This window comes from Nocardioides plantarum (assembly GCF_006346395.1).
Classification (GTDB): domain Bacteria; phylum Actinomycetota; class Actinomycetes; order Propionibacteriales; family Nocardioidaceae; genus Nocardioides; species Nocardioides plantarum.
Genome location: NZ_VDMS01000001.1, coordinates 283,364 through 339,381 on the forward strand (window position 1 = coordinate 283,364; position 56,018 = coordinate 339,381).

Genomic DNA, 56,018 nt, shown 5'->3' on the forward strand with positions numbered 1-56,018 from the left:
CGTCTCCAGGCTGCGTGAGGCGGCCGGCACGTCGGCCAGGAACTCCGCGGCCTCGTCGACCGAGAGGGCCAGCACCTGGGCGACGTTGCGGTCGCGGTAGGTGACCTCGAGGGTCGCGGCGTCGTACCGAGCCCCGTGGCAGGTCGGGCACGGGGCGTAGGTGCCGGGCAGGAACATCAGCTCCACGGACACGAAGCCCTCCCCCTGGCACGTCTCGCACCGGCCCTCGGCGACGTTGAAGGAGAACCGGCCGGCGGAGTAGCCGCGCCGGCGGGCCTCGTCGGTCCCGGCGAAGACCTTGCGCACGGCGTCGAAGAGACCGGTGTAGGTCGCCAGGTTGGACCGCGGGGTGCGCCCGATCGGGCGCTGGTCGACCCGCACCAGCCGGTCGAACGCCTCGAGCCCGGCCGCATCGTCGACGTCGATCTCGAGAGCCGCCTCGTCCGGGTCCTCCGGCGCCAGGCCGAGGCGGTCGCGGACGAGCTCGGCCAGCACCTGCGTCACCAGGGTCGACTTGCCGGAGCCGGAGACTCCGGTGACGGCGGTGAGCACGCCCAGGGGGACGTCGACCGAGACGTCGTCCAGGTTGTGGCGGGTCACGCCGCGCAGGTGCAGCCAGCCGTGCGGCGCGCGGGGCTCGTGCTCGAGCGGCGCCACGCGGTCGAAGAGGTAGTCGCCGGTGACCGAGCCGTCGACGGGCTCGAGGCCCGCGACCGGGCCGCTGTAGAGCACCCGCCCACCGGCCTCGCCGGCACCCGGCCCGATGTCGACGACCCAGTCGGCCCGACGTACGACGTCGAGGTCGTGCTCGACGACGAAGAGGGTGTTGCCCGCCGCCTTGAGCCGGTCGAGCACGTCGAGGAGCGGCTCGGCGTCGGCGGGGTGCAGCCCGGCCGAGGGCTCGTCGAGCACGTAGACGACCCCGAACAGGCCCGAGCGCAGCTGGGTCGCGATGCGCAGGCGCTGCGCCTCGCCGGGCGAGAGCGTCGTCGACCCGCGGCCCAGGCTGAGGTAGCCGAGGCCGAGGTCGAGCAGCACCTCCAAGCGGGCCACCAGGTCCGCGCAGATCCGGACCGCGGCCTCCGTGGAGCCGCCGCCGTCACCGTCGTCGGGGCCGGCCTCGGCGACCGGACGCAGCAGGGCGACCACCTCGGCGAAGGGCAGCGCGTTGACCTCGGCGATCGACCGACCCGCGAACGTCACCGCCAGCGACTCGGGCTTCAGGCCGCTGCCGTGGCACACCGTGCAGGTCGAGTCGCGCACGAACCGCAGGGCCCGCTCACGCATGCGCTCGCTCTGCGAGTCGGACAGCACGTGCATCACGTGCTTGCGGGCGCTCCAGAACTTGCCGTAGTAGCCGTGGTCGATCCGGTCGCGCTCGGGCTTGATCAGCACCGACGGCTGCTCGTCGGTGAACAGCAGCCAGTCGCGGTCCTTCTTGGCCAGCCGCTGCCAGGGCCGGTCGACGTCGATGCCCAGGCCGGTGACGATGCTGCGCAGGTTGGCGCCCTGCCAAGCCCCCGGCCAGGCGGCGATCGCACCGTCGCGGATGCTCAGCGACGGGTCCGGGACGAGCAGGTCCTCGGCGACGTCGTGCTCGACCCCGAGCCCGCCGCAGCGCGGGCAGGCGCCGGCGGCGGTGTTGGGCGAGAAGGCCTCGGCCGCGAGGTGGTCGGCGCCGTCGGGGTAGTCGCCGGCGCGGGAGTAGAGCATCCGCAGCAGGTTGGACAGCGTGGTGATGGTGCCGACGGTGGAGCGCGAGCTCGGCGCCCCGCGGCGCTGCTGCAGGGCCACGGCGGGCGGGAGCCCGGTGATCTCCTGCACGTGCGGCGCCCCGACCTGCTGCAGCAGGCGTCGCGCGTAGGGCGCGACCGACTCGAAGTAGCGACGCTGCGCCTCGGCGTACAACGTGCCGAAGGCGAGGGACGACTTGCCGGAGCCGGAGACGCCGGTGAAGGCGACGAACGCGTTGCGCGGCAGGTCGACGTCGACGTCGCGCAGGTTGTGCTCGCTGGCGCCGCGCACCCGGACGTAGGGGTCGGTGCCGTCGTCGCTCATGCCCCCTGCCTACCGTCTCGAGCCACCTGGAGCACCCTGGCTCACCCCACCAGGCGATGGCGGGGGCGCCGAGTCGGCGCCGGCACTGGCCTTTCCGGGCACTGGGGAGAGGGGTCCAGCCGGACCCCTCTCCCCAGTGCCCGGAAGGAAGGCCACGAGCTCATGGCCTGCGGTGACGACCCAGCCGGGGTGTCGGAGGCGTGCACGCCTGGCGCACGCACCACGTCGTCACCGGCCGAGGCCGGCCGTCACGGCAGGGGCTCGTCGGCGACCTTGATGTCGAAGCCGACCTTCGGGCCCTCGGCGGAGGTGACGGTCACGGTCGTCTCGAGCCGGTCCTCGCCCGCGGTGAGGATGCAGGTGGTCGTCGCGCCGACCCGGCCGGGCAGGTCGTCGGGGCAGTCGACGGCGTCGGGCGCCGTCCCGCCGGACAGCTCGGTGAGCTTGGCGGTCACCTCGGGCTCGAGCTCGTCGGGCTCGACGGTCTGACCCGGGTCGGGGTCGGTGCTGAAGGAGAGCTTGCCGTCGTCGACAGAGGTCACCGTGACGGTCAGGCCGTAGCGGTCGCCGCGGACGTCGCTGGCGTGGCACCGCTGCTCGGCGCCCTTCTCGGCCTTGATCTCGCCGTCGCACGAGACGTCGCTGATCTTGGTGTCCGGGTTCTGCTTCTGCTGCTCCGTGGCGACTCGGTCGGCCAGCTTCGAGGCAGAGACCGCCTCGTTCTCGGTCGACGAGCTGCACCCGCCCGCCGCCACGGCGACGAGGAGCACGACCGGCAGGACGCTACGGAGGACGGAGGCTCGCATGGCGAGATGATGGCACGGGGGTCACCGGGCGCTACCGGCCGCTACCGGCGCTGCCGCCGCGGGGTCCTTGCGGTCGATGCCACGGCTGCGATCGGGACGGTCCGGGGCGAGGTCGTCGGGGTCGGGGTCGCGCACCAGCCCGTCGGCGTCGAGGTCGACGCCCAGGGCGTTGAGCAGCCGGCGGCGCAGGGCCGCGAACCGGGGGTCGGCCGGGTCCCGCCGCGAGCCCAGGTCGACCGGCACGTCGCTGCTGATGACGCCGTCGTCGAGCACGATCACCCGGTCGGCCAGGACGATGGCCTCGTCGACGTCGTGGGTCACCAGCAGCACCGAGGGGCGGTGCCGCTGGCACAGCTCGCGCAGCAGCGTGTGCATGTTGAGCCGGGTCAGCGCGTCGAGGGCACCGAACGGCTCGTCGGCCAGCAGCAGCTGGGGGTCGCGCACCAGCGACCGGGCCAGCGCGGCCCGCTGGGCCTCACCGCCGGAGAGCTGGTGGGCCCAGGCCCTCTCGCGCCCGGCGAGGCCGACCTCGGCCAGCGCCGTACGGCCGCGGTCCTTGGCGTCGCGACCCTCGAGGCCGAAGACGACGTTGTCGAGGACCCGCCGCCACGGGAGCAGCCGGGAGTCCTGGAACACCATCGAGGCCCGCGCGGGCACGCTGATGCGCCCGTAGCCAGCGACGCCGCGGTCGAGCCCGGCCAGGGCCCGCAACAGGGTGCTCTTGCCGCTGCCGCTGCGTCCGATGAGCGCCACGAACTCGCCGGGCGCGATCTCGAGGTCGAGGCCGTGGAGCACCCCGCCGGTCCTGGTGAAGCTGCGGTGCAGGTTGGTCACCCGGACCGCCGCCTGCTCCGCGGTCGCGGTCAGCTCTCCAGCGTGCGTCGCCATGACAGGGCCCTCCTCGCGATCAGTCGGACGACGCCGTCGGCCACCAGGCCGAGGATCGCGTAGACGACGAGCCCGACGATGATCACGTCGGTCTGTCCGTAGCTGGAGGCCAGCGTGATCATGTAGCCGATGCCGCTGGTCGCGTTGATCTGCTCCACCACGACCAGGGCCAGCAGCGCCGAGGTCACCGCGAAGCGCAGGCCGAGCAGGAAGCCGGGCATCGCGCCGGGGACGACCACCTGGCGCACGAACGCGATCCGCCCGACGCCGATGGTCTCGGCGAGCTCGGCGTACCGGCTGTCGATGGTGCGCAGCCCGTTGTGGGTGTGGATGTAGATGGGCACGAGCACGCCGAGGGCGATCGTGTAGACCTTCATCTCCTCGCCGATGCCGAACCACAGGATCAGCAGCGGGATCAGCGCAAGGCTGGGGATGGAGCGCTTGACCTGCACGGGGCCGTCGATGACGGCCTCCCCGCTGCGCGAGAGGCCGGCGAGGAGCGCGAGCACCACCCCGACCCCGACGCCGAGCGCGAGGCCCAGGCCGGCGCGGGTGACCGAGGTGACCAGGCCGTCCTGCAGGCGGCCGTCGGCCCACAGGTCGCGGGCCGTCTCCACGACCGTCCACGGGGCCGAGAGCGTGCGCTCGTCGATGAACCCCGTCGCCGAGCCGATGAACCAGAAGGCCAGCAGCAGCACGGGACCCAGCAGGATGCCGCCGCGGACACCGTCGCCCGGGCCGAGCCGGCGTAGCCGGACGCGGTCGTCGACGAGGTCCTCGGAGACCGGGGCGTCGGTCTCGGCCGAGGGGGGTGCGCCGTACCGGGCGAGCTTGACGAGGGTGGGTGCCGTCATGACGTGGCTCCCGCCTTGTCGTCGTCGCTCGCGGCCTGCGCGGCCGGTTCGAAGCGCCGGTCGTAGAGCGCGCCGACGTCGAGGTCGTCGCGGTCCTGCTCCCGGGCGAGCAGGTCGGCGGTCGCCTGGTGCTCGGCGATGAGGTCGTCCCAGCTCTGCACGACCTCCTTGTCACCGAGCGCCTCGACGAGCCGCTTCGCGTCCTCCTCGGAGAGACCCTCGTGCTCGACGTAGTAGCCCTGGGCGAACTCGTCGGGGTGCTCGTTGACCCAGTCGACGGCCTCGGCCCAGACCTCGGTGTACTTCTTCAGGGCCGCGGCCTTGTGGGCGTCCTCGACGACCTCGGTCGGTGCGTAGAGCTCCCAGTAGTCGTCGCGGACGCCGGGCGCGATCGTGTGGGCACCGTCCCGCTCGTACTTCGCCAGGAACGGCGGCACCAGCGTCTGGCCGAGCGGTGCGACGTCGACCTGCTTGCTGCCGAGCGCGTTGACGTACACGTCGTCCACGCTGGCGATCTCCACCAGGTCGACGTCGTCCTGCGTGAGGCCGGCCTTCTGCAGCACCTTGAGGACGAGTGCGCCCTGGGCCTGGCCCGGGCTGTAGGCGATCTTCTTGCCCTTCAGGTCGGCGAGGTCGTCGACCTCGACACCGGGCGCGACGCCGAGCTCGTACGTCGGGTGCTGGAGCGGGTCGATGGTGGTGCGTGCCGCGACGATGCGGACGTCGGTGCCGGTCCACTCGGCGAACAGCGGCGGGATCTCGGCGACCGAGCCCACGTCGAGCGCGTCGGCGCGGAAGGCCTCGAGGGTCTTGGGGCCGCCGCTGATGTTGGCCCACTCGACCTTGAACGGCAGCTCGTCGTCGAGCCCGGAGAGCTCGAGCGCCACCTGGGTGGCGGGGTCGCCGATGCGGAGGACGGTGTCCTTCGGGATTTCGTCCGGGATCGCGGCCGACTGCTCCAGCTTGGGTCCTGCCTCCTCGCCACCGCAGCCGGCCAGCGCGAACGGAGCGACGACGACGACGGTCAGGGCCGCGAGGCGGAGGCGGCGGGGGCGGGTTGGCAGTGACACGGGGGCTCCTCGGAGGGGTGGGTTTGTTCTGATGTAACCGTAGTAAGAAAATAGACTTAACAGAGACAAGTCCATGAGGTGGACATCCGGACCACGGGGGCACCCGGTCAGTCGCGCAGCAGCGGCAGCAGCTGGTCGCCCTGCCTGCCGATCTCGCCGAGGTAGGGCGTGTCGGAGAGCACGAACGTCGTGACGCCGAGGTCCTCGTAGCGACGCAGGGACTTGGCGACGTCCTCGGCCGACCCGACGAGCCACGTGGTGCCCGCACCACCCCCGCCGTAGCGGCCCGGTGCGGTGTAGAGGTTGTCGTCGAGCACGTCACCGCGGGCGGCCAGGTCGAGCAGGCGCTGCTGGCCGTGGGCCTGGGCGCGCCGGGGGTCCCGCTCGTCGCCGGAGCCGCCCGCCGCCTCGGCCATCGCGGCGACCTTGGCCTCGGCGTCGGCCCAGGCCTCCTCGGTCGTGTCGCGGACCAGGGTGGTGATCCGCAGGCCGAACTCGAGCGGAGGGTGCTCCCGCCCCAGGTCGGCGCTCAGCGTGCGAAGACGGTCGATCCGCTCCGCCACGCCGTCACGGGTCTCGCCCCAGAAGAGCTGGACGTCGGCCTCGGCGGCGGCGACCCGCTCGGCGGCCTCGGAGGCGCCGCCGAAGTAGAGGCGGGGGTGCGGGCGCCCCTCGCGCGGCTGGATGCGCGGACGGACCGTCGAGTCGGTGACACCGAAGTGCTCGCCGTCGTAGGTGACGTCCTCCTCGGTCCACAACCGGCGGACGACCTGGAGGAACTCGCGGGTGCGGGCGTAGCGGTGCGCCTGGTCGCCCTCGCTGTCGCCGTACGCCGCGAGGTGGTCCTGGCCCGAGACGATGTTGACCCGCAGCCGGCCACCGCTCAGGTGGTCGAGGGTCGCGGCGGCCGAGGCGAAGTGGGCCGGGCGCCAGTAGCCGGGACGGATGGCGACCAGCGGCTCGAACGTCGTGGTGCGTGCGGCCAGGGCGGTGGCGACGGTGAACGTGTCGGGCCTCCCCCAGCTGGTGCCGAGCAGCGCACCCAGCCAGCCGTGCTCCTCCAGGGCGAGGGCGTGGCCGGTCAGGGTGTCCAGGCTGTTGTGGTCGTCGACGGCGTCGTCGCCGCGGTGGCCGGGCTCGACCTGGTTGGGGATGTACCAGAGGAACTCCGAGCTCATGCGTTCTCCCGAGGCAGTAGTAAGTACTCTTTGACTATGGGAATAGTAGGCATTAACTCGGACGCTCCTCGGCCGCCGTCCACCCCGCGGTACGGCGACGGCTCCAGCGTCACGGTCAGCAGCGAGGTGCTGGCGTTGCAGCTCGCGCACCGGTCCGTGCGGCGGTTCACCGACGAGGACGTGTCCGAGGAGCACGTGCGCGCCCTGGTGGCCGCGGCCCAGTCGGCGCCGACGTCGTCGAACCTGCAGGCCTGGAGCGTCGTCGCGGTCCGCGACCCCGCACGCAAGGCCCGGCTCGCTGCTCTTGCCGGCGGGCAGGCCTTCGTCGAGGCGGCGCCGGTCCTGCTGGTCTGGGTCGCCGACCTCAGCCGGGCCCGGCGGCTGGCCGCACGCACCGGCGTCACGGTCGACGCGACCGACTACCTCGAGAGCACCCTCATCGGGTTCGTCGACGCGGCGCTGGCCGCGCAGAACGCCGTCGTCGCCGCGGAGTCACTCGGGCTCGGCAGCACCTACGTCGGCGCGATCCGCAACCATCCGCGCGAGGTGGCCGCCGAGCTCGCGCTGCCGTACGGCGCGGTCGCGGCGTTCGGGCTCGCGCTCGGCGTACCGGACGCGAGCGAGGACGCCGGCGTCAAGCCGCGCCTGCCCCAGGGCGCCGTGCTCCACCACGAGCAGTACGACGCCGCGGCGGCCGACGCCCACCTCCCGGCGTACGACGGCCACCTCGGCGCCTACAACAAGCGCCACGGCCTGGCCGGCGTCTGGACCGAACGGGTGCTGGCCCGGCTGGCCGGCCCGGCGTCGATGGCCGGACGCCACACCCTGCGCCAGACCCTCGCCGACCTCGGCCTCCCGTCACGGTGAGACTTCACCCACGACTCCACATCGGCATGAGGCCGAAGCGGCGAGCGGGCACAGGCGCCCGGGCCACCCACCGAGGTGACCACACGGCGCACGTCGCGGCCGGTTGGTCACTCGTGCGGGTCGGCCCCGCCGTACTGGGCCGCGGCAGCACTACGAGAGTGGTGCGGGGCCGCCGCACGTGACCAACCGGTCCGCGACAAGTGCTACAGGATGTAGAGCATTTCTTGGTACGTCGGCAGCGGCCACAGGTCGTCGGCGACCAGGCCCTCGAGCTCGTCGGCGGCCGCGCGGACCTCGGCCATAGCGGGCAGCACGCTGTCGCGGAAGTAGGCCGCCGTCTCCAGCGGGTCCTCGGGGTGCTCGTGGGCGATGGCGCCCTTGAGCGCGGTGAGGCCGGAGGTCAGCGAGGCCACCAGGGTGCTGACGGTCTCGAGCGCCGTCTTGTCCGGCGTGAGGCCGGCGTCGGCGAGCGCCTTGACGTTGAGGGCGAGCTCGGTCTGGTAGCGCAGGGCGGCGGGCAGCACGGTCGTCGTCCCGATCTCGAGGGTGAGGTTGGCCTCGACGGCGACGGCGAGGATGTACTGCTCGCAGCCGATCTCGAAGCGGCTGTGGGCCTCGCCCTCGTTGAAGACGCCGTAGGTGCTGAAGAGCTCGATGGCCCCCGGCGTGATCAGCTCGGGGAGCGCGTCGACGGTGGTGCGCAGGTTCTTCAGGCCGCGCTGCTCGGCCTCGATCGGCCACTCGTCGGAGTAGCCGTTGCCGTTGAAGATGACCGCGCCGTGGTTGGCGACGATCTCGGCGAGCAGGGTCTGCACGGCCTCGTTGAAGTCGGTGCCGTCGGCGACCGCGGTCTCGAGCGCGGTCGCGCAGTAGTCGAGCGCCTCGGCCATGATCGTGTTGATCATGACCATCGGGCCGGCCACGGTCTGGTTGGAGCCGGGAGCGCGGAACTCGAACCGGTTGCCGGTGAAGGCGAACGGCGAGGTGCGGTTGCGGTCGCCCGGGTCCTTGGTCAGGTTGGGGAGGGTGTCGACGCCGATCATCAGCGTCCCCTTCTCCTTGGAGTGGGTCGCGCCGCCCTTGGCGATCTGGTCGAACACGTCGGCCAGCTGGTCGCCGAGGAAGATGGAGATGATCGCCGGCGGGGCCTCGTTGGCGCCCAGGCGGTGGTCGTTGGACGCCGAGGCCACCGAGGCGCGCAGCAGGCCGCCGTACTTGTGGACCGCGCGGACGACCGCGGCGCAGAACACCAGGAACTGGGCGTTGTCGTGCGGGTTGTCGCCCGGCACGAGCAGCGAGCCGAGCTCGCTGTTGCCGAGGGAGAAGTTGACGTGCTTGCCCGAGCCGTTGACGCCGTCGAAGGGCTTCTCGTGGAACAGGCACTCCATGCCGTGCTTCTTGGCGACGGCCTTGAATGTCGTCATGAGTAGCTGCTGGTGGTCGGAGGCCTCGTTGGCGCGCTCGAACATCGGCGCGATCTCGAACTGGCCGGGAGCGACCTCGTTGTGCCGGGTCTTGGCGGGGATGCCGAGCTTGAAGAGCTCACGCTCGGTGTCCATCATGAAGCCGAGCACGCGGGCGGGGATGGCGCCGAAGTAGTGGTCGTCGAACTCCTGGCCCTTGGGCGGCTTGGCGCCGAAGAGGGTGCGACCGGCGTTGAGCAGGTCGGGGCGGGACAGGAAGAAGTGGCTGTCGATCAGGAAGTACTCCTGCTCGGGGCCGCAGTAGGCCACCACGTTGTCGGGGTCGGTGTGCCCGAACAGCTCGAGCACCCGCTTGGCGTGCACCGACATCGCCTGCTGCGAGCGCAGCACCGGCGTCTTGTGGTCGAGCGCCTCGCCGGTCATCGAGATGAAGATGGTGGGGATGCACAGCGTGTTGCCGTTGGGGTTCTCCAGCACGTACGCCGGGCTCATCACGTCCCAGCCGGTGTAGCCGCGCGCCTCGAAGGTGTTGCGCAGGCCGCCGTTCGGGAAGCTCGACGCGTCGGGCTCGCCCTGGACCAGGGTCTTGCCCGAGAACGACGCGAAGGCCGTGCCGTCGCCGACCGGGTCGAGGAAGCTGTCGTGCTTCTCGGCGGTCAGGCCGGTGAGCGGGTAGAACACGTGGGCGTAGTGGGTGGCGCCCTTCTCGAGCGCCCAGTCCTTCATGGCCGAGGCGACGGCGTCGGCCACGTCGGGGTCGAGCGGCGCGGACTTCTCGATCGTCTGCACCACCGACTTGTAGACCGTCTTGGGCAGCCGCTTCTGCATCACCGTGAGGCTGAAGACGTTGCTGCCGAAGATCTCGCCAGGCTCCTCGCCGGGGTCGAAGCTGATCGGCGGCGGGACGTGCGCCTCGACGGCGGCGATGGCCTGCAGGCGGACGGGGTTGGCGGTCATGTCGGTGCTCCCTTGCGGTGGTGCTGCGGTGGTGCGTGCGCGCGTCCCCCTCGGGCGCCGCCGCCTGGCGCGAACCTAGGAGGGCCGGGTGTCGGGATTGTTTCGTCGCCGTGTCCTCGGACGACCCGCGTCTATGACGCCCCTCACGTCGCGTCGAGCGGCCCCGCGAGCCAGGAGCCACCGGTGGGCCGCGGGCGAGCCGTCGGAGCGGGGACCGGCGGGTCCCCCGCGTCCTGCGTGTTCTCTGGCACACTCCCCTACGTGTCTCAGGAACCGCATGGGGAGCGTCGCGCGGTCGTCGTCGAGGACGACGAGGACATCCGCTCGCTCATCGAGTTCACCCTGACCACGCAGGGCTTCGTGGTCCGCTCGGTCGAGACCGGCCTCGACGGCGTGCAGCAGGTCAGGGACTTCGACCCCGACCTGGTCACCCTCGACCTCGGTCTCCCGGGCATCGACGGCATCGAGACCTGTCGCCGGATCCGCGAGATCACCGACGCCTACGTCGTGATGATCACCGCCCGCGACGACGAGATCGACCGGCTGCTCGGCCTCGAGACCGGTGCCGACGACTTCATCTCCAAGCCCTTCAGCGTCCGCGAGCTCAAGGCCCGCATCAACGCGCTGTTCCGGCGTCCGCGCCGTGGCGTCGGTGCCGCCGGGCCGGCGCCCGCCTCGGCCCAGGCCGTCGTCACAGCCCCCGTCGTACCCGATCACGAGGTGCTCGAGCACGGCCCCCTGCGCGTCGATGTCGAGGGCCGGCGGGCGTTCAAGGCCGCCGAGGAGCTGGCGCTGACGCGCACCGAGTTCGACCTGCTCACCGAGCTGATGCGCACCCCCGCCCGCGTGTGGACCCGCGAGGCGCTGCTGCGCTCGGTCTGGGGCACCGACTGGGCCAGCGACACCCACCTCGTCGAGGTCCACATCGGCAACCTGCGCCGCAAGCTCGGCGAGGGTGCCGGTCAGCCGAAGTTCATCAAGACGGTGCGCGGGGTGGGCTACCGCATGGAGTCGTGGGACTGATCCGGTCCACGAGCCGGTTCCTGGCGGACCGTCGAGCCCGAGGCGAGGGCTACTGTCCCACCATGGACCTCCAGTGACGCCCCGCGTCCGGCTCGCCATCGTGGACGACTACGCCGTCGTGGTCGCCGGGGTCGCCGCCCTCCTGGCCGACGAGGACATCGACGTGGTGGAGACGGGGGCCTCGCAGCCGGTCCTGACCGACGTCGACGTCGTCCTCTACGACACGTTCGGTCAGGTCGAGGGCACCGGCATCAGCCTGAGCGACTTCGTGCGCGAGAGCGGGGCGAAAGTCGTCGTCTACAGCTGGAACCTGCACCCGTCGCTGATCCAGCAGGCCCTCGACGGGGGCGCGCGTGGCTACCTGTCCAAGGTGCTCACCGGGCCCGAGGTGGTCCGCGCCCTCAAGCGGGTGCTCGCCGGCGAGACCGTCGTCGTCACCGGCTACGACGAGACCAGCGTGGGCGGGGCGGGCGACTGGCCGGGTCGCAGCGCCGGGCTGTCGCCGCGCGAGGCCGAGGTCGTCGCGCTGATCACCCAGGGCCTCAGCAATCAGGACATCGCCGACCGGGTCTACCTCGGCATCAACACCGTCAAGACCTACATCCGTACGGCGTGCCGCAAGATGGGCGTCACCTCGCGCACCCAGGCCGTGCTGTGGGGCCTGCAGAACGGCTTTGAGCCCGACACCCTGCGCACGGTCGATCGCTCGCTGCTGGTGCGACCCGCCGAGGTCACCTACCGGGGACCGGCGAGATGACCGGGCGTCATCCGACGGAGACGCCGGCCAGGTAGGCGTCGATCGCGACGCCGGCCCGGTCCGCGGCCGGCGGCAGCATCCGGACCTGCGCGCGTGCCGCCGGCAGGTCGAGGGTGCGCAGCGCGGCCTCGAGGTAGGACGCCAGCTCGGCGAGCTCGCGGGCGCCGGTCATGGTGGCCGAGACCTTGAGGCTGAGCACGGCGTCCATCGACTCGTCGGGGTCGGCCTCGAACGCGAGCACCGCCGTGACGACACGCTCGACCCTGGCCTGGAGCATGCGACGGAACGTGCCGGCCAGCTCGAGGACGAACGATCGTTGTCGGGGGTCGTCGACCAGCTGGTGCAGCGTGCTCGGGTCGAACACGGTCATGGAGGCGGCCCCTTCGGTCGGTACCGCCATCGTGCCGGTCGCGGATCAGAGCCCGATCCGGAAAGCCTCAAGGAACCCGCAAAGCGCGCCGGGCCGACCACGGGGACGGTAGGGCCGGAAAACAGAGCACGAGCCGCGGTCTCTGGGGGGGTCGACCGCGGCTCGTGCGTGGAACAGTCTGGCACATCCACACCCCGATGGGCATCTCCCGGGGGGTGGTGGACCAGTCCACGGACGGGTGGGCGACGGCTACCAGAAGACGCGGTCGACCACGCCGCGCGCGAGTCGGGTGACGCGCAGGTAGTCGTTGACCATCTCGTCGGTGCACCCGGGCGGGTAGCCCAGGATGCTCGCGACGGCAGCCCGCTCGCGGGAGTCGCGCGGCATCTCGTCGCCGGGCTTGCCCCGTGCCAGGGTCACGGCGTTGCGGACCCGGCTGACCAGGCGCCAGGCCTCGGCCAGCAGTCGCGCGTCCTCGTCGGCGACCAGCCCGGCCTCACGGGCCGCCTCGAGCGCGGGCAGGGTGCGCGGGGTGCGCAGGGCCGCGACCTCACCCGCGTGCCGCATCTGGAGCAGCTGGACGGTCCACTCGATGTCGGCCAGGCCGCCGCGGCCGAGCTTGAGGTGCAGGGCCGGGTCGGCACCACGGGGCAGGCGCTCGTGGTCGACGCGGGCCTTGATGCGTCGGACCTCGAGGACGTCGGCCTCCGACAGCCCCGCCGCGGGATAGCGCAGCGGGTCGATCAGCGCGGTGAACGCCTCGCGCACCTCGAGGTCCCCGACGACGGCATCGGCGCGCAGCAGCGCCTGCGCCTCCCACACCTTCGACCACTTGGCGTAGTAGGCGGCGTAGGAGTCGAGGGTGCGGACCAGGGCTCCCTGCTTGCCCTCGGGGCGCAGGTCGGCATCGACGGTCAGGGCCGGGTCGGCGCCGGGCAGGGCGAGCAGGCGACGCAGCTCGTTGGCGACCGCGGTGGCGTACGACGTCGCCACCTGCGCATCGGCGCCCGCGACGGGCACGTGCACGAAGAGCACGTCGGCGTCGCTGCCGTAGGACAGCTCGAACCCGCCGTAGCGACCCATGGCGATGACGGCGATGCGGGTGGGCGCGGCGTCGAGCTTGCGGGCCCGGCGTACCTCACGGCCGGCAGCCTCGAGCGTCGCCTCGAGCGTCGCGTCGGTGATCCGCGACAGCGCGGCGCCGACGTCGGCGACGTCGGTCAGGCCCAGCACGTCGCCGGCGGCGAGCCGCAGCAGCTCGCGGCGGCGTACGGCGCGGGCGGCACGCACGGCCTTGTCGACGTCGTCCTGGCGCTCGGAGCGCGAGCGCATCTCCTCGAGCATGGCCTCGGCGGTGAGCGGGGCGAGGTCCTCGGCCAGCATCCGCACGCCCTGGGGCTCGCGCTCGAGCAGGCCGGTCGCATAGCGCGACGTCGAGAGCAGGTGGGCCAGCCGCTCGGCGACCTGACCCTCGTCGCGCAGCGAGCGCAGGAACCACGGGGTGGACCCGAGGGTCTCGCTGAGCCGACGGAACCCGAACAGCCCGGCGTCGGGGTCGGCGCCCTCGGCGAACCAGGTCAGCATCGCCGGGAGCAGCGCCTTCTGGATCGCCGAGGTGCGCGAGACGCCGCTGGTGAGGGAGTCGAGGTTGCGCAGCGCGGCCTGCGGGTCGGCGTACCCGAGGGCGGCCAGGCGGGCCCCCGCCGCCTCCGAGGACAGCCGGACCTCGCCGCTGTGCACGCGCGCGACGGCGGTCAGGAGCGGACGGTAGAAGAGCTTCTCGTGCAGCCGGCGGACCTCGCGGCGGTGGTGGCCCCACACCTTGCCGAGGGTGACGACCGGCTCCTTGTGGAAGCCGAGGCTGCGTCCCAGGCGGCGCAGCGCGTCGTCGCTCTCGGGCACGACGTGGGTGCGGTGCAGCCGGTGGAGCTGGATGCGGTGCTCGAGGGTGCGCAGGAACGCGTAGGCCTCGTGGAGGGCCTCGCCGTCCTCGCGCCCGACGTAGCCGTGGTCGGTGAGCTGGGCGAGGGCACTGAGGGTGGTCGCGGAGCGGATGCGCTCGTCGGCGCGGCCGTGCACGAGCTGCAGCAGCTGGACGGCGAACTCCACGTCGCGCAGGCCGCCGGAGCCGAGCTTGAGCTGGCGGTCGGCTTCCTTGGCCGGCAGGTGGGCCAGGACGCGGCGGCGCATCGCCTGGACGTCGGCGACGAACCCGTCGCGCTCGGCCACGCTCCACACCAGGGGCTCGACCATCGCGCCGAACCCGCGTCCGAGCTCGAGGTCGCCGGCGACCGGCCGGGCCTTGAGCAGCGCCTGGAACTCCCACGGCTTGGCCCAGCGCTCGTAGTAGCCCTGGTGGCTGGCCAGCGTGCGGGTGAGCGGACCGTTCTTGCCCTCGGGGCGCAGGTTGGCGTCGACCGGCCAGATGGTGCCCTCGCCGGTGTGGTCGGAGCAGACCTGCATCAGGTTGCTGGCCAGGCGGGTCGCGGCCCGCCCCGCCTTGTCGTCGGGCACGCCGTCGGCCGGCTCGTGAACGAAGACCACGTCGACGTCGCTGACGTAGTTGAGCTCGTGGCCGCCGCACTTGCCCATCGCGATGACCGCGAGCCGGGCCAGGCCGGCCTCCTCCCCCAGGCGCTGGCGGGCGACCGCGAGCGCGGCGTCGAGGGTGCCGGCGGCGAGGTCGGACAGCTCGGCGGCCGCGTCGTCGATGGCGAGGTCGTGGGCCAAGTCGCGCGCCGCGAGTCGGAGCAGCACGCGGCGGTACTCGACGCGCAGGGCGTCGACGGCCTCGGCGTCCGGGATCGTCGCGGTCGGGGTGGCGGCGTCGGGGTCGGCCCCCACGGCGCGCAGCAGGCCGGCGCGCACGGAGTACGCCGCGGGGCGGGTCGAGCCCAGCGTCGGGTCGGTCAGCTCGCGCCAGTGCTCGGGGTGCCGGACCAGGTGGTGGGCCAGGGCCTCGCTGGCGCCGAGCACGCATAGCAGCCGCATCGCCGTGCCCTCGTCGTCGGCGAGGGCGCGCAGCAGGTCGTCGCGGTCGGTGGCGACCTCGGCCAGCCGGACCAGGCAGACCAGCGCCGCGTCGGGGTCGGCGGTGCGACCGAGCAGGGCCACCAACGGCTCGGCGGCGTCCCCCAGCTCGGCCAGCTGCACTGTCGCGGCGTCCGGGTCGGCGAAGCCGACCCGCGACAGGTGGCCCTTGGTGAGGCCGGTGAGGCCGGCACCGCCGGCACCGCCCGGGACGGGCCGGGTCACGTCGGGTCCGGCGTCGAGTGGGTGGAGTGCGTCGCGTGGGCCGCGTGCACCTGCCGGGCGAACCGGTCGGCGACCTCGCGGCCGAACCGCTCGAGGCCGGGGGTGGCCTCGACGACCTCGGTGAGCCGGGCCTGCTGGTCGATCCCGCGCGCCACGTGCCGCTCGGCGTCGCCAGCGGCCCACTCGGCCAGGATCTCGGGCGTCGCCTCGGGGTGCCACTGCACGCCCCACGTCGTCGGGCCGAAGCGCATCGCCTGCACGTCGCCCCGGGGCGTGCGGGCCAGGGCGACCGCGCCGGGCGGATCGCGCAGGACGACGTCGTCGTTCCAGAAGATGCCCGGCTGCGGGTCGGGGTGCGGCCCGCCGGGCGCCACCACGTCGTCGTGGGCGGCCTCGTCGGTCCACCCGACCCAGCCCAGCCCGACCTGCTGGCCGTGCGGGCTGCGGCCGACGTCTCCCCCGAACGCGAGCGCGCACAGCTGGTGACCGAGACAGACGCCGAGCGTCGGCAGCCGCAGCTCTGCGGCCTCGCGGACCAGGCGGCGTACGGGCATCAGCCACGGCACCGACGGGTCCCACGCGTCCATGGAGCCACCGAGCACGAGCAGCCCCGCGAGGTCGTCGAGCTCGGCGCGCTCGGGCAGGTCGTCCCCGAGGTAGGGGCGGCGTACGTCGAGGTCGCAGCCGGCCTCGGCGAGCCAGGTGCCGAGCTGCGCCGGAGGGCAGCTCGCCTGGTGTTCGACCGTGAGCAGACGGGGGCGCGGCATCGCTGGCCCAGCCTCAGATGACCGGCAGCATCTGGTCGCGCTCGTAGGCCGACACCTGGCCGCGGTAGTCGTCCCACTCGGCGCGCTTGTTGCGCAGGAAGAAGTCGAAGACGTTCTCGCCGAGGGTGTCGGCGAGCAGCTCGGACTGCTCGGCGATCACGATCGCCTCGTTGAGGGTCTTGGGCAGCGGGTCGATGCCGAGGCTCTTGCGCTCGCGCTCGGTCAGCGACCACACGTCGTCCTCGGCCTCGCGTGGCAGCTCGTAGCCCTCGGAGATGCCCTTCATGCCGGCCGCGAGCACCGCGGCGTAGGCGAGGTAGGGGTTGCACGCGGGGTCGAGGGTGCGCAGCTCGACGCGGGTAGAGGCGCCCTTGTTGGGCTTGTACATCGGCACCCGGACCATCGCGGAGCGGTTGTTGTGGCCCCAGCAGATGTAGGACGGGGCCTCGCCGCCGAACATCATCCGCTTGTAGGAGTTGACCCACTGGTTGGTCACGACGCTGATCTCGGGCGCGTGCTTGAGGACGCCGGCGATGAAGCGGCGTCCGGTCTGGCTCAGCTGGTACTCGGCGCCGGGCTCGTAGAAGGCGTTCTGGTCGCCCTCGAAGAGGCTGACGTGGGTGTGCATGCCGGAGCCGGGGTGGGTGGTGAACGGCTTGGGCATGAAGCTGGCCCAGATGCCCTGGTTGAGCGCGACCTCGCGGATGACGGTGCGGAAGGTCATGATGTTGTCGGCGGTCGAGAGCGCGTCGGCGTAGCGCAGGTCGATCTCCTGCTGGCCCGGCCCACCCTCGTGGTGGCTGAACTCGACCGAGATGCCCATCGCCTCGAGCATCGTGATCGCCTCGCGGCGGAAGTCGGCCCCGTGGGACTGCGCGGTGTGGTCGAAGAACCCGCTGCGGTCGACCGGCACCGGGTCGACCCCGGCCTGCGGGGTGTCCTTGAACAGGTAGAACTCGATCTCGGGGTGGGTGTAGAAGGTGAAGCCCTTGTCGGCCGCCTTGGCCAGGGTGCGCTTGAGCACGTGACGCGGGTCGGAGTAGGACGGCGAGCCGTCCGGCATCATGATGTCGCAGAACATCCGCGCCGTCGCCGGGCCGTCGCTGCGCCACGGCAGGATCTGGAACGTCGAGGGATCGGGCATCAGCAGCATGTCGGCCTCGTAGACCCGCGCGAACCCCTCGATCGCGGACCCGTCGAACCCGATGCCCTCCTCGAAGGCCCCCTCGAGCTCGGCCGGCGCCACGGCGACCGACTTGAGGAACCCCAGCACGTCGGTGAACCACAACCGCACGAACCGGACGTCGCGCTCCTCGAGTGCGCGGAGTACGAAGTCTTCCTGCTTGCCCATGGGGTGAGCCTAGGGGCTCCGAGGTGGGCGGGTGGGGTGGGTGTAGACCCGGTGGGAGATTCACCGCTGAGGTGGTGAAACTCCCGCCTCCACCACGAAGTTTCGTAGCAGCGGCAGGAGATTCACCGCTGAGGTGGTGAAACTCCCAACGGGTGCGTCAGCCAGCCCGGACCCGCTCCCCCAACGCCACCGGGAGGCGCTCGTAGCCGCGCAGCACCCGGGTGTCGCGGCGCACCGGGTGACCGGCGACGGCGAGGTCGGGGAAGCGCTCGTAGAGCAGGCGTAGGCCGACCTCGGCCTCGCGCCGGGCCAGGCTGGCGCCGAGGCAGAAGTGGGCGCCGGACGAGAAGGCCAGGTGGGCGCCGGCGTTGGGGCGTCGTAGGTCGAAGGCGTGGGGATCGTCGAAGACGGCGGGGTCGCGGTTGGCGCCGCCGAGGTAGGCGACCACCGCGGTCCGGGCGGGCACCTCGACGCCGAGGACCTCGGTGTCGCGCTGGGCGACGCGCAGGGTCATCTGGACCGGGGAGTCGTGGCGCAGCACCTCGTCGACGGCGCCGGCCCACAGCGACGGGTCGTCGCGCAGCGCCGCTCGCTGCTCGGGGTGGGCCTCGAGGGTGGCGACGGCGTTGCCGATCAGGTTGACCGTCGTCTCGAACCCGGCGCCGAGCACGAGGAGCCCGGTCGCGCGCAGCTCGAGGTCGGTCAGCTGCTCCTCGCCCTGCAGCACGGCCAGGCGGCTGATCAGGTCGTCGCCCGGGTCTGCCTGCAGCGCGCGGACGTGGTCGGCGAACCACAGGTGCAGGCTCCGCATGGCGTCCTCGGCACGACGGAAGTCGCGCCACGACAGGCTCGGGTCGAGGGTGACCGAGGCGATGTTGCCCCACTCCAGGAGCCGGCCGTGCATCTCGTCGGGGACGCCGAGCATGTCGGCGATGACCGCGACCGGGAGCAGCGCCGCGTAGCGCTCGACGATGTCGGCGGAGCCGGACCGGGACGAGCCGTCGTCGAGACCGTCGAGCAGGCGCTCGGCGGTCTCGCGGATGCGGTCCTCGAGCCCGCTGACGGCCCGCGCGGTGAACGCCCGCGTCACCAGCCGTCGGTAGCGGGTGTGGTCGGGGGCGTTGGTCGCGAGCATCGAGGGCGGGTCGACGGGGCCGGCCGCCCAGGGGTCGAGGAGCCGGCCGGTGAGGCCGCGCAGCGGGCCCGGCAGCTCGGCGCCGCCGGCCCCGACGATGAAGTCGTCGCTGCGCAGCACCCGGGTCACGGCCGCGTGGTCGGTGCTGGCCCACACGACACCTCCGCGGTGCACCGGCGTGGCCCGCAGCTCGTCGTAGACGTCGTACGGCGCCAGCTGCAGCGCCCGGTCGCTCTCGAGCCGCGCGACCAGGTCGCCGCGCCGGGCCCCGGCGCGGAACGCGGTCGCGCCCACGCCGTAGGACAGGGCCCAGGTGGCCCGGCTGCGGCCGGGGATGCGTCGGCCAGGCCTGCCCGACTGCTGCGATCCCATCTCCGCCTCCTTCGTGGGTCCCCCTCGGATGCTCTCACCCCGACCGCCCGGCCGTGCCTCAGTCGTCGGGAAGGGTCTTGTCCTCGCGGTCGGACAGCGTCGGGCGGCCGGCGTCGCAGAACACCTCGAGCTCGACCGACCGGCCCCCGGAGGCGAACACCGCGTCGACGTCGTCGTCGGGCCCCTGCTCGTAGCTGACGACCCGCCAGCCGGGCGCACCGGACGCGCCGTCGCCGAAGGCGACCGCGCCCTGGCACGTGACGTCGAAGGACCCGTAGTCACCCGGGAACGACGCGCTCGTGCGCGCAGCCCCAGGAGGTGGGGCCGCCACGCCCTCGGCGTCGGCCAGGGCCTCGCGCACCTGGTGGGCCTGACCGCTGAGCGGTCCGCGGTCGCGCACGCTGGCGCCGACGCTGGTGACCGCCACCAGGCCGACGGCCACGGCGACCGTGGCGGCGAGCAGCCAGGCGGCGACGTAGCCGAGGGTGCGCGTCGACGGCCGGTTCATGCCTCGATCCTGCCGGATGGGTGGGACGGGCGGGTTCGTTAGGTTCATCGTGTGGTGCAGGTGCTGATCATCGAGGACGACGCGCGGATCCGACCGCTGCTGATGCGCTCCCTCGACGAGCGCGGGTACGCCGTCGCCTCGGCCTCCACGGGCCTGGAGGGCCTGCAGCTGGCCGTCGACACCAAGCCCGACCTGGTGATCCTCGACCTCGGCCTGCCCGACGTCGACGGCACCCAGGTCCTCGCGATGCTGCGCGCCGTCAGCGACGTGCCGGTGATCGTGGCCAGCGCCCGCGACGACGACCCGACGCTGGTCGGCTGCCTGGACGCCGGCGCCGACGACTACGTGGTCAAGCCCTACACGACCGCCCAGCTCGAGGCCCGCATCCGGGCCGTGATGCGGCGGGCGGCGGGAGGCCCGACGGCGACCGCGCGGCGTACGGTCACGCTCGGCGACCTCGTCATCGACGTGCCCGCCCGGCAGGCGTCGCTGGGCGGCCGGGCGCTCGACCTGAGCCCCCGCGAGTTCGACCTGCTGCGCTTCCTCGCCGAGCGCCCCGACGAGGTGGTCACCAAGCGCGATCTGCTGGTCGAGGTCTGGCAGCAGCCGTGGGGCGGGTCCGACAAGACCGTCGACGTGCACCTGTCGTGGTTGCGCCGCAAGCTCGGCGAGTCGGCCTCCGAGCCGCGCTGGCTCCACACCGTGCGCGGCGTCGGCGTCCGGCTGAGCCCGCCGGGACCGGACCGCCCGGGCGCCGGCTGATGCGTCGCAGCCTGTTCCTCACCGTCGCCGCGGCGACGACCATGGTGCTGCTCGCGATGCTGGTGCCGATGGCCGTGCTGCTGCGCAGCTATGTCCTCGAGGACCGGCTGGCTCAGGCCGCCCTGGAGGTCCAGGCCACCGAGACCATCGTGTCCAGCGGCGACACCGGTCGCATCAACCTCTACCTCGAGGCCGCCAACGCCGGCGACGGTCCCCTGACCACCGTGGTCTGGCCCGACGGTCGGACCATCGGCCCGGAGCCCGCGGCGGCCGAGGCCACCCGTATCGCGCAGGCCCGCGCCACCGGGACCGCCCGCGTCGACGACGTCGACGGGGGCTCGGTGATCCTGGTGCCCGTCTCGCTGGGGCGCAGCACCGCCGCGGCCGACGAGACCCCGGTCGTCAGGGTCTTCGTCCCGGCGCCGGGCTGGGAGTCGGACCTGGTGCGCAGCTGGGCGATCCTGCTCGCCCTGGGCCTGGTCCTGCTGGCCGGGGCCCTGCTGCTCGCCGACCGGCTGGGCCGCTCGTTCGTGACCCCCATGCGCGACCTCGCGTCGTACGCCGCCCGGCTCGGGGTCGACGGGCACCCGACGGTGCCCCCGCCCGGCGGCCCCGCCGAGGTGCACGAGCTCGGGGTCGCACTGCACCGGCTGGTCGGGCGGGTCGAGACGCTGCTCGAGCGCGAGCGCGCCGGCATCGCCGACGTGTCCCACCGGCTGCGCACCCCGATGACGTCCCTGCGCCTGGGCGTCGACGGGCTCGCCAGCCCCGACGAGCGCGCCCGGCTCGGAGCCGACCTCGACGAGCTGCAGGCGACGGTCGACGCCGTGGTCCGCGAGGCCCGTCGCTCCGAGCGCGAGGGGCTGACCGGCGTGGTCGACGGGGTGTCGGTGCTCGCCGAGCGGGTCGGGTGGTGGGTGCCGCTCGCCGAGGACCAGGGCCGCCCGCTCGACCTGCGCGTCGAGGTCGCCGGGCCGGTCGTCGTACGCGCCGGCGCCGACGACCTCGTCGCCCTCGTCGACGTGCTGCTCGACAACGTCTTCACCCACACGCCCGACGACGCCGCGGTGCGGGTGGTCGTCGGGGCCGCCCCGAAGGGCGGGGTGCGGCTGGTCGTCGAGGACGCCGGCCCCGGCCTGCCCGACGGCGACGTCGTCGACCGCGGGGCGTCTCGGGGTGGGTCGACCGGGCTCGGCCTGTCGATCGCGGACCGCACGGCCTCCGAGTCCGGTGGCCGTCTCGAGCTCGGCCGCTCGACCCGACTGGGCGGCGCCCGGGTCGTGGTCGAGCTGGGGGCGGGCTGACGTCCGTTGCCCGGGGCCGGTCCCGGTCCCGGTCCCGGTCCTAGGAGACGACGACCGACGCGCCGCACGACGTCCGGGCACCGACGCGCTTGGCGGTGAACCGGAACGTGTCCTTGCCCGCGGTGTCGGCGACGACGCGCTCCACGTCGAGCTCGCCGTCGCGCGCGGCGGTGCGGGTGACGTGAGCGATCTTCTTGCCGTCCTGGGTGATCTGGACGATCCACGAGCTGCGGGCCGGCACGCGGTCGAGGTCGACGGACACCTCGTGGCGGCTGCCCTCGCGGTCGACCGACAGCTCGTAGCGCCCGGTGCCGCAGGCGCCCTTGCGGTCGACGTCGGCGTGCGCGGCCGGGGCCGCGACGAGGACGGCGAGGGGCGTGGCCAGCAGGGTGCCGGCGGCGGTGAGGGCGAGGGTCTTCTTCATGTCGTGCTCCTGCTCTGTGCGATGGGTGGTGGGTCGTGCTGGGTGCTGGGTGGTGGCGGTGGGGAGTCAGCGGGTCGCGGTGGCCACGCAGGGCTCGCCCTGCGCCGGCGTGGCGACGACCTCGAAGGTCGAGGCGCCGTCCTCGTCGACCGGGGCGTCGAGGTCGAGCTCGCCGTCCTCGTCGGTGGTGCGGGCCCCGTCGAGGACGACCGTGTCGCCCTGCGTGACGCGGACCTGCCAGACCTCGTCGGGTCCGGTCGACTGCAGCTCGTAGCCGAGCTCGAGACCGCCGTCGTCCTCCTCGACGCTGAGCTCGTACGCCGTACCGCCGCAGCTTCCGCGCTCGGTCGCGACGTCGTCGTCGGCCACGGCCATCCAGGTGCCTGCACCGACCCCGACGACCACCAGGACCCCGATGGCTCCCGCGGCGATGATCCGTTTCTTCTTCATCCGCTGCTCCTTGCTCGTCCTGCGCGTCGTGCTGACGAGGAGGACGATGCTGCGTGGAGCGCTAAGCCCGAACCTGCCGAGGGCTAAGGCGGAGTTAAGGACCGACCGTGCCGACTCGTTCGATCGAACGAGTCGGGGACCCCTCCAGCCCGACCAGACCACCGACCCGTTCGATCGAACGAGTCAGAGACACCACCAGCCCGACCACACCACCAACCCGTTCAATTGAACGAGTCGGGGACCCCTCCAGCCCGACCAGACCACCGACCCGTTCGATCGAACGAGTTGACGCCGATACCAGCCCGACCACACCACCAACCCGTTCAATTGAACGAGTTGACGCCCACACCAGCCGCTACGCCTTCGGCACGTTCTCCAGCTCGGCCAGCCAGGCGGCCGGGCTCGCGTCGGACGGCATCCGCCAGTCGCCGCGCGGCGACATGGTGCCGCCGGGGGTGACCTTGGGGCCGTTGGGCATGGCCGAGCGCTTGAACTGGTTGGCGAAGAAGCGCCGGTAGAACACCTGCAGCCACTCACGGATCGTGGCCAGGTCGAACGCACCGCGCTGGTCCTCGGGGAAGCCGACCGGCCACTCCCCCGCCTCGACGTCGTGCCACGCGTGCCAGGCCAGGAAGGCGATCTTGCTGGGCCGGTAGCCGCGGCGGATCACGTGGTAGAGCGCGAAGTCGACGAGCGGGTAGGGGCCCGTGGAGTCCTCGGTGCGCTGCGGGGCCGTGTCGGCCCGGGCCGGGATCAGCTCGGGGGTGATCTCCTGCTCGAGGATCTCGCGCAGCACCGCGTCGGTCGTGGCGTCGTACTGGTCGGTCTCGGTGGTCCAGCGGATGAGGTGCTGGATGAGGGTCTTGGGCACCCCGCCGTTGACGTTGTAGTGCGACATCTGGTCGCCGACGCCGTAGGTGCACCAGCCGAGCGCGAGCTCGGACAGGTCGCCGGTGCCCAGGACGAGGCCGCCGCGGTGGTTGGCCAGGCGGAAGAGGTAGTCGGTGCGCAGTCCGGCCTGGACGTTCTCGAAGGTGATGTCGTAGACCTCCTGACCGTCCGCGTAGGGGTGGCCGAGGTCGCTGAGCATCTGCCGCGCGGCGGCGGTGATGTCGAGCGTCTCGAAGCTGACCCCGAGGCTCTCGGACAGCCGCGTCGCGAGTCCCTTGGTGGTCTCGCCCGTGGCGAAGCCCGGCATGGTGAAGGCCAGGATGTCGGTGCGCGGCCGGCCGAGCCGGTCCATGGCCTTGGCCGCGACGATCAGCGCGTGGGTCGAGTCGAGCCCACCGCTCACGCCGACGACGACCTTGGGCTGCCAGGTGTCGGTGCTCATCGAGCGCAGCCGCTGCTCGAGGCCCGAGACCTGGATGTTGTAGGCCTCGTAGCAGTCCTGGGCCAGGCGGGCCGGGTCGTCGGGAACGAACGGGAAGCGTCGTACGCCGCGTCGCAGGCCGATGTCGCCGTCGGGCGGGTTCAGCACGAACTCGATGGTGGTCATCGGGGTCGCGTGGCTGCGGCGGTTGTCGTCGAACGTGCCCTGGCGCAGGCGCTCCTGGCGGATCCGGTCGAGGTCGACGTCGGCGATCGTGCGGCGCGCCTCGTCGGGGAACCGGTCGCCCTCGGCGAGCAGGTCGCCGCACTCGTAGATCATCGTCTGCCCGTCCCAGCTCAGGTCGGTCGTCGACTCCCCCTGGCCCGCGGCTGCATAGACGTACGCCGCCGCGCACCGGGCGCTGGCGCTGCGGACGAGCATCCGTCGGTCCTCGGCGCGGGCGATGGTGATCGGGCTGCCGCTGAGGTTGAGCAGCACGTGAGCGCCCGCGAGAGCAGCGCTCGCGCTCGGCGGCACCGGCACCCACAGGTCCTCGCAGATCTCCACGTGGAAGGTGAGGTCGGGCAGGTCCTCGGCCTGGAACAGCAGGTCGGTCCCGAACGGCGCGATGTGCTCGCCGACCGTGATGTCGGACCCGTCGATCTCGGTGCCCGCGGCGAACCAGCGGTGCTCGTAGAACTCGCGGTAGTTGGGCAGGTGCGCCTTCGGCACGACGCCGAGCACCCGGCCGCCGTGGATGACCACCGCGCAGTTGTAGACCCGGCCCGCGTGCTGCAGCGGCGCGCCCACCACCAGCACCGTGCGCAGCGTGATGCTCGCGGTGACGACCTCGTCGACCGCCTCGACCACCGCGTCGAGCAGCACGTCCTGGAGGAACAGGTCGTCGACGGCGTACCCGGTCAGGCCGAGCTCGGGGAACACCGCCACGGCGACGCCCTCGTCGTGCGCGGCGCGCGCCTGCTCGACGGTGCGGGCCGCGTTGGTCGCGGGGTCGGCGATCGCCACCGGCAGGGTGACCGCCGCGATGCGCGCGAAGCCGTGGGCGTAGGCGGAGTAGAAGTCCACGCTCGCGAGTCTAGGGAGAGCGATGAGTTCGCCGCGGCACCGGAGTCTCCCCACCCGACACCACTCACCCAGGAGACGCCCATGACCATCAGTCCGTGCCTCTGGTTCGACGACCAGCTCGAGGAGGCGGCCGAGTTCTACACCTCGATCTTCCCGAACTCCGCCATCGGTCACCTGGCCCGTCACGGCGACGCCGGCGCGGGTCGCAAGGGCACCGTGATGGCCGGTGAGTTCACCCTCGACGGGACCAGGTTCCGCGGGATCAACGGCGGGCCGGCGTTCTCGTTCACCGAGGCCGTGTCGTTCAGCATCGACTGCCGCGACCAGTCCGAGGTCGACTACTACTGGGACTCCCTGGCCGACGGCGGGCAGGAGTCGGTCTGCGGGTGGCTCAAGGACCGCTTCGGGGTGTCGTGGCAGATCGTCCCGACCCGCCTCTACGACCTGGTCTCCGACCCCGACCGGGCCCGCGCCGACGCCGCCACCGAGGCGATGCTCACCATGACCCGGATCGTGGTGGCCGACCTCGAGGCCGCCGCCGACGCGGCCGCGCCCGCCACCCCCCTCTCACCCACCACACCCACCACGACAGATGGAGCAGACCGATGACGACCCGACTGAACCCCTACCTCACCTGGCGCGGCCAGGCAGCCGACGCGATGGCGTTCTACCAGTCCGTGCTGGGTGGCGACCTGACCACCAGCACCTTCGCCGAGTACGGCGGGATGGGGGTGCCCGAGGAGGAGCAGGGCCAGATCATGCACTCGCAGCTGATCGTCTCGGACAGCATCGCCCTGATGGGGGCCGACGCACCCAGCACCCATCCCGAGAACTCGGGGAACGGGCACATCAGCATCAGCGGGCAGGACGTCGACACGATCCGCGGCTGGTTCGAGGCGCTCAGCGAGGGCGGCACCGTCGACGTCCCGTTCGAGCAGGCGCCGTGGGGAGACCACTTCGGCCAGGTCAAGGACCGGTTCGGGATCAACTGGCTCCTCAACGCCGGCCCCGGCGGCCAGGGCTGACCCTCGACCCGCGATCCACCGGCAGATCCTGCCGGTGGATCGCGGGTCGAGATCACGGGCATCGCGGGCACCTCGCCAGCCGCCCGTGCCACCCTTGTCGCTGGAGCAACGCGGCCACCTGGCCCGCCGTCCAACAGGGGCTGCCGAACACCAGCCCGTAGGTCAACCGGACCGTCGTCGCGTCCTGGGCCACCTTGGCCTCGAGGTCGCGACCGGCGTCGGCGTCGCGCGCCGAGGCGTTGTCGTGGAAGGCGCGGCCGTCGAGCTCCACGATCAGGCCGAGGTCGACGTACTCCACGTCTCGGTACGCCGACCTCCCGGCGGCCGTCGCCGGCTTCTGCCGCTGCCCGTCCGGCAGGCCGTGCGCGCGCTCGACGGCGTGGAGGTACTCCCGCTCGAGGACCGAGCACGCTCCCGTCGCGAGATCGTCCAGCATCTCCAGCAGCAGTCGCTGGCCCTGCACCCGCCGGCCGTGGAGAGCCTGGGCGATCTCCGCGGCTGACGTCTGCCGCGTCTGCGTGGCGTCGGCGAGCACGCGGAACGCCTCGAGAGGATCGTCGCGGACCACGGCCGACGCCAGGTCGATCGCGACGTGCTCGAGCCGCATCCTCGGTGGTGCCCGTCGCCAGTCGACACGGGCCGCACGAGCGGCGACCGGGTCGGGGTCGGCAGGACGACCGATGCCGGCGGTGCGGTGCGCGACGACCCCGGTCACCGGCTTCACCGTGCGACGGTCGCTGATGGCGACGTGCACCACCGCGAGCGGCGGAGGTGCGGGGAGCGCGGACTGTCGCGTCAGGGCTGCCGGCCAGTGGACCTGGACCGCCACCCACTCGCGCTGCTGCCTGGTGAGCGGGCCGTTGTGGTTGACGTAGACGCCGGGATGACGCCGGTGGAGCCTGCCTCGACGCACCATGCGCTCGATGTCGTCGTCGGTGGCCCCGAGGTCGAGCAGCTGCCTGCGGGAGGCCACGCCGTCCTGGACGAAGGTCAGCAGCACGTCGAGCTGGTCGTGATCGATCGATGATCGAGGCCGGTCGGGCATGCACCCCGGTCTTCCTCGTCACCAGGCGGCGAAACAGCCACCTCGGCTGCCTGTGGACGAGCCCGAGCCACCACCTACGGTCGTCGCATGAAGTCCTGGCAGCGCGTCGCGCTCGCGATGTTCACCGTCGGCTGGGGCGCCAACCAGTTCACGCCGCTGCTCGTCGCCTACCGCGACGAGCTCGGCATGTCGGTGCAGACGCGCGCCTTCCTCTTCGGCGTGTACGCCGCCGGGCTGGTCCCGGCGCTGCTGGTCGGCGGTGCCGCGTCGGACCGGTGGGGGCGACGGGCGGTGGTGCTGCCGTGGGTGGCGCTGTCACCGCTGGCGACCGTGCTGCTGATCGTGGAGCACGACACGGTGGCCGGGCTCGCCGCGGGACGCCTGCTCGCCGGCGCCTGCTCCGGTGTCGTGTTCAGCGCGGCGACCGCGTGGGTCTCCGAGCTGTCCGAGACCGGCGCCGGACCACGCCGGGCGGCGATCGCCCTGTCGGCCGGGTTCGCGGTCGGGCCCCTGGTCACCGGGCTGGTGGGGCAGTGGGCGCCGCGACCTCTCGAGACGCCGTACCTGCCGCACGTGGTGCTCGGCCTGCTCGCCTTCCTCCTCGTGCTCCGGGTGCCGGGCCCGCGACCCGCGCAGGCCGTGCTGCGTCCCCTGATCGGCCTGCCCGACGTGACCCGCGGACGCCGGTTCCTGCTGGTGGTCGCCCCGTCGGCACCGTGGGTGTTCGGCTGTGCGGCCCTCTCGATCGCCTACCTGCCGGGCGAGATCGGCGGCTCGCAGTCGGGCGCGCTCGCGTTCGCCGGTGTGCTGGCAGGAGCCACGCTGGGCTGCGGGGTGCTCGTGCAGGGCCTGGCCCGGCGCCTCGACGACCGCCGCCCGCTGCTCGCCGGCCAGGTCGGTCTGGTCACCGCCCTCCTCGGCAGCGCCGTCGGCGTGGTGGCGCTCGCGACCGACCTGCGCTGGCTGCTGCTCGTCGGCGCCCCGTTGCTCGGCGGTGCCTACGGCTGCGTGCTCGTGTCGGGACTGCGCGAGACCGAGCGGCTGTCGGCGCCGCACGAGCGCGGCGCGACCGTCGCGGTCTTCTACGCCCTGACCTACCTCGGGTTCGGCCTGCCCTACCTGCTCGGCGCGTTCGGTGGTGGCATCCCCGCCCTGCTCGGCGCGATGGCGGTCGTCGTGCTCAGCCTGGTGACCGTGTCGGTGGCCGGCCGACGACCGTCTGTGGGCAGTCGTGCATGAGCCGCCGGTCGGCGTCGACGACGCCGACGTGCTCGCCGCCGTACGCCGCCACTGGGCTCCTGACGCCGACGCCGTCGTCCACCTCCCTGTCGGCTTCGGTGCCCACCACTGGCGGGCCTCGCGCGACGGTGCGCCGCTGCTGTTCGTGACCCTCGACGGGTTCCACCGCCACGACCTCGACTCGCTCGTCGCGACGTACGCCACCGCGGCGGCCCTGCGCGACACCGGCCTCGGCTTCGTCCACGCCGGGCTCGAGCCGTGGGCTGTGCCGTTCGGCACCGGTGCGCTCAGCGCCACGCCGTGGCTCGACGGCGAGCGACCCGTCACGCTCGACGTCGATGCCACGGCCGCAGCCCTCGCGGCTCTGCACGCGGTCGAGCCACCGGCGCGGCTGCGCTCCTGGCGGACGCTCGTCGGACCCGAGCTCGCCGACGACCTCGACGCCCGCGCCGTCCGGCCCTGGGACCTCGGTCCGCTCGGCGAGCAGGCACGGACCGCGATCACCGAGCGCCTCGCCGACATCCGGCGGTGGGTGGCGGCGTACCACCGGCTGGCCGAGGTCGCGCGCGACCGTCCCTGGGTGACGACCCACGGCCAGCCCGGCGTCCACAACCAGGTGCTCACCGCCGACGGCCTGCGCCTGGTCGACTGGGAGTCGCTGCTCCTGGCACCCCCCGAGCGCGACCTGCGCACCGTCGCCAGCGGCGATCCGGCGATGCTCGAGCTGTTCGCGCTCGAATGGCGCCTCGACGAGATCAGCCTGGCCGCGCACCGGTTCGCGGCGCCGCACACGGGCACGGCCGACGACCACGAGGCGTACGCCGCCCTGCTCGAGGAGCTCGACGCGTGACGGGCGACACAGTCCGGCGGACACCGAGCCGCCCTAGCCTGGACGGTGTCCGTGGACTCCACCAGGGAGCCGCGAGACACCACCGATCGGAGACTCGACGATGAGCACGCCCGAGGAGACCGCGCCCTACGGGACCGGCCCCGCCACCCCGACCACCGCGGCTACCGCCGCCCCCGCCAAGCGCATCCGCACCCACCACCTGCGCGAGATGAAGGAGCGCGGCGAGCGGTTCTCGATGCTGACGGCCTACGAGCAGTACGCCGCCGCGACCTTCGACGAGGCCGGCGTCGAGGTGCTGCTGGTCGGCGACAGCGCGAGCAACAACGTCTACGGCAACGACACCTCGCTGCCGGTCACCGTCGACGAGCTGGTGCCGCTCACGCGAGCCGTCTCGCGGTCCGTACGCCGCTCGCTCGTCGTGGGCGACCTGCCGTTCGGCAGCTACCAGGCCTCGCCCGAGCAGGCCTACCTGACCGCGGTGCGCTTCATGAAGGAGGGCGGCGCCCACTGCGTCAAGCTCGAGGGCGGCGTCGAGATGGCCCCACAGATCCGCAAGCTCACGCAGGGCGGGATCCCCGTCATGGCCCACATCGGCTTCACCCCGCAGTCCGAGCACGCCCTGGGTGGCTACCGCGTCCAGGGGCGCGGCGAGACCGGTTCGCGCGTGATCGAGGACGCGCTCGCCGTGCAGGAGGCCGGCGCCTTCGCCGTGGTGATGGAGATGGTGCCCGGCGACACGGCCGGCCAGGTCACCCAGCAGCTCGCCATCCCCACGATCGGCATCGGCGCCGGACCCGACTGCGACGGCCAGGTGCTCGTCTGGCAGGACGCCTTCGGCCTGCGACAGGGCAGGATGGCCCGCTTCGTCAAGCAGTACGCCGACCTGCACGCCGTCCTGCTGCAGGCCGCGCGCGACTTCGACGCCGACGTCAAGGCCGGCACGTTCCCAGGGCCCGAGCACACGTTCTGAGCCGGTCCGTCGGCTGCAGTGGTCTCGAGGCTCGGCCGCGGGCGGCCTCGCACCTCGACCGCCGTGGGGATCAGGCCGTGGCGACGATCTTGACCTCGAGCGAGACGCCCTTGCGCGGGGAGTAGGTCACCGAGGAGCCGACGGACGCACCGAGGATCGCGCGGCCCAGCGCGCTGGTCGGGGTGATCGTCTCGACGCCGGCGACGGCCTGCTCGACCGAGCCGATGGAGAAGCTCTCGGGTCCGTCGCCGAAGTCGACGGTAACCGAGTCGCCGATCGAGACGACGCCGTCGACGTGCTCCTCGTGGTGGGCGGCGGCGATCTCGAGCTCGAGGGCGGCGATGCGCTCCTCGAGCAGCGACTGGCGGATGCTCGCCTCGACGTTGGTGGCGCGGTCGACGACGTCGCCGACGGCCTCGCCGCGGGTCTCGGCCTGGGCCTGGTCGCGCTCGGCGCGCAGCGCGGTCAGACGGTCTTCGAGGACGGCGATTCGGGAGGCGTGGGAGGTGAGCGTCATCGAGGATCCTTCAGATCTACAGGGGTGTCGTGGTGGCAGCGGGCCAACCTTGCCAGGGCGGTGGTTGTTCCCGCTCGCGCCTTTAGGGTGACGGGGTGCCCGAGGACCAGCAGGACAAACCCGTGAGCGCCGTGACGACCGGCCCTAGCGACGCCACCACCAAGCCCGCCGAGCCCGTCGACGACCTGGTCTCGACCCGCCACCGACTGCGGATCGGGCGCCGCACGCTCGACTACACCGCGACCACCGGGCGCATCGTGCTGCGCGAGGAGGTCTACGAGGACGGCGTGTTCGTCGGCCACCAGGCCAAGGCTGAGATCTCGATCACCTCCTACGTCGTCGAGCGTGGCGCGGACGCCACCGGGCCCCAGACCCGACCGGTCACGTTCGCGTTCAACGGCGGTCCGGGCAGCTCGAGCGTCTGGCTCCACCTCGGCCTGCTCGGCCCACGCCGCATCGTGATGGGCGACGCCGGCGACCTGCGCCCGCCGCCGTACGGGCTGACCGACAACCACGAGTCGCTGCTCGCCGAGAGCGACCTCGTGCTCATCGACCCGGTGTCGACGGGCTACTCGCGCGCGGTCAAGGGCACCAAGCCCGAGCCGTTCCACGGCTACCAGGGCGACATCGACTCGATCGCCGAGGTGATCCGGCTGTGGACCACGCGCCACGAGCGGTGGCTGTCGCCCAAGCTCCTGCTCGGCGAGTCCTACGGCACCCTGCGCGGCGCAGCGCTCGTGGAGAAGCTGCAGAGCCGCTACGGCATGTACGTCAACGGCCTCGTGCTCGTCTCCAGCGTCCTGGACCTGTCGTCGATCGACTTCGACAACCAGCGCAACGACCGGGCCCACGCGCTCTACCTGCCGACGTACGCCGCCATCGCGCACTACCACGGCAAGCTCGGCCGGGGCTCGCTGCAGAAGGCCGTGCGCGACGCGGAGGACTACGCGTCGCGCGACTACCCGTGGGTGCTCGCCCAGGGCGACCGGCTCAGCGCCAAGGACCGCGCCGCGGCCGTCAAGACGCTCGCAGCGCTGACCGGGCTCAGCCCCGACTACCTCGACCGCGCCGACCTGCGCATCGAGCACTGGCGGTTCTTCGGCGAGCTGCTGCGCGACCGCCGCCAGGTCGCCGGCCGGATCGACGGCCGGTTCGTCGGACCCGCCGCCAGCGGCATCGCCGAGCACATGGACGCCGACGCCTCGATGGACGCGATCAGCGGGCCCTACTCGACGGCCTACAACCACTACGTGCGCCACGAGCTGCGCTACGAGAACGACCTGTCCTACGAGCAGATCAGCTCGCGGGTGCACCCGTGGTCGTTCAAGGACTTCGAGGGCCGCCCGATCGACGTCAGCCCCCAACTCGAGCGGGCGATGCGGATGAACCCGCACCTCAAGGTCCACGTCGCCTACGGCTACTACGACGGCGCGACACCCCACTATGCCGCCGAGGACGTCATCGCGCACCTGCAGATCCCCGCCGAGCTGCGCGCCAACATCGAGCACGCCTACTACGAGGCCGGCCACATGATGTACGTCCACGAGCCGTCGCGGCTCCAGCAGAGCAAGGACCTCGCCGACTTCGTACGCCGGTGCAGCCCGTCGTCCTGACCCCGTTGTCGGTGGTGAGGCGTACCGTGCTGCACATGCGTCGAGCCCTCGTCACCGCCGCCGTCCTCGCCCTCGTCGTGCCGTTGCTGTCCGCAGCCACGGCCACCGCCGAGACCACCGCCGACACCACCGCCGACACCACCGCCGATACCACCGCCACCCGCACGGTCGGGCGCGCGGCGCCCGCACTGAGCGTCACGACCCGGCTCGCCAACCTGAGCCACCCATGGGACGTCAAGGAGCTGCCGAGCGGATCGCTGCTGATCACCGAGCGCAACCCGGCCCGGCTGACCCTGCGCACCAAGGGCGGCACCCGCCGTACCGTCGTCTTCCCGACCGAGCGCGTCTGGACCTCCGGCGAGACGGGCCTGATGGGGCTGGCGCTCGACCGCGGGTTCTGGAAGAACCGCCGCTTCTACACCTGCAGCGGCTGGCAGGGCGCGGGCGGTGGCCACGACATCCGGGTGGTGGCCTGGACGCTCGACACCGCCGAGCGGCGCGCCACCTACCGCAAGACGCTGCTGGGCGGGCTGCCCACGACCAGCGGGCGCCACGGTGGGTGCCGACTGCTCACCACGGCCACCGGCGAGCTGCTCGTCGGCACCGGCGACGCGGCCGACGAGGACAACCCCCAGGACAAGTACTCCCTGGGCGGCAAGACCCTGCGCCTCGACCCGCTCACCGGCAAGCCGTCCCCGGGCAACCCCTACATCCGCTCGTCCAGCAGCAAGGCCCGCTACGTGCTGACCTACGGGCACCGCAACGTGCAGGGCCTGGCCCAGCGTGCCGACGGCAGCCTGTGGTCGGTCGAGCACGGCACCAGCCGCGACGACGAGGTCAACCGGATCGTCAAGGGCGGCAACTACGGCTGGCAGCCCGGTCCGGGCTACGACGAGAGCCGGCCGATGACCGACCAGAGCCTGCCCGGCACGCAGCTCGAGGCCAAGTGGAGCTCCGGCAGCCCCACCGTCGCCACCTCGGGTGCGACGTTCGTCTCCGGCAGCCGCTGGGGCGACTACGAGGGCGGCCTGTTCGTCGCCACCCTCGCCGGGACCCGCCTGCTGGTGATGACGTTCTACTCCACCGGCAAGCTCGCCCGCGTCGCCACGCCGCCCGCCCTCAACGGCGCCTACGGCCGGCTGCGCACCGTCACCCAGCTGCGCAACGGCGACGTCCTGGTCGCGACCGACGGGGCCGACGGCTCGGGCAAGATCCTGCTGGTGCGGCCGAAGTAGGCCCGGTCGACACACGGTCGTCGAGCCGCGGGGACGCAGTCACCGCGAGTCGAGACGGCCGCATCCGGGGAGCCGACCCGACCTGTCCCTGCGGGGATCTCGACTCGCCCGGCGCGCCAGCGCGCCCCGGACGGCTCGATCACCGTGAGGAGGTCAGGCGGACCAGTCGAGCGCCACCGCGCCACCGACGAGCACCACGAACCACAGCACCAGCAGGCCGAGCGCGGCCGCGCTGATCCGGCGGGGGTGGGTGGTCCACCAGGTGCAGGCCCGCGCGAACACGCCGACCCACACCACGAGCAGGAGGACCGTGGCCCACCACGGGGCGACGATCCCGCTGACGGCGTACAGGAAGAGGGTGGCGGCCATCGCGATCATGCCGCCGAACGGCCAGAAGTCGACCGGCTGAGGGGGCCGTGCGACGCGGCGCCGCTCCCGCACGGGGTGTCCTAGTCCTCGAGCTCCTCGTCGTTCCACTCCGAGTCGCGGTCCCAGGCCTCGCTCTTCTCGTGCGCGGTCTCGATGGCGCGCGCGGCCTCGGCCTCGCTCGGGTAGGGGCCCAGGCGGTCCTTGTTGGGACAGCCGTCGCGCCCCTCGACGCGGTTGTGCTTGATGCAGTACCAGTACTCGGGCTGATCGGCCATGGGGCTCACACTAACCTCGCACCTCGTGACCCCTGTCGCTCCTGGAGCCGTGTCCCCACGACGTCCCGTCCCGCGCGAGATCGTGCGCCCCGAGTACGTCGACCGCGACGCCCCCGCGCCGTACGACGGCCCCGCCGTCCAGGACGCCGACACCATCGCGCGGATGCGGGTCGCCGGCCGGCTCGCGGCACAGGCGCGCGACCTCGTCGGCGCGGCCGTGGCGCCCGGGGTGACCACCGACGAGCTCGACCGGATCGGCCACGAGTTCCTCTGCGACCACGGCGCCTACCCCTCGACGCTGGGCTACCGCGGCTTCCCCAAGTCGCTGTGCTCGAGCGTCAACGAGGTCGTTTGCCACGGCATCCCCGACAGCCGTGTCGTCGAGGACGGCGACATCGTCAACATCGACGTCACCGCCTACCTCGACGGCGTCCACGGCGACACCAACGCCACGTTCCTCGCCGGCGAGGTCGACGAGGAGACCCGGCTGCTGGTCGAGCGCACCCACGAGGCGCTGGACCGGGCGATCAAGGCGGTCCGCCCGGGCCGGCGGATCAACGTCATCGGCCGCGTCATCGAGTCCTACGCCAAGCGGTTCGACTACGGCGTCGTGCACGAGTTCACCGGCCACGGCATCAGCACCTCGTTCCACTCCGGCCTCGTGGTCCCCCACTACGACGACCCCGAGCACGACGACCTGATCGAGGTCGGGATGACCTTCACGATCGAGCCGATGCTCAACCTCGGCACCCGGGAGATCGAGATGTGGGACGACGGCTGGACCGTCGTCACGGCCGACCGCCGCCCCTCGGCGCAGTTCGAGCACACCCTGCTGGTGACGCCGGGCGGGGCCGAGGTCCTCACCCTGCCCTAGGCAGCCATCGGGACGGTGTGACGACGGTCTCCCACTAGGGTTCGGGGCATGAACGCGATGTTCGAGGGCTACCTCAGCACCGGGCCGGCGTACGACGAGATGTTCGACGGCGACACCGCGCGCTCGCCCTACCGCCGGCTGCGCCAGACGCTGCAGACCCTCACCACACCCGAGCTGGTCAGCCGGGTCGAGGCGCTCCAGGCGAGCTACCTCGACCAGGGCGTCACCTTCGACATCGGCGGGGAGGAGCGGGCCTTCCCGCTCGACATCCTGCCGCGGGTCATCGAGCAGGACACCTGGTCCCAGCTCGACGCCGGCGTCCAGCAGCGGGTCAAGGCGCTCGAGCGGTTCCTGGCCGACGTCTACGACGCGGGGCAGGTCTTCGACGACGGTGTCATCCCCCGGCGCGTGATCACCACCTCGAGCCACTACCACCGCGCGGCCGGCAACGTCCGCCCGCCCAACGGCGTGCGCGTCCACGTGTCGGGCATCGACCTGATCCGCGACAACCTGGGCGAGTTCCGGGTCCTCGAGGACAACGTCCGGGTGCCGTCGGGGGTCTCCTACGTGATGACCAACCGGCGCGCGATCACCTCGGCCCTGCCCGAGACCACGGCCGCCCACCGGATCCGGCCCGTGGCGGCCTACCCCCAGCGACTGCTGGCCGCGCTGCGTGCGGCCGCCCCTGCCGGGGTCACCGACCCGACGGTCGTGGTGCTCACGCCCGGGGTCTACAACGGCGCCTACTTCGAGCACGCGCTGCTCGCCCGCACCATGGGCGTCGAGCTCGTCGAGGGTCGCGACCTCGAGTGCCGTCGCGGTCGCGTGATGATGCGTACGACGCAGGGCCTGGCTCCGGTGCACGTGATCTATCGCCGGGTCGACGACGAGTTCCTCGACCCGGTGCACTTCCGCGCCGACTCGATGCTCGGCACCCCCGGCATGATCGACGCCGCCCGCGCGGGCAACGTGGTGCTGGCCAACGCGGTGGGCAACGGCGTCGCCGACGACAAGCTCGTCTACACCTACCTGCCCGACATCATCCGCTACTACCTGGCGGAGGAGCCGATCATCAAGAACGTCGACACCTGGCGGGTCGGCGACGCCGAGGCGCGCGAGGAGGTCCTCGACCGACTCGACGAGCTGGTCCTCAAGCCCGTCGACGGCTCCGGCGGCAAGGGCATCGTGATCGGCCCCCGCGCCACCCGCGCCGAGCTCGACGAGCTGCGCGGCAAGATCCTCGAGTCGCCGCGCGACTGGATCGCCCAGCCGGTGGTGCAGCTCTCGACGGTCCCGACGTTCGTCGACGGCGAGCTCGGCCCGCGCCACGTCGACCTGCGGCCCTTCGCCGTCAACGACGGCAACCGCGTGTGGGTGCTGCCCGGCGGCCTCACCCGGGTCGCGCTCGCCAAGGGCGAGCTCATCGTCAACTCCTCGCGCGGCGGCGGGTCCAAGGACACCTGGGTGCTCGCCGGACCGCCGGTCGGCCACGAGGAGCTCGACCCCTCACCGCCCGACGCCTCGGTGGTCGAGCCGGTCGAGGCCGGGGATCTCGACAAGCTCGATCACCGAGACAAGCTCGACCACCGAGGCGGACGCGACCGACGAGAGCCCGAGCACCACGCGGTGCCCGAGACCCCCGGGCCCGCGATCGCGGCGGTCACCGCTCCCCAGGAGCAGGCCGAGCAACAGCAGCAACAGGGCCTCGACAGGCTCGACCACCGAGAGGGCGGTGCACCGTGCTGAGCCGGATCGCCGAGTCGATGTTCTGGATCGGGCGCTACGTCGAGCGCGCCGAGGACACCGCCCGCATCCTCGACGTCCAGACCTCGCTGCTGCTCGAGGACGCCACCCTCGACGTCGGCGAGACCTGCCATGGGCTGCTGTCGATCATGGGCGTCGAGGAGACGCCGGAGGTCGTCGACCTCGACTACGTGCTCCAGGCCCTGGCCTACGACCCGGCCTCGCCCGTGTCGATCGCGGCCGCGATCGCGGCGGCGCGCGAGAGCGCCCGGCGGGCCCGGGAGACCCTCTCGGTGCCGTTGTGGGAGGTCATCAACACGACCTACCGCGACATCGCCTCCGGCTCGTTCGCGCGGCGTCGTACTCCCCACGTCTACCAATGGGTCCGCGAGCGGGCGGCGCTGGTCAACGGCACCGCCGACGCGACGATGACCCGTGACGAGGGCTGGCAGTTCCTGATGCTCGGTCGCTGCCTCGAGCGCGCCGACATGACCTCGCGACTGGTCGCCACCGCGTCGGTCACCAGCGGCACCACCGACCAGTGGACCAGCACGCTGCGCGCGTGCGGCGGCTACGAGGCGTTCCTGCGCACCTACCGGGGCCTGGCCACCGAGCGGGCCGCGGCGGAGTTCCTGCTGCTCGACCGGCTGTTCCCGCGGTCCGTGGTCTTCTCGCTCAACCGTGCCGAGCAGTGCCTCGACAACCTCGAGGCGTCCGGGCAGCGTGCCGGCATCCACAACGACGCGCAGCGCCTGATCGGTCGTACCCGCGCCGAGCTCGAGTACCGCTCGCTCTCCGACGTCGTCGCCGACCTGCCCACCGAGATGGAGCGTCTGCAACGCACCTGTGCGCTGGCCACCGAGTCGGTCACCAAGCGCTTCTTCGCCGGGGCCGAGTCCCTGGCCTGGCACGGGATGGGCGGAGCCTGACATGTCGATGCAGCTGCGGATCGTGCACACCACGTCGTTCGAGTACGACGGCAAGGCGGTCGCGTCCTACAACCAGGCGCGCCTGACCCCGACCACCACACCCGAGCAGATCGTGGTCCACCACCGGCTCGAGGTCAGCCCCAAGCCGTGGACGTACCACTACACCGACTACTTCGGCAGCGCCGTCACGGCGTTCGAGGTCGTCGACCCCCACGAGGCGATGACCGTCACCGCCACCTCGACGGTGCAGACCAACCGGCCGGCCGTGCCGCCGGCCGAGCTGACCTGGGAGCAGGTGGCCGCGCGCGAGGTCTCGGACCGCTGGACCGAGTACCTCACGCTCTCCGACCTCGTCGCCCCCACCGCCGACTTCGCCCAGCGGGCCAAGCAGGTCGCCGCCGACCACGAGCTGCCCGGCGACGCCGCGCGCGACCTGTGCGCCCTGGTCCACGACGAGGTCGAGTACGCGCCCGGCACCACCCAGGTGCGCGGTACGGCGGCCACGGCCTGGCAGCAGCGGGCCGGCGTCTGCCAGGACCTCGCCCACCTCGTCGTCGGCGGGCTGCGCACGGTCGGCATCCCCGCCCGCTACGTCTCCGGCTACGTCCACCCCGACCGCGACCCGGTCGTCGGCACCACCGTCGTCGGCGCCTCCCACGCCTGGGTCGAGTGGTGGGACGCCGGCTGGCGCGCCCTCGACCCGTGCCACCACGTCCCGCTCGACGACCGCTACGTCAGCGTGGCCCACGGCCGCGACTACCTCGACGTCCGCCCGATCAGCGGCATCTACTCCGGCGCCGCCACCTCGCGGATGACCGTCGAGGTCGAGATCACCAGGCTCGCCTAGGCGTGGTCGGCTCACACGCACGTCGCGGTGGCCGCGGCCACTCCCACAGCCACTCGCACGGCCACTCCCACGGCCACTCCCACGGCCACTCGCACGACGGCGGTGCCGAGGTCGAGGTACGCCGGCTCCCCCGGCTGGTGCTGCTCGGCTCGCTGGTCGCGGCGCTGCTGCTGACCCTCGTGGGCGTCGGGCTGCTGTGGCCCGACGGCGACCGGGTCGACGACCTGTCGGGCAAGGTGCAGTTCGCGGCCCCCGGGGTCACGTTCCCCGAGGGCGAGGTGCTGTCGGTGCAGGAGCCGTGCGAGCCGGGCGGCTCGACCGAGGGCTGCGGCGAGATCGAGGTCCGCGTCTCCGGGGGCCCGAGCGGCGGCTCCGAGGTGAGTGTCGGCGTACCCCCTGACGTGCTGCAGGCCGACGTACGGGCCGGCGACACGGTCAAGCTGATCCGCACGCCGGCGCGCGACGGGCGCGAGGCGACGGTCAACTACTTCGGCACCGTGCGCGAGGCCCCGCTCGGCCTGCTGCTGGGGCTGTTCGTCCTGGTGGTGCTGGCCGTCGCCCGCTTCCGCGGGCTGATGGCGCTGCTCGGGCTGGCCTTCGCCACCGCGGTGATCGCGGTCTTCATGCTGCCGGCACTGCTGTCGGGCGAGCCGGGCCTGCTGGTCGGCATGGTCGGCTCCGCCGCGATCATGTACGTCGTCCTCTACACGACCCACGGCTGGTCGCTGCGCACCAGCGCGGCCCTGGCCGGCACCCTGGCCGGCATCGGCGTGACCGCGCTGATCGGGCACCTCGCTGTCGGCGGCACCCGCCTGACCGGCGTGGCCGACGAGGGGTCGCGGATCCTCGGCACCTTCGCCCCCGACCTGTCCTTCCAGGGCGTCTTCGCCTGCGCGATCATCGTCGCGGGCCTCGGCGTGCTCAACGACGTCACCATCACCCAGGCCTCGGCGGTCTGGGAGCTGCGCGCGGCCTCCCCCACGATGTCGCGGGCCCGGGTCTTCGCCAGCGGCATGCGGATCGGCCGCGACCACATCGCCTCGACGATCTACACGATCGTCTTCGCCTACGCCGGCACCACGCTCTCGGTGCTGCTCGTGCTCCGGCTCTACCAGCTGCCCGGCAGCACGCTCCTGGCGACCGAGGAGATCACCCAGGAGGTCGTACGCACCCTGGCCACCAGCATCGGCCTCGTGCTCGCCGTACCCCTGACGACGCTGATCGCGGTCGCCACGCTGCCCGTGGTCGTCGAGGACGGCGAGTCGCTGGACCGCTGAGCCAGGCCCTATCCTGCACAGGCGAACGGGCCGGCCGGGCGACCGCGTTGACCAGGGAGAACTGGTCACCGAGGAAGGTCCGGGCTCCACAGAGCAGGGCGGTGGGTAACACCCACCCGGGGCAACCCGCGGGACAGTGCCACAGAGAACAGACCGCCTCCCGAATCCAGCGCCACCGGACGACGGAGGTAAGGGTGAAACGGTGGAGCAAGAGACCACCAGCATGCCGGGCGACCGGCGTGGCTAGGCAAACCCCGCCCGGAGCAAGATCAGACAGCACACGCAGGTTCCGACCGGAAGGGCTGCTCGCCCGAGTGTGCGGGTAGATCGCTGGAGGCCGTCGGCAACGGCGGTCGTAGATGGATGGTCGCCCCTCCTCCCGCAAGGGCGGAGGACAGAACCCGGCCTACAGGCCGGCCCGTTCTCACAATCCGCTGACCTGCGAGAACGCAGGTCAGCGGGTCGTGCGAGACACACCCGAGACACATTCGACGCTACGTCTCGCCGTGGATGTCATCACGAACCTTGCCGAGCATCCGGGATGCATCGCGACAGAGCATCGTGATCTCTGCGTCGATGTCGGTGCCGTCGATGATGAACTCCAGGTTGGCTTGGCTCGTGTAGTAGCGGCGGAGATGTCGCTCAAGGTCTTCGGCGGTGGCGTCGAGGAGCCGGAGGCGGGTCGCGAGGGCGACGATGTCCTCGGCGTCCTTGGCACGTTGAGCGACGAGCTTGGTGGCCAGGAGGAATCCGTCGTCTGCGTAGGTGACCCGCAGTCCGGGCTGGCCTGGCGGGTCGAGAACCCCCACGGGCAGCGGGGGCATCCACATCTTGGCGTTCGGGTTGAGCCACTCCGGCGGCAGCCCGCGGTCCTGTGCGAGCAGACGCGCCTCGTCGAGGACCTCCTGGTCGCCTGTCAGGGAGTCGACGTCCGGGGCCAGTCGGCCACCGCGCACACCGGTGGCCGCGATCGCCGCGCCGCCCACGACGAGACCGCCGCGGCGATGCCCCGCCGCCGACGGCGGTCGAGCTCGTCGAGCAGCTCCGCGGTCTCGTGGGCGTCGAACTCGTGTGGCCTCGGGGATCCAGATGGTGGAGTCATGCGGTGACCAAGTCACGGGCCGGCACGAAGATGTTGAGAATGCGCAACCAGTCCGGGGTCTGGGCAGCAACTCGGTCAGGACTGAGGAAAGGATGTTCCGGCATCCAGGAGACTTCGAGTCGCTCGGCGCGGGTCCAGGCGGGCGCCTCTCGCCCGACGCGTTCGTACTCGTGTGCGGCGAGAGCAGCGAGCAGGGTGTCCCACTCCATCGATCCGGCGCTTCCGGGCTCGGCCTCCCAGGAGCCAGTGAGGGTCTCGTCGCCGTCGCCAAGGATCATCGCCAGGTGGTCGCGGCCCTGGAGCAGCATCCGCCACACCCAGTCCTGATCACCCGCGGCGCCGTGCTGCAGCATGGCGCTCGCCGTGTCCGGCGCAGACATCAGTCCACGCCGGGCAGCCGCCTGGAGTGCGTGAGCCACGCGTTGAGCGCGGGAGCAGAACCAGGCGGAGGGGCGGGTTCGTCCGGTCAGGTAGGTCGACATCCTCGACGGCGAGGTACCCATCGAGCGCGCGAACCCCGCCTGACTCATCCCGCTGGTCGTGACCGCGTTGCGCAACGCGGCGACGACCTGCTCGGTGTCCTGATCGAGACCGCTCATGCAACCACACTACGTTATCGAATTCGATAACGCCGCGTGCGAGAGAACTGGCCTCCGCGTTGAACGGCGGGAGTTCGGACCGGGCTGACCGACGGGTGCATCGATCCGTCCGCCGGAGCCGCGGATCGAGCTGGCCCCGAGGTCCCCCAGTCCTTCTACGAGCCGCGAACGCATGGCTCGGCGGCCCAAGGGACACGCGGGCCCGACCGAGGCCCTCAGGACTGGTCGTGCGTCGTATTCAGACGTAGACAGATGGGCCGAAGGTCGTCGGCCGGCGCGCACGTCCGGACGGCGCTGGCGACGAGAACCGACCTCTGTGCGTTCGGCTACGCCCGACGCGGTCGCACTCGTGCGCTGCCAGCAGCGAGCAGGTGTCCCACTCGATCAACCCGGCGCTCACCGGACGGAAGTGCTAGCGCCCGCGGGTCGTGGTCCGGTGGCCGGTCGTCGGGCGGCTACCCCGCGCCAGGGGCGCCGGGGTGGAGCCGCTCGACGCGGGTGCGTTGACGACCATGACGTAGCCGTTGACCCAGTCGGTGTTGTCCACCGGCAGCGACGCGACGTTGACGGCCTTGCCGCACGCGCCGATCGTGTAGCTGCCGACGGGAAGCCGCCCGGACGAGGTGACGCCGTACGAGACCCGCGTGGCGCTGAGGTCCCAGATCGAGTACTCGCTGCCCAGCAGCGGGAGGATCTGGCCGCCGCCCGTGGGCTGGTAGCAGAAGTCGATGGCGACCCGGGTCTCGTGCACGCCGTAGGTGGTGGTCTGCGACGTCCCGATCGGCAGCATGCCGGTGGCCGTGACCAGCTGGTCGAGGCTGCTGATGACGGTCGTGGTCTTCGGACCCATCCAGCTCCAGAAGTTGGTCAGCTCCGTCGCCGGGCTGATCGAGCCGGAGACCGTGTTGACGCGCACCACACCCTGCGCTCCTGACGCGCCCGTGTCGCCGGTCGCCCCCTGAGGACCTTGCGGCCCGATCGGGCCGGTCTCGCCGGTGTTCCCGGCGGGGCCCTGAGGACCGACGGGACCGACCGCGCCGTCGTCACCGACCGCGCCGCTCGGCCCGACCGGGCCGATGGCTCCGGTCTCCCCCGTGGCGCCGGTGGCTCCGGTCGCCCCGGTCGCCCCGACCTCGCCCTGCGGTCCGACCGGGCCGACCGGTCCGACGGCTCCCTTGGCCCCGGTCGCCCCCGTGGCGCCCTTGGCCCCGGTCGCTCCCTTGGGCAGCTGACCGGACTTGAAGTCGGCGGCGAGCAGTGAGCTGTTCTTGATGTCGGCGCTCGTGAGCGAGCTGTCCTTGATGTCGGCGCCGGTGAGCTGCTTGGCGGCCTCGGCGACGACGGGGTTCGTCACCACGAGGAAGGCCAGCACGACAGCGAGAGCGGGGACGGTGAGCTTGCGGTTCATGTGGGCCTCCCAGGCAACGTGCTCTGAGTATCACCGCCTGAGTCCTCCCCCACGGGGGAACGACGAATTCGCCTGTGCCGCGCTCGTTCGGCGAGCCGCTCGAGCAGCACCGTCCGGTCGGCCACCCACGACCGGCGGTCGTCACGCCACGTGCGCCCGTCCCTCAGGCGAGCAACGACGCCCTCAGGTCGAACGACGCGGTGCCGCCCTCGGCCAGGACGACGGACACCTCGACCTCGTCGGTGGCGGCCACGTCCTGGTGGGGTCCCGAGACGAACCGGGTGTCGGCCTCGCCCGGGCGCACCTTGACCGCGAGCTGGTCCCGCAGGTCTGCTGCGTCCCGGGGCGACCAGGTCCACCGGCACGTCTCGACGCCCTCGGCCCGGGCCGTCACGACGAGCTGGTCGACCCCGTGGCACTCCCCGAAGGAGAAGGCGAGCCGTAGCGACTCCAGGCCCTTGGCCGGGAACCTCACCCCACCGCTGGCGATGAACCGACAGGCCACCCGGGTGTCCCCCGCCTCCTCGACGGTCACCGAGTCCGCCGAACCCGGAGCAGGGACGATGTCGAAGGACACGACGTCGACGAAGTCGTAGGACGTCGACAGGGGGACCTCGACCCGGGTGGGCGGACGTCCGCCGGCCTCGCGGACCCGACGAGAGGGGCCAGGGTCGCGCGAGGCCACGACCAGGGTCCACACGTTGGACAACGGCTCGACGTGGTGGGTGTAGAGCCCGGCGCCCTCGAGCATGTCCTTGAGCCGCGCGACACCGAACACCGACACGTGGCCCCACACGTTCTCGAGGCGCCCGATGAGCGGGACCGAGAAGATCAGGTCGGCCCCGGCGGGAAGCGCCTCGGCCAGGGTGCGCAGGGCCAGCTCGGCGTCGGGGACGTGCTCGAGCACCTCGCAGCAGATGACCAGGTCGGCGCCGGTCGCGGCCACCTCGTCGCGGGTCAGCTCGTAGAGGTCGCCCATCTCCAGGGTGATCGGTGCGTCCGCCAGGCCGTTGGCCTCGAACAACCTGGTCGCGTCCGCGAGGTGGGAGTCGACGATGTCGATGCCGTGGTAGCTGGCGACGCCGACGCCCTTGACCAGGTGAGCGGCCAGGACGCCCTTGCCGAAGCCCACGTCGACGACCCGGTCGCCGGCGCGCGCGAAGTCCATCATCCGGCGGTAGCGCAACCGGTTGTTGACGCTCAGCCGGGACTCGCTCCAGGAGCCGCTGCCGGACTGCACGAGCTCGATCGCCGTGTCCTCGGCGTAGGCCCGCCACGCGTCGACCTCACGGCCGAACACCTTGCGGGCCGCCGCGACACTGAGCCGCTCGTAGGCGTCGACGAGCTGCCACCCCGCGCGTACGGCGGCCGCCTCGGACGGGTCGGACCCCTGCCGGTCGATCCGCGTGGGCACCACCCCGGGCTGGGGCACGACCCGGATCGTCCGGCCCGGGATGCCCCGGGGTCCGTACCCCACGGGAGTAGGACGTCCGCGCCACCGTCGCCTGAGCTCTGGACGCTTCCACCATCGGGTCACACGGGTTCCGTTCGCTGCTGGGAGGAGCTCGCGCCTGGGCGCCCCACTCCGTCGGGTCGTCGACTAGACGTCCTGGGGAGCCGATCGGTTGCCTCGTGCGGCGATGACTTCGCCGAACGTGGATGTCACCGGGCGGCACCCACGTCGTGCAGCGGACGAGGACTTCCCGGCTCTACGAGGTCGTGGTGGGCTCACCTGTCGGACCAGGGCGCTGCGGCCACACGTCCCAGCCCCGGACGCACTCGCGGCCACGACGTGGGGTCGTGGCCGCGAGTGCGTGCTGGCGCCCGGCAGGGCGCTCCTCAGGTCAGCCGAGGTCGAAGCGGTCGAGCTCCATGACCTTGACCCACGCGGCGACGAAGTCGCGCACGAAGCGGTCCTGGGCCCGCTCGCCGGCGTAGACCTCGGCGAGGGCGCGCAGCTGGGAGTTGGAGCCGAAGATCAGGTCGACGGCCGTGGCGGTCCAGCGCACCTCGTCGGTGGCCAGGTCGCGGATCTCGTAGACGTGCTCCTCGGCCTCCGCAGCCTTCCAGCGCGAGCCGGGCGACAGCAGGTGGGTGAAGAAGTCGTTGGTCAGCACGCCCGGCCGGTCGGTCAGGACGCCGTGCTGCGCGCCGCCGACGTTGTTGCCCAGGACGCGCAGACCACCGACGAGAGCGGTCGTCTCGGGCGCGGTGAGGTCGAGCATGTAGGCCCGGTCGAGCAGCAGCACCTCGGGCTGGGTCTTCTCCCCCGACCGCAGGTAGTTGCGGAAACCGTCGGCCCGCGGCTCGAGCACCCGGAACGAGTGGACGTCGGTCTGGTCCTGGGTGGCGTCGGTGCGGCCGGGCCGGAACGGTACGACGACGTCGGTGCCGGCATCGCGGGCCGCCTTCTCGACGGCGGCCGAGCCGGCCAGCACCACGAGGTCGGCGAACGAGATGGTGGCGTCGCCCGCTTCGTTGAACTCGCGCTGGATCCCCTCGAGGGTCTCCAGGACCCGGGCGAGCTGCTCGGGCTGGTTGGCCTCCCAGCTGCGCTGGGGCTCGAGGCGGATACGGGCGCCGTTGGCGCCGCCCCGCTTGTCGGTCGAGCGGAAGCTCGAGGCCGAGGCCCAGGCGGTGGAGACCAGCTCGGAGACCGAGAGCCCGGACTGCAGCACAGTCTGCTTCAGCGCGGCCACCTCGGCCTCGCCGACCAGCGCGTGGTCGACGTCGGGGACCGGGTCCTGCCACAGCTGCGGCTCGGCCACCCACGGACCGAGGAACCGGCTGACCGGGCCCATGTCGCGGTGGAGCAGCTTGTACCAGGCCTTGGCGAAGGCCAGGCGGAACTCCTCGGGGTTCTCCAGGAACCGGCGCGAGATCTTCTCGTAGTCGGGGTCGACCCGCAGGGCGAGGTCGCTGGTCAGCATCGTCGGCTTGCGCCTGGGCGAGTCGGTCGTGGGTCCGGGGATGATGTCGTCGGCATCCTTGGCCACCCACTGCTTGGCCCCGGCCGGGCTCTCGGAGAGCTCCCACTCGTAGCCGAAGAGGATCTCGAAGTAGCGGTTGCTCCACTCGGTCGGCCGGTCGGTCCAGGTGACCTCGAGGCCGCTGGTGATCGCGTCCTTGCCCTTGCCCGACTCGTGGGTGCTGATCCAGCCCAGGCCCTGCTGCTCGAGGGGGGCGCCCTCCGGCTCGGGACCGACCAGGTCGGGGTTGCCGGCTCCGTGGGTCTTGCCGAAGGTGTGGCCGCCGGCGATGAGCGCGACGGTCTCCTCGTCGTTCATCGCCATCCGGGCGAAGGTCTCGCGGATGTCGCGCGCGGAGGCCAGCGGGTCGGGGTTGCCGTTGGGGCCCTCGGGGTTGACGTAGATCAGACCCATCTGGACCGCGCCGAGCGACTCGTGCAGGGTGCGCTCGTCGGCGTAGCGCTCGTCGCCGAGCCAGGTGTCCTCGGGACCCCAGAAGATCTCCTCGGGCTCCCAGACGTCGACGCGCCCGAACCCGAACCCGAAGGTCTCGAAGCCCATGGACTCCAGAGCGACGTTGCCGGCCAGGACGATCAGGTCGGCCCACGAGATCTGCTGGCCGTACTTCTGCTTCACCGGCCACAGCAGCCGGCGGGCCTTGTCGAGGTTGGCGTTGTCGGGCCAGCTGTTGAGGGGCGCGAACCGCTGGCCACCGTCGCCGGCGCCGCCGCGTCCGTCGTAGATGCGGTAGGTGCCGGCGGAGTGCCAGCTCATCCGGATCATCAGGCCGCCGTAGTGACCGAAGTCGGCGGGCCACCAGTCCTGCGAGGTGGTCAGCACCTCGGTGATGTCGCGCTTGAGCGCCTCGACGTCGAGCCGGGCGAACTCCTGGTCGTAGCGGAAGTCGGCGCCCAGGGGGTTGCCCTTGGAGGAGTGGGCGTGCAGCACCGACAGGTCGAGCGAGTCGGGCCACCAGTCCTTGAGGGTGTGGGGCCGACCGCCGCTGACCGGGGTCGGGGCGTCGATGGCGGGGTTCTCGCTCTCGCTGCCCTGGGCGGTGGCGGAGCCGGGCGCGACCGGGCATCCGGCCTCGGCCTTGGCGTCGACGCCCTGCGGGCTCACCGGGTGGTCCTGGCTGTCGGTCATGGGGTTCCTTCCAAACGGGCGGATTCGGCACTGACGGTTGGAGCGGTGGCGGTCGCGCAGCGGGGGCACTGGCCCCAGAAGACGACCTCCGCCTCGTCGACCACGAAGCCGTGGTCGTCCGAGGCGGTGAGACAGGGTGCGTGACCCACGGCGCAGTCGACGTCGGCGATGGCCCCGCAGGTGCGGCACACGACGTGGTGGTGGTTGTCGCCGACGCGCAGCTCGTAGAGCGCGGATGCGCCCGCCGGCTGGATGCGGCGTACGACGCCGGCCTCGGTGAGCACCCGCAGCACGTCGTAGACGGCCTGGTGCGAGACGACCTGACCGGTCGCCCGGAGCCGACCGATGACCGCGTCGGTGTCGAGGTGGGGGTGGTCGTGGAGCACCGACAGCACGCCGAGGCGGGGACGGGTGACGCGCAGCGAGTGGGCCCGCAGGACGGGTCCGAAGTCGAGGGCAGCCACGTGCCCGACCATAGGCCCTTTTCTTGACTCGATCAAGAAATCATCCGCCTCCGCGATGTGTGAGTCACCCCCGCGGGCGAGGTCGGGCGACCGCCTCGGGTGAGCCCGGACCACCCCGTCGGCACCTACGGTCGGGAGATGCTCGACCTGCCCCCGGTCCTGGCCACCCCTCACGACCTCGATCCCGCGGGGTTGAGCGCCGTCGAGGACCTGGTCACCGCCGAGATCGAGCGCAACGGGCAGGCCCTCGCGGCCATCGATCCCTCCCTGCGCGACGTCAGCGACCGCCTGGTGACGCTGGTGCAGGGGGGCAAGCGGCTGCGGGCGGCGTTCTGCCTGTGGGGGGCCCGCGCCGCCGCCGGCCCGCGGGCCGAGGTGGCCGGCGCCACCGCCGCGGCGGCCGCCCTCGAGCTGTTCCACCTCGCGGCCCTGGTGCACGACGACGTGATGGACCGCAGCGAGCGGCGCCGCGGAGGGCCCACCGTCCACCACGCGTACGCCGACCGGCACGGCGCCGAGGGCTACGGCGGCGACGCCCGCACGTTCGGCGACGGGGTCGCGGTGCTCGTCGGCGACCTGTGCCTGACCTGGTCCGACGACCTCCTGGGCGCCGCCCAGGCCGAGGCCGGCCGCCTGCGACCCGCCCGCGCCCGACGGGCCCGGCAGGTGTGGGAGGAGATGCGGCTGCAGGTCATCGCGGGGCAGTACCTCGACCTGCTCGGTCAGGCCCGCCCCGACTCGGACAGCGCCGCCGCGCACCGGGTGCTCACCTACAAGAGCGCGAAGTACACCGTCGAGCACCCGCTCCTGCTGGGCGCTGCGCTCGGCGGCGCGGACGCCGAGCTCCTCGACCAGCTGAGCCGGTTCGGGCGCGGGGTCGGCGAGGCCTTCCAGCTCCGCGACGACGTCCTCGGCCTGTTCGGTGACCCCGACCTGACCGGCAAGTCCGTCTCGGACGACGTCCGCGAGGGCAAGCGCACCCTGCTGATCACCTCGGCCGAGGAGTCCGCGAGCCCCGACCAGCGCCGGGTGCTCGCCCGCCACCTCGGCGATCCCGACGGCGGCCCGGAGGGGCTTCGGGCCGTGCGCGAGGTCGTCACGGCGACCGGCGCGCTCGCCCTGGTCGAGGAGCGCATCGAGGAGCGGAGCACCCGGGCCCACGAGGTCCTGGGCGCGATGTCGATCGACGAGCAGACGCGCCGCACCCTCGGCGTCCTCAGCGACGCGTGCGCGTGGCGTGTCGCGTGAGGAACCGACGCGGCCCCGACGGCGACTCGCGCTGCACCCCGTGACGCCCCCACCACACCCACCACGCCATCGACTGGGTCACCAGGGCGAAGCCGAACAGGAAGTCCTCGACCGGCGCGGTACCGATGCGCCAGCCGATGATCGCGTCGGGGCCGTAGTCGAAGACCCCGCGCGACGTGAGCCACTGGTTGGTCACCAGCTGGAAGAACAGCACGATCGCGTACGCCGTCCAGAAGGCCCGGCGCAGCAGCAGCCGGGTGCGCAGCACCGCCAGGTCCAGGACGACCGTGACGGCGACCCCGAGCAGGACCGCCTCGGTGTGGGTCACGTGTCCGTCCCGTCCACCACGTCGTCGACGACGTCCGGCGCGCGGGCCTCGTCGCCGATCAGCCAGGTCGGCCGCACCGAGCGCACCGCCTCCAGCGTCATCACCGACGCCAGCGGCACCACCACGAAGAACAGCACCTCCTCCAGCGGCAGTCCGCCGGGGACCGTGATGCCCAGCGTCCGGGACAGGTCGAAGCGCCAGTGCCCGGCCTGCGTCGCGGCGACGTCCCACAGCACGAACGGCAGCCCCGCGCACAGCAGCACCAGCGCGAGCCGGCGCGCCCGGGCGTACACGCGCACCCGCAGCAGCACCTCGAGCGGCAGCGTCGCCACGATCACGAAGGCCAGCATGGCGACGTACGTGAGCTCCCGCATCGCCCCATCCAACCCTGCGCACGACCTCAGCGGCACCGCCCGTCGGAGCGTGCTGTCGTGACGGCGCGGGTCGTCGACGAGGCACGCGCGCTGCTCGGCGCGACGGGCAGCACGCTCTCCGGACGCGACCTGTCCTCGGCCGCGGCCACCACGACCTACTTCTCCGCGATCGCCGTGGTGCCCTGGCTGCTGCTGGCGACGTGGACCACGAGCTGGTTCGACGGCGCGGACGCCGCCGGGCGCCGACTGCTCGACCTGCGGGTGCTCGTCCCTCCCCAGATGGGCGCGCGCCCGGCGTACGACGCCCTGGTCGACGCCGGTGCGCACCTCGGTCCGCTGGGGGCCGCGATCGCGCTGCTCCCGGCGTCGTTCTACGGCGAGGGCCTGCGCCGTGGCGCCCTCGCGCTCGACCCGCGTCCCGAGCGGTTCACCGGCTGGCGGGCCCGGGCGTCGCTGATGCCGCTCGTCGTCGCCCTGCCGGCCCTGGCCTGGGCGCTCGTCGCGACGTCCGACCTGCTCGTGCCGCTGGCCCCCGAGGGCGGCGGCGACGGGGCGGGCGACCGGCTGCTGCGCATCGTGCTCGGCTTCACCGCGGCCTGGCTGGTGCTGTCGGTGGTGCTGGCGTGGGTCTACGCCGTCGTCATGCCGGGCCGGCCGCGCGCCTGGGTCGCGGTCGCGGGTGGCCTGGCGACCGGGTCGTTCGTGGCCGGCTTCCTGCACGGGTTCCAGCTGTTCCTGGCCATCCCGGTCGACGTGGGCACCCCCTTCGGCGGCCTGGGCCTGGCGGGGGGCGTCGTGGCGGTCGGGCTGTGGCTCTTCGTGCTGCACACGGTCGTGCTGGTCGGGTGGGCCGCCACCGGCGCCCTGGAGCAGCGAGCCGCCCGCCTCCCGGCGGTGGGCGCGTGAGCACCGTGGTGGACCTGCGGGTCTGGGACGTCGACCGCGTCGCGCCGGCGGTCCTGCGGATGGCGACCGGGCGGCGCCACCTCGCCGGGCGCCCCGGGCTCCGGTTCGCCAAGCTCCTCGGCACCGGTGCCGGGCGCACCTTCACCCCGCGCGACGCCGATCCCCACCGCTGGGCCCTGCTCACCGTCTGGGACGACGAGGCGTCGGCCGACGCCGGCCCCGACCCGCGGCTCACCGACCCCTGGGACGAGGCGGCGTCCGAGCGGCTGTCGGTGCGGATGACCCCACTGTCCTCCCGCGGGCGCTGGTCGGGCGCCGAGCCGTTCGGCGCGAGCACCGACGAGCCGCCTGACCACGCCGGTCCCGTGGCCGTGATCACCCGCGCCCGCCTGCGCACGTCGCGCGCCGCGTCGTTCTGGCGCGCCGTGCCACCGGTCGTCGGCGACCTCGCGCAGGCCCCCGGCCTGCGGCTCGCCCTGGGCGTCGGCGAGGCGCCCGTGCTGCTGCAGGGCACGTTCTCGATCTGGGAGTCCCGCCGGCACCTGGTCGACTTCGCCTACCGCACCGCCGCCCACCGTGAGGCCGTCGCGCGCACCGAGCCCGCCCGGTGGTACGCCGAGGAGCTCTTCGCGCGCTTCGCCGTACGCGACGTGAGCGGCACCTACCGCGGACGCCGCCCGTGAGCGCCACACGGTCGCTGCCCGTCGACCGCACCCCGACGACCCGCACGACGCCGCTCCCGCTCGCGCACGGGCTCGTCGTCGCCCTCGCGGTCGCCGCGGTGCTCGTCCAGATGGTCTTCCCGTTCACCGACGGCGGCACCCTGGCCCTCACCGTCGCCAGCGTGCTGCTGCTCGCCAGCGCCGCGGTGGGCCATGCCCTGGTGTCCCACGGTCCATGGGCCGCCCTCACGCTGGTCGTCGTGGCCGGCGGCGGCGGGCTCCTGGCCGAGGTCGTCGGCGTCCACACCGGCTACCCGTTCGGCGACTACGCCTACTCCGGCACCCTCGGCCCGCAGGTCGCCGGCGTACCCGCCGTGGTGCCGCTGGCCTGGGTGATGATGGCCTGGCCGGCCCTGCACGTCGGCCGCCTGCTGGGCGGCGGCCGCCCGGTGCGCACCGCCCTGGTCGCCGCGTGGGCGCTGACGTCGTGGGACGTGTTCCTCGATCCGCAGATGGTCGACGCCGGCCACTGGACCTGGGCCGACCCGCACCCGGCGCTGCCGGGGGTCGAGGGCATCCCGCTGACCAACTTCGCCGGCTGGTTCGTGGTCTCGCTGGTCCTCTGCGCCCTGCTCGACCGGCTCGTACGACGTCACGACCACCCGGCACCGCAGCTGCCCCTGCTGGTCTACCTGTGGACGTTCTTCAGCTCCGTGCTCGCCCACGCCTTCTTCTTCGGCCGGCCGTCGGTGGCGCTGGTCGGTGCGCTGGTGATGGGCCCGGTGGCGGTGCCGGTCGCGGTGCGGCTGGCCCGTCGGGTGCGTCACCGGTGAGGACCGTCGGCGGGGCCGTGGTGGCGACCGGCACGGGCCTGGCCCTGGCGTCGCTCGGCCTGACCCTCGACAACCTGCGCCGGGTCCGCGACGCCGACCCCGTGGCGGTGCCGGAGCCCGAGAGCATCGCGGTGCTGGTCCCGGTGCGCGACGAGGTGGACACCGTCGAGTCGTGCCTGCGGCACGTGCGCGCGGCCGCGGCCCGCTGGCCGGGACCGGTGCAGGTCGTCGTCCTCGACGACGGTTCGACCGACGGCACGACGCAGGTCCTCGCCCGGCTCGCGGACGACCTCGTCACGGTCCTGCCCGGTCGCCCGACTCCCCCGGGCTGGCTGGGCAAGCCCTGGGCCTGCCAGCAGCTGGCCCGCCACGCGACCGGGTCGGGCGCCCGTGCGTTGGTCTTCGTCGACGCCGACGTCACCCTGCTCCCGCGAGCGCTCACCGCCACGGTCGCCCTGCTGCGCGAGACAGGGCTCGACCTGGTCTGCCCCTACCCGCGGCAGGAGGCCGGCGGTGCCGCCGAGCGGCTCGTGCAACCCCTGCTGCAGTGGTCGTGGATGAGCACGCTCCCGCTCGGGCTGGCCGAGACGTCCCCGCGCCCCTCGCTGGCGGCCGCCAACGGGCAGCTCCTGGCCGTCGACACGGCGACCTACTGGCGGGCCGGCGGGCACGCGGCGGTGCGGGGCGAGGTGCTCGAGGACATCGCCCTCCTGCGCGCCGTCAAGGCCGCCGGTGGTCACGGCACGGTCGCCGAGGGCAGTCGCGTCGCCTCGTGCCGGATGTACGACGGGTGGGCGGCCCTGCGACCGGGCTACACCAAGTCGCTGTGGGCGGCCTTCGGGTCGCCGGCCGGGGCCGTCGGCGTCGGCACCCTGCTGACCGTCGCCCACGTCGTACCCGCGGCCGCCGCCCTGCGCGGCTCACGCGTCGGGCTGCTCGGCTACCTCGCCTCGGTCGTCTCGCGTGCGCTCGTCGCCGGACGCACCGGCGGCCGCGTCGGCGACGCCTGGCTGCACCCCGTCTCGGTGCTGACGCTCCTCGGCCTCACGGCCGACTCGTTCCGGCTGCGACGCCGGGGCGCCCTGCGCTGGAAGGGTCGTGCGGTCGACGTCTCGAGGTCCGCGCGGTGAGCCGGGTCGTCGTGATCGGCGCCGGGATCGGCGGACTGGCCGCGGCGGCGCGCCTGGCCGCCACGGGTCACCGGGTCACCCTCGTCGAGCAGGCCGCCGACGTCGGGGGCAAGCTCGGGACGTGGCGCCACGACGGCTTCGTGTTCGACACCGGGCCGTCGTTGCTGACGATGCCCCACGTGCTCGAGGAGCTGTACGACGCCACCGGCGCGGCCCTCGCCGACACGCTGCCCCTCGAGCGCCTCGAGACCGCCTGCCACTACCGGTTCGCCGACGGCACCCGCCTCGACCTGCCCGGCGACGCCGCACGGATACCGGCCGCGCTCGACGACGCCCTCGGCCCCGGCCGGGGGGAGCAGTGGACGGCGCTCATGGACCGGGCCGCCCGCATCTGGGACGTCACCCGCGAGCCGTTCCTGGAGTCGCCGATCACCCCGCGCGACATGCTCCGGCTGTCGCGGAACGTCGGCGACATCGCCACCGTCGCCCCGTGGCGCACGCTGCGGGGCCTGGCTTCCGACTACCTCGAGGACCCTCGGCTGCGTGCCCTGCTCGACCGCTACGCGACCTACACCGGGTCCGACCCGCGCCGGGCGCCGGCCGCGCTGGCGACCGTGCCCTACGCCGAGCAGGCCTTCGGGTCCTGGTACGTGCCGGGCGGACTGGGCCGGCTCGGCGAGTCGCTCCTGGAGCGGGTCCGCGCCCTGGGTGCCGACGTGCTCCTGGGCACCGAGGTCGTCGAGATCACCACGGCGGGCGGGCGTGCCAGCGGCGTACGGCTGGGCGACGGCACCGTCCTTCCTGCCGACGTGGTCGTGGCCAACGCCGACGCCGCGACGGTCTACGGCCGGCTCCTCGACGGTCCGCTCGCCCGGCGCGCGGCTCGTCGCGTCGCCCGCGCCACGCCCTCGCTCTCGGGCCTGGCCCTGTTGCTCGAGCTCGACGACCCGCCCGAGGTGGCGCACCACCAGGTCCTGTTCGCCGAGGACTACGACGCCGAGTTCGACGCGGTGTTCGGGCGGCGCGGACGCGCCCGCCCGGTCGCTCGTCCGACCGTCTACGTCAGCGCACCGCGCGACCCCGCGGTGGTCCCCGGGCCCGGCACGGGCGCCTGGTTCGTGCTGGTCAACGCACCGCGGCACGACCCGGCCCACGGCACCGACTGGGACCGACCGGGCCTGGTCGAGCAGCAGGCCGACCGCGTGCTCGACCTGATGGCCGAGCGCGGGCTCGACGTGCGCGACCGGGTGCGGCACCGCGCCACCGTGTCCCCCGCCGACCTCGAGCGTCGTACGTCGACGCCGGGCGGCTCGATCTACGGGACGTCGTCCAACGGGGCGCGCGCCGCGTTCCAGCGGCCCGCCAACCGGTCACCGCTTCCCGGGCTCTACCTCGTCGGTGGCTCCTCGCACCCCGGCGGCGGGCTGCCGCTGGTCGTGCTGTCGGCGCGGATCGTGGCTGGTCTCGTCGGGCCGGCCTGACCCACCACCGGAGCTGCCAGCGACCGGCGTACGACGACCGTGAGGTGAGCGATCGCGACGACCGCGAGCACGGCGCCGATCGCGGTGGCCGTCGTCGCGAGCACGTCGCCGTCGACGCCGGGCAGGACGTCGATCCCGACCCGACGCGCGACCCACTCCAGGCCGACCAGGCCGGTGCCGAAGGCCGCCACGATGATGCGGGAGGGTCGCTCCCACACGGTCACCACGCCCGGACCGACCAGCCCCGCGGCCTGGGCGCTCGCGCGCACCGACTCGTGCAGCAGGGTCACCACGACCACGGCGGCGCCGAGCCACAGCGGCGCACCCAGCACCACCAGCGAGCCGAGGACGAGCACGTCACCGACGCGGTCGGCGAGCGCGTCGAGCACGCGGCCCCACGCCGAGGCGGTCCCGGTCTGGGCGGCGACCGCCCCGTCGACCCCGTCGAGCACCGCACCGAGCACGACCACCAGCGTGGCCACCAGCGGCCACGCCGCACCCAGCGACGCGAGCAGCGGGGCGAGGGCGATGACCACGACCCCGGCGACCGTCACCGCTCCCGGCGCCACGCCGCGGCGGGCCAGCGGCCGGGCACACGCATGAGAGAGGCGGACCCATCCCGACACCCAGAACGAGCCGCGCGGGTCCAGGTCGCCGTGCAGCCGCGACCAGTGGGCGTAGGCCTCCTCGCGGGCGTGGTCCACGGCTCAGACCCGGGTGGACGGGGCGGCGACCGGCTCGGTCGACGGGCCCACCGACCGATCCCCGCGCAGCCGCTTGAGCACCAGCTCGGCGGAGATCAGGCACATCGGCAGACCGATGCCGGGCACCGTGCCGTAGCCGGCGTAGTAGAGACCCTCGACCTTGCGCGAGGCGTTGCCGGCCCGGAAGAACGCGCTCTGCTTGAGCACGTGGGCCGGACCCAGCGCCCCGCCGCTCCACGAGTTGAGGTCGGCCTCGAAGTCACCGGGCCCGACCGTGCGGCGTACGACGACGCGCTCGGCCAGGTCGGGCACGCCGGCCCACGCGGCGACCATCGCGATGGCGCGGTCGGCCACCTCCTCGACGACCGGGTCGCCGGCGCCGCCCACGCCGCCGCGACCGATCGTCGGGTCGGGCGGCACGGGCACCAGCACGAAGAGGTTGTCGTCGCCGGCCGGCGCCACCGAGGGGTCGGTGGCCGAGGGCCGGCACACGTAGATCGAGGCCGGGTCGGGCACCCGGGTCGGGGTGGCGAAGATGGCGTCGAAGTTGGTGCGCCAGTCGGCGGTGAAGAACAGCGAGTGGTGCGCCAGCTGCGGCACCTCGCCCCGGATCCCGAGGTTGACCAGCACCGCGCCGGGTCCGGAGACCGCCCTGTCCCACCAGGTCTCGGGATAGGTCTGCAGGTCGGCCGGCAGCAGCCGGGTCTCGACGTGGTGCAGGTCGGCCGCACCGACCACCACGTCGGCGTCCACCGTGTGCAGGCCGTCGGCGTCGCGGTAGGTGACGCCCGTGACCCGCGCCGGCCGGTGGCGGCGCAGCGCGACCCGGCCACCCGCGCGCGGCGCCGTCTCGGTCTCGATCGCGGTGACCGTGCAGC

Annotated in this window: 53 protein-coding genes and 1 other RNA gene (2 of these 54 running past the window's edge); 24 read left to right on the forward strand and 30 right to left on the reverse strand. The window is 72.9% G+C overall.

Annotation, left to right across the window (positions count from 1 at the left end):
- The 6 genes from uvrA to FJQ56_RS01335 all read right to left on the reverse strand — a co-directional run.
- Positions 1 to 2,058, reverse strand: partial view of an excinuclease ABC subunit UvrA gene (gene uvrA / locus FJQ56_RS01310; RefSeq protein ID WP_140007402.1) — the 5' portion only. Its footprint begins 399 nt before the window's first position; 2,058 of the gene's 2,457 nt are visible here — the first part of the coding sequence; its start codon is at positions 2,056 to 2,058; its stop codon lies off the left edge, out of view.
- 248 nt (positions 2,059 to 2,306) lie between these two features.
- A complete protein-coding gene (locus FJQ56_RS01315) occupies positions 2,307 to 2,864 on the reverse strand; it encodes a DUF4333 domain-containing protein (protein WP_140007403.1) in 558 nt (185 codons plus the stop codon).
- Positions 2,865 to 2,885: 21 nt separating this feature from the next.
- Entirely contained in the window at positions 2,886 to 3,752 is an 867-nt protein-coding gene (locus tag FJQ56_RS01320; RefSeq protein WP_140007404.1) for an ABC transporter ATP-binding protein, read from the reverse strand.
- Positions 3,728 to 4,606 carry an ABC transporter permease gene (locus FJQ56_RS01325; RefSeq protein ID WP_140007405.1) on the reverse strand — a complete coding sequence of 293 codons (879 nt, stop codon included), beginning with the start codon at positions 4,604 to 4,606 and terminating at the stop codon, positions 3,728 to 3,730. Before FJQ56_RS01325 ends, FJQ56_RS01320 begins: the two co-directional genes overlap by 25 nt.
- Positions 4,603 to 5,676, reverse strand: a complete 1,074-nt coding sequence (locus tag FJQ56_RS01330) for an ABC transporter substrate-binding protein (RefSeq protein ID WP_246083936.1) — start codon at positions 5,674 to 5,676, stop codon at positions 4,603 to 4,605. Before FJQ56_RS01330 ends, FJQ56_RS01325 begins: the two co-directional genes overlap by 4 nt.
- Positions 5,677 to 5,783: 107 nt before the next feature.
- The gene (locus FJQ56_RS01335; protein ID WP_140007407.1) at positions 5,784 to 6,854 is read right to left on the reverse strand and encodes an LLM class flavin-dependent oxidoreductase; all 1,071 of its coding nucleotides are present in this window, start codon (positions 6,852 to 6,854) and stop codon (positions 5,784 to 5,786) included.
- A gap of 36 nt (positions 6,855 to 6,890) precedes the next feature.
- On the opposite strand from FJQ56_RS01335, the gene FJQ56_RS01340 reads away from it, so the two are divergent.
- A complete protein-coding gene (locus FJQ56_RS01340) occupies positions 6,891 to 7,721 on the forward strand; it encodes an NADPH-dependent oxidoreductase (protein WP_140007408.1) in 831 nt (276 codons plus the stop codon).
- 203 nt (positions 7,722 to 7,924) lie between these two features.
- Here FJQ56_RS01340 and FJQ56_RS01345 read toward each other — a convergent pair whose 3' ends face one another.
- Positions 7,925 to 10,102 carry a glutamine synthetase III family protein gene (locus FJQ56_RS01345; RefSeq protein ID WP_140007409.1) on the reverse strand — a complete coding sequence of 726 codons (2,178 nt, stop codon included), beginning with the start codon at positions 10,100 to 10,102 and terminating at the stop codon, positions 7,925 to 7,927.
- A 261-nt stretch (positions 10,103 to 10,363) separates the two neighbouring features.
- Between FJQ56_RS01345 and FJQ56_RS01350 the strand changes: the two genes are divergently transcribed.
- Both FJQ56_RS01350 and FJQ56_RS01355 read left to right on the forward strand, forming a co-directional pair.
- A complete protein-coding gene (locus FJQ56_RS01350; protein WP_140007410.1) occupies positions 10,364 to 11,125 on the forward strand; it encodes a response regulator transcription factor in 762 nt (253 codons plus the stop codon).
- A 73-nt stretch (positions 11,126 to 11,198) separates the two neighbouring features.
- Entirely contained in the window at positions 11,199 to 11,882 is a 684-nt protein-coding gene (locus FJQ56_RS01355) for a response regulator transcription factor (protein ID WP_246083937.1), read from the forward strand.
- 7 nt (positions 11,883 to 11,889) lie between these two features.
- Here FJQ56_RS01355 and FJQ56_RS21940 read toward each other — a convergent pair whose 3' ends face one another.
- The 6 genes from FJQ56_RS21940 to FJQ56_RS01385 all read right to left on the reverse strand — a co-directional run bounded on the left by FJQ56_RS21940 (position 11,890) and on the right by FJQ56_RS01385 (position 19,640).
- Complete coding sequence (locus FJQ56_RS21940; protein ID WP_170215219.1) at positions 11,890 to 12,252, reverse strand: hypothetical protein; 363 nt, start codon at positions 12,250 to 12,252, stop codon at positions 11,890 to 11,892.
- A 249-nt stretch (positions 12,253 to 12,501) separates the two neighbouring features.
- Positions 12,502 to 15,507 (reverse strand): bifunctional [glutamine synthetase] adenylyltransferase/[glutamine synthetase]-adenylyl-L-tyrosine phosphorylase, encoded by a 3,006-nt coding sequence (locus FJQ56_RS01365; protein ID WP_211350718.1) that lies wholly within the window; start codon positions 15,505 to 15,507, stop codon positions 12,502 to 12,504.
- A complete protein-coding gene (locus FJQ56_RS01370) occupies positions 15,504 to 16,274 on the reverse strand; it encodes a type 1 glutamine amidotransferase (RefSeq protein ID WP_140007411.1) in 771 nt (256 codons plus the stop codon). The genes FJQ56_RS01365 and FJQ56_RS01370 overlap by 4 nt, the downstream gene beginning before the upstream one ends.
- 13 nt (positions 16,275 to 16,287) lie before the next feature.
- Positions 16,288 to 17,625, reverse strand: coding sequence for a glutamine synthetase family protein (locus FJQ56_RS01375; protein ID WP_140007412.1), 1,338 nt, complete (start codon positions 17,623 to 17,625; stop codon positions 16,288 to 16,290).
- 157 nt (positions 17,626 to 17,782) lie between these two features.
- Positions 17,783 to 19,132 (reverse strand): cytochrome P450, encoded by a 1,350-nt coding sequence (locus FJQ56_RS01380; RefSeq protein ID WP_140007413.1) that lies wholly within the window; start codon positions 19,130 to 19,132, stop codon positions 17,783 to 17,785.
- A 58-nt stretch (positions 19,133 to 19,190) separates the two neighbouring features.
- Positions 19,191 to 19,640, reverse strand: a complete 450-nt coding sequence (locus tag FJQ56_RS01385; protein ID WP_140007414.1) for a hypothetical protein — start codon at positions 19,638 to 19,640, stop codon at positions 19,191 to 19,193.
- Positions 19,641 to 19,691: 51 nt separating this feature from the next.
- Between FJQ56_RS01385 and FJQ56_RS01390 the strand changes: the two genes are divergently transcribed.
- Both FJQ56_RS01390 and FJQ56_RS01395 read left to right on the forward strand, forming a co-directional pair.
- A complete protein-coding gene (locus FJQ56_RS01390; protein WP_140007415.1) occupies positions 19,692 to 20,402 on the forward strand; it encodes a response regulator transcription factor in 711 nt (236 codons plus the stop codon).
- Positions 20,402 to 21,706, forward strand: a complete 1,305-nt coding sequence (locus tag FJQ56_RS01395; protein ID WP_140007416.1) for a sensor histidine kinase — start codon at positions 20,402 to 20,404, stop codon at positions 21,704 to 21,706. The genes FJQ56_RS01390 and FJQ56_RS01395 overlap by 1 nt, the downstream gene beginning before the upstream one ends.
- 40 nt (positions 21,707 to 21,746) lie before the next feature.
- Here the strand turns inward: FJQ56_RS01395 and FJQ56_RS01400 are convergent, their stop codons facing one another.
- From FJQ56_RS01400 to FJQ56_RS01410, 3 genes are all read right to left on the reverse strand, one after another.
- Positions 21,747 to 22,130 carry a hypothetical protein gene (locus tag FJQ56_RS01400; protein WP_140007417.1) on the reverse strand — a complete coding sequence of 128 codons (384 nt, stop codon included), beginning with the start codon at positions 22,128 to 22,130 and terminating at the stop codon, positions 21,747 to 21,749.
- 66 nt (positions 22,131 to 22,196) lie between these two features.
- Positions 22,197 to 22,580 (reverse strand): hypothetical protein, encoded by a 384-nt coding sequence (locus FJQ56_RS01405; protein WP_140007418.1) that lies wholly within the window; start codon positions 22,578 to 22,580, stop codon positions 22,197 to 22,199.
- Between the two features lie 355 nt (positions 22,581 to 22,935).
- Entirely contained in the window at positions 22,936 to 24,978 is a 2,043-nt protein-coding gene (locus tag FJQ56_RS01410; protein ID WP_140007419.1) for an NAD(+) synthase, read from the reverse strand.
- An 81-nt stretch (positions 24,979 to 25,059) separates the two neighbouring features.
- On the opposite strand from FJQ56_RS01410, the gene FJQ56_RS01415 reads away from it, so the two are divergent.
- Positions 25,060 to 25,587 carry a VOC family protein gene (locus tag FJQ56_RS01415; protein WP_140007420.1) on the forward strand — a complete coding sequence of 176 codons (528 nt, stop codon included), beginning with the start codon at positions 25,060 to 25,062 and terminating at the stop codon, positions 25,585 to 25,587.
- Positions 25,584 to 26,003 (forward strand): VOC family protein, encoded by a 420-nt coding sequence (locus FJQ56_RS01420; RefSeq protein ID WP_140007421.1) that lies wholly within the window; start codon positions 25,584 to 25,586, stop codon positions 26,001 to 26,003. The genes FJQ56_RS01415 and FJQ56_RS01420 overlap by 4 nt, the downstream gene beginning before the upstream one ends.
- A 52-nt stretch (positions 26,004 to 26,055) precedes the next feature.
- Here the strand turns inward: FJQ56_RS01420 and FJQ56_RS01425 are convergent, their stop codons facing one another.
- Positions 26,056 to 27,048, reverse strand: a complete 993-nt coding sequence (locus FJQ56_RS01425; RefSeq protein WP_140007422.1) for a type IV toxin-antitoxin system AbiEi family antitoxin domain-containing protein — start codon at positions 27,046 to 27,048, stop codon at positions 26,056 to 26,058.
- Positions 27,049 to 27,135: 87 nt separating this feature from the next.
- Between FJQ56_RS01425 and FJQ56_RS01430 the strand changes: the two genes are divergently transcribed.
- The 3 genes from FJQ56_RS01430 to panB all read left to right on the forward strand — a co-directional run bounded on the left by FJQ56_RS01430 (position 27,136) and on the right by panB (position 30,107).
- A complete protein-coding gene (locus FJQ56_RS01430; protein WP_140007423.1) occupies positions 27,136 to 28,287 on the forward strand; it encodes an MFS transporter in 1,152 nt (383 codons plus the stop codon).
- Positions 28,280 to 29,137, forward strand: coding sequence for an aminoglycoside phosphotransferase (locus FJQ56_RS01435; protein WP_140007424.1), 858 nt, complete (start codon positions 28,280 to 28,282; stop codon positions 29,135 to 29,137). The genes FJQ56_RS01430 and FJQ56_RS01435 overlap by 8 nt, the downstream gene beginning before the upstream one ends.
- Before the next feature lie 100 nt (positions 29,138 to 29,237).
- A complete protein-coding gene (panB, locus tag FJQ56_RS01440; RefSeq protein WP_140007425.1) occupies positions 29,238 to 30,107 on the forward strand; it encodes a 3-methyl-2-oxobutanoate hydroxymethyltransferase in 870 nt (289 codons plus the stop codon).
- Positions 30,108 to 30,177: 70 nt separating this feature from the next.
- Here panB and FJQ56_RS01445 read toward each other — a convergent pair whose 3' ends face one another.
- Positions 30,178 to 30,624 carry a GreA/GreB family elongation factor gene (locus FJQ56_RS01445; protein WP_140007426.1) on the reverse strand — a complete coding sequence of 149 codons (447 nt, stop codon included), beginning with the start codon at positions 30,622 to 30,624 and terminating at the stop codon, positions 30,178 to 30,180.
- A gap of 122 nt (positions 30,625 to 30,746) precedes the next feature.
- Here FJQ56_RS01445 and FJQ56_RS01450 point away from each other — a divergent pair, with 122 nt between their 5' ends.
- Both FJQ56_RS01450 and FJQ56_RS01455 read left to right on the forward strand, forming a co-directional pair.
- Positions 30,747 to 32,237 (forward strand): S10 family peptidase, encoded by a 1,491-nt coding sequence (locus tag FJQ56_RS01450; RefSeq protein WP_140007427.1) that lies wholly within the window; start codon positions 30,747 to 30,749, stop codon positions 32,235 to 32,237.
- A 35-nt stretch (positions 32,238 to 32,272) separates the two neighbouring features.
- Positions 32,273 to 33,472, forward strand: a complete 1,200-nt coding sequence (locus FJQ56_RS01455) for a PQQ-dependent sugar dehydrogenase (protein ID WP_140007428.1) — start codon at positions 32,273 to 32,275, stop codon at positions 33,470 to 33,472.
- Positions 33,473 to 33,625: 153 nt separating this feature from the next.
- Here the strand turns inward: FJQ56_RS01455 and FJQ56_RS01460 are convergent, their stop codons facing one another.
- Both FJQ56_RS01460 and FJQ56_RS01465 read right to left on the reverse strand, forming a co-directional pair.
- Complete coding sequence (locus tag FJQ56_RS01460; RefSeq protein WP_140007429.1) at positions 33,626 to 33,913, reverse strand: hypothetical protein; 288 nt, start codon at positions 33,911 to 33,913, stop codon at positions 33,626 to 33,628.
- Between the two features lie 8 nt (positions 33,914 to 33,921).
- Positions 33,922 to 34,116 carry a hypothetical protein gene (locus FJQ56_RS01465; RefSeq protein WP_140007430.1) on the reverse strand — a complete coding sequence of 65 codons (195 nt, stop codon included), beginning with the start codon at positions 34,114 to 34,116 and terminating at the stop codon, positions 33,922 to 33,924.
- Here FJQ56_RS01465 and map point away from each other — a divergent pair.
- The 6 genes from map to rnpB all read left to right on the forward strand — a co-directional run bounded on the left by map (position 34,115) and on the right by rnpB (position 40,211).
- Positions 34,115 to 34,990: a type I methionyl aminopeptidase gene (map, locus tag FJQ56_RS01470; RefSeq protein WP_140007431.1), complete on the forward strand. Its 876-nt coding sequence runs from the start codon at positions 34,115 to 34,117 to the stop codon at positions 34,988 to 34,990. The genes FJQ56_RS01465 and map overlap by 2 nt on opposite strands.
- Positions 34,991 to 35,038: 48 nt before the next feature.
- Positions 35,039 to 36,736, forward strand: a complete 1,698-nt coding sequence (locus FJQ56_RS01475; protein ID WP_140007432.1) for a circularly permuted type 2 ATP-grasp protein — start codon at positions 35,039 to 35,041, stop codon at positions 36,734 to 36,736.
- Positions 36,730 to 37,662, forward strand: a complete 933-nt coding sequence (locus FJQ56_RS01480) for an alpha-E domain-containing protein (RefSeq protein WP_140007433.1) — start codon at positions 36,730 to 36,732, stop codon at positions 37,660 to 37,662. Before FJQ56_RS01475 ends, FJQ56_RS01480 begins: the two co-directional genes overlap by 7 nt.
- A 1-nt stretch (position 37,663) precedes the next feature.
- Entirely contained in the window at positions 37,664 to 38,509 is an 846-nt protein-coding gene (locus FJQ56_RS01485; RefSeq protein WP_211350719.1) for a transglutaminase family protein, read from the forward strand.
- A 2-nt stretch (positions 38,510 to 38,511) separates the two neighbouring features.
- The gene (locus FJQ56_RS01490) at positions 38,512 to 39,786 is read left to right on the forward strand and encodes a YibE/F family protein (RefSeq protein ID WP_140007434.1); all 1,275 of its coding nucleotides are present in this window, start codon (positions 38,512 to 38,514) and stop codon (positions 39,784 to 39,786) included.
- A 26-nt stretch (positions 39,787 to 39,812) separates the two neighbouring features.
- Positions 39,813 to 40,211: RNase P RNA component class A (gene rnpB / locus FJQ56_RS01495), an RNA gene on the forward strand.
- A 69-nt stretch (positions 40,212 to 40,280) separates the two neighbouring features.
- On the opposite strand, the gene FJQ56_RS01500 is transcribed toward rnpB, so the two are convergent.
- From FJQ56_RS01500 to FJQ56_RS01525, 6 genes are all read right to left on the reverse strand, one after another.
- Positions 40,281 to 40,772 carry a hypothetical protein gene (locus tag FJQ56_RS01500; protein ID WP_140007435.1) on the reverse strand — a complete coding sequence of 164 codons (492 nt, stop codon included), beginning with the start codon at positions 40,770 to 40,772 and terminating at the stop codon, positions 40,281 to 40,283.
- Positions 40,773 to 40,884: 112 nt separating this feature from the next.
- Positions 40,885 to 41,487 carry a helix-turn-helix domain-containing protein gene (locus FJQ56_RS01505; protein WP_140007436.1) on the reverse strand — a complete coding sequence of 201 codons (603 nt, stop codon included), beginning with the start codon at positions 41,485 to 41,487 and terminating at the stop codon, positions 40,885 to 40,887.
- Between the two features lie 412 nt (positions 41,488 to 41,899).
- Positions 41,900 to 42,895: a collagen-like domain-containing protein gene (locus tag FJQ56_RS22835; protein WP_140007437.1), complete on the reverse strand. Its 996-nt coding sequence runs from the start codon at positions 42,893 to 42,895 to the stop codon at positions 41,900 to 41,902.
- Between the two features lie 163 nt (positions 42,896 to 43,058).
- The gene (locus FJQ56_RS01515) at positions 43,059 to 44,327 is read right to left on the reverse strand and encodes a class I SAM-dependent methyltransferase (protein ID WP_140007438.1); all 1,269 of its coding nucleotides are present in this window, start codon (positions 44,325 to 44,327) and stop codon (positions 43,059 to 43,061) included.
- Positions 44,328 to 44,739: 412 nt separating this feature from the next.
- Complete coding sequence (gene katG / locus FJQ56_RS01520; protein WP_140007439.1) at positions 44,740 to 47,010, reverse strand: catalase/peroxidase HPI; 2,271 nt, start codon at positions 47,008 to 47,010, stop codon at positions 44,740 to 44,742.
- Positions 47,007 to 47,474 carry a Fur family transcriptional regulator gene (locus tag FJQ56_RS01525; RefSeq protein ID WP_246083938.1) on the reverse strand — a complete coding sequence of 156 codons (468 nt, stop codon included), beginning with the start codon at positions 47,472 to 47,474 and terminating at the stop codon, positions 47,007 to 47,009. Before FJQ56_RS01525 ends, katG begins: the two co-directional genes overlap by 4 nt.
- 138 nt (positions 47,475 to 47,612) lie before the next feature.
- Between FJQ56_RS01525 and FJQ56_RS01530 the strand changes: the two genes are divergently transcribed.
- Positions 47,613 to 48,722: a polyprenyl synthetase family protein gene (locus FJQ56_RS01530; protein ID WP_140007441.1), complete on the forward strand. Its 1,110-nt coding sequence runs from the start codon at positions 47,613 to 47,615 to the stop codon at positions 48,720 to 48,722.
- Here FJQ56_RS01530 and FJQ56_RS01535 read toward each other — a convergent pair.
- Together FJQ56_RS01535 and FJQ56_RS01540 are read right to left on the reverse strand one after the other, a co-directional pair.
- Positions 48,691 to 49,050, reverse strand: coding sequence for a lycopene cyclase domain-containing protein (locus tag FJQ56_RS01535; RefSeq protein ID WP_140007442.1), 360 nt, complete (start codon positions 49,048 to 49,050; stop codon positions 48,691 to 48,693). The genes FJQ56_RS01530 and FJQ56_RS01535 overlap by 32 nt on opposite strands.
- The gene (locus tag FJQ56_RS01540; protein ID WP_140007443.1) at positions 49,047 to 49,424 is read right to left on the reverse strand and encodes a lycopene cyclase domain-containing protein; all 378 of its coding nucleotides are present in this window, start codon (positions 49,422 to 49,424) and stop codon (positions 49,047 to 49,049) included. Before FJQ56_RS01540 ends, FJQ56_RS01535 begins: the two co-directional genes overlap by 4 nt.
- Before the next feature lie 57 nt (positions 49,425 to 49,481).
- On the opposite strand from FJQ56_RS01540, the gene FJQ56_RS01545 reads away from it, so the two are divergent.
- The 5 genes from FJQ56_RS01545 to FJQ56_RS01560 are packed head-to-tail and all read left to right on the forward strand — an operon-like array spanning position 49,482 to position 54,436.
- Entirely contained in the window at positions 49,482 to 50,330 is an 849-nt protein-coding gene (locus tag FJQ56_RS01545; protein WP_140007444.1) for a YhjD/YihY/BrkB family envelope integrity protein, read from the forward strand.
- Positions 50,327 to 51,013 carry a monooxygenase gene (locus FJQ56_RS01550; RefSeq protein WP_140007445.1) on the forward strand — a complete coding sequence of 229 codons (687 nt, stop codon included), beginning with the start codon at positions 50,327 to 50,329 and terminating at the stop codon, positions 51,011 to 51,013. The genes FJQ56_RS01545 and FJQ56_RS01550 overlap by 4 nt, the downstream gene beginning before the upstream one ends.
- Positions 51,010 to 51,825 carry a carotenoid biosynthesis protein gene (locus FJQ56_RS22340; RefSeq protein ID WP_211350720.1) on the forward strand — a complete coding sequence of 272 codons (816 nt, stop codon included), beginning with the start codon at positions 51,010 to 51,012 and terminating at the stop codon, positions 51,823 to 51,825. Before FJQ56_RS01550 ends, FJQ56_RS22340 begins: the two co-directional genes overlap by 4 nt.
- On the forward strand, positions 51,822 to 52,955 hold the full coding sequence (locus FJQ56_RS01555) for a glycosyltransferase family 2 protein (RefSeq protein WP_211350721.1): 1,134 nt from the start codon (positions 51,822 to 51,824) through the stop codon (positions 52,953 to 52,955). The genes FJQ56_RS22340 and FJQ56_RS01555 overlap by 4 nt, the downstream gene beginning before the upstream one ends.
- On the forward strand, positions 52,952 to 54,436 hold the full coding sequence (locus FJQ56_RS01560; protein ID WP_140007447.1) for a phytoene desaturase family protein: 1,485 nt from the start codon (positions 52,952 to 52,954) through the stop codon (positions 54,434 to 54,436). The genes FJQ56_RS01555 and FJQ56_RS01560 overlap by 4 nt, the downstream gene beginning before the upstream one ends.
- On the opposite strand, the gene FJQ56_RS01565 is transcribed toward FJQ56_RS01560, so the two are convergent.
- Together FJQ56_RS01565 and crtI are read right to left on the reverse strand one after the other, a co-directional pair.
- Entirely contained in the window at positions 54,343 to 55,140 is a 798-nt protein-coding gene (locus tag FJQ56_RS01565; protein WP_140007448.1) for a CDP-alcohol phosphatidyltransferase family protein, read from the reverse strand. The two genes, FJQ56_RS01560 and FJQ56_RS01565, sit on opposite strands and share 94 nt — an antisense overlap.
- A gap of 3 nt (positions 55,141 to 55,143) precedes the next feature.
- On the reverse strand, positions 55,144 to 56,018 hold the 3' portion of the coding sequence (gene crtI, locus FJQ56_RS01570) for a phytoene desaturase family protein (RefSeq protein ID WP_140007449.1). Its footprint extends 733 nt past the window's final position; only the last 875 of its 1,608 coding nucleotides appear in the window; the start codon falls outside the window, past its right edge; its stop codon occupies positions 55,144 to 55,146.

Coding starts and splice junctions, on each gene's coding strand:
- FJQ56_RS01385 (WP_140007414.1), bottom strand. CDS start 19,640: ATGAACCGGCCGTCGACGCGCACCCTCGGCTACGTCGCCGCCTGGCTG.
- FJQ56_RS01395 (WP_140007416.1), top strand. CDS start 20,402: ATGCGTCGCAGCCTGTTCCTCACCGTCGCCGCGGCGACGACCATGGTG.
- FJQ56_RS01345 (WP_140007409.1), bottom strand. CDS start 10,102: ATGACCGCCAACCCCGTCCGCCTGCAGGCCATCGCCGCCGTCGAGGCG.
- FJQ56_RS22835 (WP_140007437.1), bottom strand. CDS start 42,895: ATGAACCGCAAGCTCACCGTCCCCGCTCTCGCTGTCGTGCTGGCCTTC.
- FJQ56_RS21940 (WP_170215219.1), bottom strand. CDS start 12,252: ATGACCGTGTTCGACCCGAGCACGCTGCACCAGCTGGTCGACGACCCC.
- FJQ56_RS01430 (WP_140007423.1), top strand. CDS start 27,136: ATGAAGTCCTGGCAGCGCGTCGCGCTCGCGATGTTCACCGTCGGCTGG.
- FJQ56_RS01465 (WP_140007430.1), bottom strand. CDS start 34,116: ATGGCCGATCAGCCCGAGTACTGGTACTGCATCAAGCACAACCGCGTC.
- FJQ56_RS01325 (WP_140007405.1), bottom strand. CDS start 4,606: ATGACGGCACCCACCCTCGTCAAGCTCGCCCGGTACGGCGCACCCCCC.
- FJQ56_RS01505 (WP_140007436.1), bottom strand. CDS start 41,487: ATGAGCGGTCTCGATCAGGACACCGAGCAGGTCGTCGCCGCGTTGCGC.
- FJQ56_RS01335 (WP_140007407.1), bottom strand. CDS start 6,854: ATGAGCTCGGAGTTCCTCTGGTACATCCCCAACCAGGTCGAGCCCGGC.
- FJQ56_RS01380 (WP_140007413.1), bottom strand. CDS start 19,132: ATGGGATCGCAGCAGTCGGGCAGGCCTGGCCGACGCATCCCCGGCCGC.
- FJQ56_RS01540 (WP_140007443.1), bottom strand. CDS start 49,424: ATGCGGGAGCTCACGTACGTCGCCATGCTGGCCTTCGTGATCGTGGCG.
- FJQ56_RS01375 (WP_140007412.1), bottom strand. CDS start 17,625: ATGGGCAAGCAGGAAGACTTCGTACTCCGCGCACTCGAGGAGCGCGAC.
- FJQ56_RS01420 (WP_140007421.1), top strand. CDS start 25,584: ATGACGACCCGACTGAACCCCTACCTCACCTGGCGCGGCCAGGCAGCC.
- FJQ56_RS01315 (WP_140007403.1), bottom strand. CDS start 2,864: ATGCGAGCCTCCGTCCTCCGTAGCGTCCTGCCGGTCGTGCTCCTCGTC.
- katG (WP_140007439.1), bottom strand. CDS start 47,010: ATGACCGACAGCCAGGACCACCCGGTGAGCCCGCAGGGCGTCGACGCC.
- FJQ56_RS01370 (WP_140007411.1), bottom strand. CDS start 16,274: ATGCCGCGCCCCCGTCTGCTCACGGTCGAACACCAGGCGAGCTGCCCT.
- FJQ56_RS01485 (WP_211350719.1), top strand. CDS start 37,664: ATGTCGATGCAGCTGCGGATCGTGCACACCACGTCGTTCGAGTACGAC.
- FJQ56_RS01340 (WP_140007408.1), top strand. CDS start 6,891: ATGGGAATAGTAGGCATTAACTCGGACGCTCCTCGGCCGCCGTCCACC.
- FJQ56_RS01475 (WP_140007432.1), top strand. CDS start 35,039: ATGAACGCGATGTTCGAGGGCTACCTCAGCACCGGGCCGGCGTACGAC.
- FJQ56_RS01320 (WP_140007404.1), bottom strand. CDS start 3,752: ATGGCGACGCACGCTGGAGAGCTGACCGCGACCGCGGAGCAGGCGGCG.
- FJQ56_RS01400 (WP_140007417.1), bottom strand. CDS start 22,130: ATGAAGAAGACCCTCGCCCTCACCGCCGCCGGCACCCTGCTGGCCACG.
- FJQ56_RS01455 (WP_140007428.1), top strand. CDS start 32,273: ATGCGTCGAGCCCTCGTCACCGCCGCCGTCCTCGCCCTCGTCGTGCCG.
- FJQ56_RS01445 (WP_140007426.1), bottom strand. CDS start 30,624: ATGACGCTCACCTCCCACGCCTCCCGAATCGCCGTCCTCGAAGACCGT.
- map (WP_140007431.1), top strand. CDS start 34,115: ATGGGGCTCACACTAACCTCGCACCTCGTGACCCCTGTCGCTCCTGGA.
- FJQ56_RS01425 (WP_140007422.1), bottom strand. CDS start 27,048: ATGCCCGACCGGCCTCGATCATCGATCGATCACGACCAGCTCGACGTG.
- FJQ56_RS01530 (WP_140007441.1), top strand. CDS start 47,613: ATGCTCGACCTGCCCCCGGTCCTGGCCACCCCTCACGACCTCGATCCC.
- panB (WP_140007425.1), top strand. CDS start 29,238: ATGAGCACGCCCGAGGAGACCGCGCCCTACGGGACCGGCCCCGCCACC.
- FJQ56_RS01415 (WP_140007420.1), top strand. CDS start 25,060: ATGACCATCAGTCCGTGCCTCTGGTTCGACGACCAGCTCGAGGAGGCG.
- FJQ56_RS01405 (WP_140007418.1), bottom strand. CDS start 22,580: ATGAAGAAGAAACGGATCATCGCCGCGGGAGCCATCGGGGTCCTGGTG.